At 65.2% G+C, this 57,671-nt stretch carries 33 protein-coding genes and 1 pseudogene (1 of these 34 running past the window's edge); 19 read left to right on the top strand and 15 right to left on the bottom strand.

From position 1 onward, the window contains the following. The 6 genes from GF399_05810 to GF399_05785 all read right to left on the bottom strand — a co-directional run. Nucleotides 1–657 carry the 5' portion of a peptidoglycan bridge formation glycyltransferase FemA/FemB family protein gene (locus tag GF399_05810; protein ID MBD3399831.1) on the bottom strand. Its footprint begins 558 nt before the window's first position, so 657 of the gene's 1,215 nt are visible here — the first part of the coding sequence; its start codon is at nucleotides 655–657; its stop codon lies off the left edge, out of view. A 236-nt stretch (nucleotides 658–893) separates the two neighbouring features. Further along, on the bottom strand, nucleotides 894–2,027 hold the full coding sequence (locus GF399_05805) for a response regulator (GenBank protein ID MBD3399830.1): 1,134 nt from the start codon (nucleotides 2,025–2,027) through the stop codon (nucleotides 894–896). Nucleotides 2,028–2,211: 184 nt separating this feature from the next. Continuing rightward, complete coding sequence (locus tag GF399_05800; protein MBD3399829.1) at nucleotides 2,212–15,999, bottom strand: PAS domain S-box protein; 13,788 nt, start codon at nucleotides 15,997–15,999, stop codon at nucleotides 2,212–2,214. Between the two features lie 153 nt (nucleotides 16,000–16,152). Next, nucleotides 16,153–16,356 (bottom strand): hypothetical protein, encoded by a 204-nt coding sequence (locus GF399_05795; protein MBD3399828.1) that lies wholly within the window; start codon nucleotides 16,354–16,356, stop codon nucleotides 16,153–16,155. Nucleotides 16,357–16,783: 427 nt separating this feature from the next. Beyond that, the gene (locus tag GF399_05790; protein ID MBD3399827.1) at nucleotides 16,784–22,435 is read right to left on the bottom strand and encodes a hypothetical protein; all 5,652 of its coding nucleotides are present in this window, start codon (nucleotides 22,433–22,435) and stop codon (nucleotides 16,784–16,786) included. A 364-nt stretch (nucleotides 22,436–22,799) separates the two neighbouring features. Then, complete coding sequence (locus tag GF399_05785; GenBank protein MBD3399826.1) at nucleotides 22,800–23,729, bottom strand: peptidoglycan DD-metalloendopeptidase family protein; 930 nt, start codon at nucleotides 23,727–23,729, stop codon at nucleotides 22,800–22,802. A 206-nt stretch (nucleotides 23,730–23,935) separates the two neighbouring features. On the opposite strand from GF399_05785, the gene clpP reads away from it, so the two are divergent. Next, nucleotides 23,936–24,526: an ATP-dependent Clp endopeptidase proteolytic subunit ClpP gene (gene clpP / locus GF399_05780; GenBank protein MBD3399825.1), complete on the top strand. Its 591-nt coding sequence runs from the start codon at nucleotides 23,936–23,938 to the stop codon at nucleotides 24,524–24,526. A gap of 268 nt (nucleotides 24,527–24,794) precedes the next feature. Here clpP and GF399_05775 read toward each other — a convergent pair whose 3' ends face one another. Then, complete coding sequence (locus GF399_05775; GenBank protein ID MBD3399824.1) at nucleotides 24,795–26,420, bottom strand: hypothetical protein; 1,626 nt, start codon at nucleotides 26,418–26,420, stop codon at nucleotides 24,795–24,797. Between the two features lie 202 nt (nucleotides 26,421–26,622). On the opposite strand from GF399_05775, the gene clpX reads away from it, so the two are divergent. The 4 genes from clpX (at nucleotide 26,623) to GF399_05755 (ending at nucleotide 31,771) form a co-directional block, all read left to right on the top strand. Then, nucleotides 26,623–27,903, top strand: coding sequence for an ATP-dependent Clp protease ATP-binding subunit ClpX (gene clpX, locus GF399_05770; protein MBD3399823.1), 1,281 nt, complete (start codon nucleotides 26,623–26,625; stop codon nucleotides 27,901–27,903). A gap of 512 nt (nucleotides 27,904–28,415) precedes the next feature. After that, nucleotides 28,416–29,135 (top strand): hypothetical protein, encoded by a 720-nt coding sequence (locus tag GF399_05765; GenBank protein MBD3399822.1) that lies wholly within the window; start codon nucleotides 28,416–28,418, stop codon nucleotides 29,133–29,135. Nucleotides 29,136–29,778: 643 nt separating this feature from the next. After that, nucleotides 29,779–30,954: a nitronate monooxygenase gene (locus GF399_05760; protein ID MBD3399821.1), complete on the top strand. Its 1,176-nt coding sequence runs from the start codon at nucleotides 29,779–29,781 to the stop codon at nucleotides 30,952–30,954. A gap of 118 nt (nucleotides 30,955–31,072) precedes the next feature. Then, nucleotides 31,073–31,771: a hypothetical protein gene (locus tag GF399_05755; protein MBD3399820.1), complete on the top strand. Its 699-nt coding sequence runs from the start codon at nucleotides 31,073–31,075 to the stop codon at nucleotides 31,769–31,771. A 797-nt stretch (nucleotides 31,772–32,568) separates the two neighbouring features. Here the strand turns inward: GF399_05755 and GF399_05750 are convergent. The 3 genes from GF399_05750 to GF399_05740 all read right to left on the bottom strand — a co-directional run bounded on the left by GF399_05750 (nucleotide 32,569) and on the right by GF399_05740 (nucleotide 35,913). After that, complete coding sequence (locus GF399_05750; protein ID MBD3399819.1) at nucleotides 32,569–33,135, bottom strand: hypothetical protein; 567 nt, start codon at nucleotides 33,133–33,135, stop codon at nucleotides 32,569–32,571. Between the two features lie 341 nt (nucleotides 33,136–33,476). Beyond that, entirely contained in the window at nucleotides 33,477–34,205 is a 729-nt protein-coding gene (locus GF399_05745; protein ID MBD3399818.1) for a hypothetical protein, read from the bottom strand. Beyond that, entirely contained in the window at nucleotides 34,198–35,913 is a 1,716-nt protein-coding gene (locus tag GF399_05740; protein MBD3399817.1) for a hypothetical protein, read from the bottom strand. Before GF399_05740 ends, GF399_05745 begins: the two co-directional genes overlap by 8 nt. A 123-nt stretch (nucleotides 35,914–36,036) precedes the next feature. Here GF399_05740 and GF399_05735 point away from each other — a divergent pair, with 123 nt between their 5' ends. Both GF399_05735 and GF399_05730 read left to right on the top strand, forming a co-directional pair. Next, nucleotides 36,037–36,534 carry a TIGR00725 family protein gene (locus GF399_05735; protein ID MBD3399816.1) on the top strand — a complete coding sequence of 166 codons (498 nt, stop codon included), beginning with the start codon at nucleotides 36,037–36,039 and terminating at the stop codon, nucleotides 36,532–36,534. Next, nucleotides 36,531–36,803, top strand: a complete 273-nt coding sequence (locus tag GF399_05730; protein MBD3399815.1) for an acylphosphatase — start codon at nucleotides 36,531–36,533, stop codon at nucleotides 36,801–36,803. The genes GF399_05735 and GF399_05730 overlap by 4 nt, the downstream gene beginning before the upstream one ends. Before the next feature lie 533 nt (nucleotides 36,804–37,336). Here GF399_05730 and GF399_05725 read toward each other — a convergent pair. Next, on the bottom strand, nucleotides 37,337–37,651 hold the full coding sequence (locus GF399_05725; protein ID MBD3399814.1) for a YtxH domain-containing protein: 315 nt from the start codon (nucleotides 37,649–37,651) through the stop codon (nucleotides 37,337–37,339). A gap of 316 nt (nucleotides 37,652–37,967) precedes the next feature. Here GF399_05725 and selA point away from each other — a divergent pair, with 316 nt between their 5' ends. After that, on the top strand, nucleotides 37,968–39,131 hold the full coding sequence (gene selA, locus GF399_05720; GenBank protein ID MBD3399813.1) for an L-seryl-tRNA(Sec) selenium transferase: 1,164 nt from the start codon (nucleotides 37,968–37,970) through the stop codon (nucleotides 39,129–39,131). 265 nt (nucleotides 39,132–39,396) lie between these two features. On the opposite strand, the gene GF399_05715 is transcribed toward selA, so the two are convergent. Together GF399_05715 and menA are read right to left on the bottom strand one after the other, a co-directional pair. Continuing rightward, nucleotides 39,397–40,434 carry a hypothetical protein gene (locus tag GF399_05715; GenBank protein MBD3399812.1) on the bottom strand — a complete coding sequence of 346 codons (1,038 nt, stop codon included), beginning with the start codon at nucleotides 40,432–40,434 and terminating at the stop codon, nucleotides 39,397–39,399. Nucleotides 40,435–40,603: 169 nt separating this feature from the next. After that, entirely contained in the window at nucleotides 40,604–41,572 is a 969-nt protein-coding gene (gene menA, locus GF399_05710; protein MBD3399811.1) for a 1,4-dihydroxy-2-naphthoate octaprenyltransferase, read from the bottom strand. A 70-nt stretch (nucleotides 41,573–41,642) separates the two neighbouring features. Here menA and GF399_05705 point away from each other — a divergent pair, with 70 nt between their 5' ends. Next, a complete protein-coding gene (locus GF399_05705; protein MBD3399810.1) occupies nucleotides 41,643–42,617 on the top strand; it encodes a hypothetical protein in 975 nt (324 codons plus the stop codon). Next, a complete protein-coding gene (locus GF399_05700) occupies nucleotides 42,614–43,534 on the top strand; it encodes a hypothetical protein (GenBank protein MBD3399809.1) in 921 nt (306 codons plus the stop codon). The genes GF399_05705 and GF399_05700 overlap by 4 nt, the downstream gene beginning before the upstream one ends. A 117-nt stretch (nucleotides 43,535–43,651) precedes the next feature. Here the strand turns inward: GF399_05700 and GF399_05695 are convergent, their stop codons facing one another. Then, entirely contained in the window at nucleotides 43,652–44,239 is a 588-nt protein-coding gene (locus GF399_05695) for a hypothetical protein (protein MBD3399808.1), read from the bottom strand. A gap of 340 nt (nucleotides 44,240–44,579) precedes the next feature. Here GF399_05695 and GF399_05690 point away from each other — a divergent pair, with 340 nt between their 5' ends. The 8 genes from GF399_05690 to GF399_05655 all read left to right on the top strand — a co-directional run bounded on the left by GF399_05690 (nucleotide 44,580) and on the right by GF399_05655 (nucleotide 55,185). Further along, the gene (locus GF399_05690) at nucleotides 44,580–45,620 is read left to right on the top strand and encodes a sulfatase-like hydrolase/transferase (protein MBD3399807.1); all 1,041 of its coding nucleotides are present in this window, start codon (nucleotides 44,580–44,582) and stop codon (nucleotides 45,618–45,620) included. A gap of 3 nt (nucleotides 45,621–45,623) precedes the next feature. Beyond that, nucleotides 45,624–46,406: a sulfatase-like hydrolase/transferase gene (locus GF399_05685; protein MBD3399806.1), complete on the top strand. Its 783-nt coding sequence runs from the start codon at nucleotides 45,624–45,626 to the stop codon at nucleotides 46,404–46,406. Between the two features lie 347 nt (nucleotides 46,407–46,753). Further along, entirely contained in the window at nucleotides 46,754–47,029 is a 276-nt protein-coding gene (locus tag GF399_05680; GenBank protein ID MBD3399805.1) for a hypothetical protein, read from the top strand. 351 nt (nucleotides 47,030–47,380) lie between these two features. Next, the gene (locus tag GF399_05675) at nucleotides 47,381–48,637 is read left to right on the top strand and encodes an NTP transferase domain-containing protein (GenBank protein ID MBD3399804.1); all 1,257 of its coding nucleotides are present in this window, start codon (nucleotides 47,381–47,383) and stop codon (nucleotides 48,635–48,637) included. 242 nt (nucleotides 48,638–48,879) lie between these two features. Continuing rightward, the gene (locus GF399_05670) at nucleotides 48,880–51,651 is read left to right on the top strand and encodes a hypothetical protein (protein MBD3399803.1); all 2,772 of its coding nucleotides are present in this window, start codon (nucleotides 48,880–48,882) and stop codon (nucleotides 51,649–51,651) included. After that, complete coding sequence (locus GF399_05665; GenBank protein ID MBD3399802.1) at nucleotides 51,608–52,339, top strand: hypothetical protein; 732 nt, start codon at nucleotides 51,608–51,610, stop codon at nucleotides 52,337–52,339. The genes GF399_05670 and GF399_05665 overlap by 44 nt, the downstream gene beginning before the upstream one ends. Nucleotides 52,340–52,807: 468 nt before the next feature. Next, a complete protein-coding gene (locus GF399_05660; protein MBD3399801.1) occupies nucleotides 52,808–53,467 on the top strand; it encodes a lactate utilization protein in 660 nt (219 codons plus the stop codon). A 152-nt stretch (nucleotides 53,468–53,619) separates the two neighbouring features. Then, nucleotides 53,620–55,185, top strand: a complete 1,566-nt coding sequence (locus GF399_05655; GenBank protein ID MBD3399800.1) for a T9SS type A sorting domain-containing protein — start codon at nucleotides 53,620–53,622, stop codon at nucleotides 55,183–55,185. Nucleotides 55,186–55,287: 102 nt separating this feature from the next. Here the strand turns inward: GF399_05655 and GF399_05650 are convergent, their stop codons facing one another. Continuing rightward, nucleotides 55,288–56,328, bottom strand: a complete 1,041-nt coding sequence (locus tag GF399_05650) for a peptidoglycan DD-metalloendopeptidase family protein (GenBank protein MBD3399799.1) — start codon at nucleotides 56,326–56,328, stop codon at nucleotides 55,288–55,290. Nucleotides 56,329–57,482: 1,154 nt separating this feature from the next. On the opposite strand from GF399_05650, the pseudogene GF399_05645 reads away from it, so the two are divergent. Next, nucleotides 57,483–57,602 (top strand): annotated as a pseudogene (locus GF399_05645) (IS1595 family transposase). Nucleotides 57,603–57,671 lie beyond the last annotated feature (69 nt).

Here is a 57,671-nt window from a genome sequence, read left to right as displayed (position 1 = left end):
CAGCCCGACGTTGTAACGCGTACGGCGCTCCATTCCCGCCCGCAGCTCCTCAACAGCGGGTCGCAGATCCAGCAAAAAGGTTCCTCGGGGCTGGATGCTCTGCCGCGCCGGGCGGAAAGCGGAACCCTCGACCAGGACCCTGATCGCCGGCGCCCCGGGCGCCAGGCGGGGTTCCAGGGTCAGTACGGCGGCCCGCCGGGCCGACGGCGTCGCCAGCAGGGCCCGGACCCAGGCCTGCAGACCCGCGGCGTCGTCGGGCTCGAGCAGGGGACCGTAGGGGCAGTACAGCCAGTCCCCGCCGAGGGGCACGATCCGGCGGATCAACACCTGGCCCAGCACCGGCGGACCGGCCTCCCTTTCCAGGGCCAGACGCAGGGAACGATAACCGTAGGCTTCCTTCAACCGCGCCCAAGCCGACAATTGACAAGGCGCCGCGGCGGGCTGGGCCGTCACCAGGGCGTCCCAGACGGCGGGATCGTCGATCAGGCGCTGCTGCTTCGGGGTCAAGTTGCGATCACTCCGGGTGGTAAGATAGGGCGATAGCGGGGTCAAAAACGTCGGCAGCGGCGCAAAGGCGCAAGACCCTTGAAAGCCCCGCCGGGGCCTGTGCCTTTCGCTGAGACCCCACCCGCCCCGGAACCGGCACGGTTTTTGCATCTCGGCGCCCGTTGGTGCGACGACAACGGTCCGCCTCCGCAAAAACCGTGCCGGTTCCGGGGCGGAGACGAGCCTGGTCGTCGGGCCGGGCTTTCAAGGGTCTTGCGCCGTCGTTCAGCGGTGCCGGTCTTTGTCGTGGGCTGCCCATTATTACGTGCGGCCCCGTCGCTAAAAGCGAGCCCGCGTTCGAGGCTCGTTTTCACGCGAGATTGTAACACGTCGACGCCCGGGTTGGTTTAACCGCCGCCGCCGCCGTTACCGTCGGTGTTTTCTTCGGGGGGGTGGAGGGGTAGACGGACGGTGAAGGTCGAGCCCTCCCCCGGGGTGCTCTCGATCTCGATCAAGCCCTGGTGGAGGTCGACGATGCTCTTGGTGATGAACAGGCCCAGGCCGGTGCCCTCGGTCTTCTTGTCGATGCGCGAGTATTTCTGGAAGATGTCTTCTTGTTGCTCGGGAGGGATGCCCGTGCCGGTGTCGGTGACGGCGAACCAGACCCAGTCGTCGTCGGCGCCCGATGCAATCGAGATACTGCCGCCCATCGGAGTGAACTTGACGGCGTTGGACAGTAGGTTGTTGATCACCCGTTCGATTTGCAGGGCGTCGCACTTGACCGGGGGGATATCGGCGTCGAGGCGCAGGGTGAAGTGGATCTTCTTGATCTCCAGTTGGGCCTGGACGTTGTCGGAGAGGTGCTCGAGCAGGCTGTTGAGCTGGATGGGCTGGCGTTCGAGCTTGAGCCCCTCGGCGGAGATCTTGTTGACGACGAGGAAATCGTTGATCAGGTCGAGCAAGCGCTCGGCGTTGGTGTTGATGCCTTCGAGGGGTGGCAGGATCTCGCCGGCGAGTTTGCCGTAGGCGCCGGAGAGCAATAACGAGCAGTAGCCGATGATCGAGGTCAGCGGGTTTTTCAGGTCGTGGGTGATCATCGAGATGAACTCGTCGTTGAGGCGTTGGATGCGCAGCTTGTCGAGGGCCTTCTCGACGGTCAGCTTGAAGATATCGAAGTCGAAGGGCTTAGTCAGGTAGTCGTAGGCACCGCCGCGCAGAGCCTCGATCGACGAACGCATCGACGAGTAGCCGGTAATGACGATCACCAGGGTCTGGGGCAGGTTGTTGCGGACGTAGGCCAGCACCTCGAAGCCGTCGACCTTGGGCATCATCAGGTCGACGATGCAGAGGCTGAAGCGCTCGCTCTTGAGTTTCTCGATACCCTCGGAGCCGTCGGCGGCGGTGACGACGCGGTAGCCTTCCTTCTCGAGGAGGATGCGAATCGATTCGCACATCCGCCGCTCATCGTCGATGACGAGGATGCGCTCGATCTGCGGGCCGACACGGCGTCGGCGTTCGGTGCTGCTGGTGGTAGAGGACATCGGAGTGTGTTTGGGGTGTAGCCGTTCGCGACGTTGCGAGGGTGGCGGGTCGACCGGCGCCGGTATCGTTTGGGGGACAAGGGAGGCGACTCGCCGGCGACGACGGCGACCAGCGGGTTAATCATACAATAATTGGGGTGCAAACTTCTATTATCCGACCGTTTTGTTTTCCTGCGCCTGCGGTTCAGGCTTCCCGGCTGGGCAGATGGATGGTGAAGGTCGAGCCCTGTCCCGGTCGGCTGTCGACCTCGATCTCGCCGTCGAAGGATTTGATCAGGCCGTAGCTGATCGAGAGGCCCAGGCCGGTGCCCTTCTGGCCCTTGGTGGTGAAGAAGGGATCGAAGATGTTGGGCAGGTCGCCCTTGGCGATCCCGTGGCCGGTGTCGCTGACGGTGATGATTACGTGGCCCTCCCGGAAGGCTGTGCCCAGGCCCAGCACGCCGCCGTCGGGCATGGCGTCCTGGGCGTTGGTGACCAGATTGAGCATGATCTGACGGAACTGGTCCGGGGCCACGATGACGGGCGGCAGGGTCTCGGCGAGATTCTTCTCGACGCTGATGTCGTTCTTCTCGAGCTGGATACCTACCAGCAGCAACAGGTCCTCGATGATGCGGTTGATATCGGTGGCCACCACGGTGGTGCTTTCGGGGCGGTAGAAGTTGAGCAGGCCCTGGATGATCCGCACGATGCGCTGGACCTCCTCCTCGATGATCCCCAGTAGGCGGTACTTCTCCGAGCCGCTTTCCAGGTCCAGCTTGGCGATCTGCAGGTAGTTCTTGATCACCCCGAGGGGGTTGTTGACCTCGTGGGCGATGCTGGCGGCCAGCTTGCCGATGGCGGCCAGCTTCTCCGACTGCAGCAGGGCCTTGCGCAGGTCTTCTATCTCCTGCAGGTTGCGGGCGATGCCGACGGAGCCGGTGAAATCACCGTTCTCGTCGTGCAGGGGCGAGACGGACAGCTCGACGGGCAGGGGGCTGCCGTCCTGGCAGCGGATATCGACCTGGAACACCGCCGTACCGCCGCCGTCAGTCATGCGCTTGTGGATTTCCCCGAGCAGCTTGAGGTCCTTCTGATAGTAGAACAGCGAGATGTGTTCGCCGAGGACCTCGTCTTCGTCGTAGCCGGTCAGCGAGGCGGCGGTGCGGTTGAGGATCTCCAGGTTGCCAGCGGCGTCGCAGACGGTGATCAGCTCGCCCGAGGAGTCCAGCACGTCGCGCAGGTAGCGGCGGGCGATGCTGAGCTGCTCGGTCTTGGCCGCCACCTCGCGCTCGAGGTCGGCCTGATAGTTGGCCCGGGCCTCCTCGGCACGCTTGCGCTCGGTGATATCGGTGATCAGGGCGATCATGTAGCGCACCGAGCCTTCGCGGGAGATGAAGTCCACGGTGAACTCGACGGGCAGCAAGCCGCCGTCCTTGCGACGCATGACCAGCTCCGTCGGCTTGCCGCTGAACAGGGAGAACTGGTTGCGGTAGGATTGGGTATCGAGTTTGCCGGACAGCAGTCCCTCGACCCCGCTTTCGCTTTCATCGTAGGCGAAGATCAACAGGTCGTAGAAGCGGCTGCCGATGAGTTCGTCCTCGTCATAGCCCAACATGCCGCACAGGGCCGGGTTGGCCATCGTCAGATCGCCGCCGCGGTCGGTCAGGCAGATGCCGATGGGCGAGCGGTTCCAGATGGAGCGGTAGCGCTCCTCGCTTTCGGCCAGGGCCTGCTGGGCCCGCCGCCGCTCGGTGATGTCGATCAGGTTGCCCAGGATGGCGGTTTTGCCCTCGAGGGTGATCGGCCGGGCGTGGATCTCGACGTTGCGGATCTCGCCGTCCTTACGGACCAGGCGGGTGATGAACTCGGGGGAGAGTCCGGCGTCGGTGCCCCGGCTGCGCCGGCGTTCCAGCAGTTTCCCGCGATCGGCTTCCGGGGCCAGCTCGACGGGATCCATCCGCAGCAGCTCTGCGGCCGGGTAACCCGAGATAACCTCCATTTGATGGTTGACGAAGATGAACTCATCGCCGCTGAGGATGTAGACCCCGATCATGGCCTCTTCGGTGAAGGCCCGGTACTTCTCCTCACTCTCCCGCAGGGCCTCCAGGGCCTGCTTGCGCCGGGTGACGTCGATGGCGGTGCCGATGAACCAGCGGACCTCGCCGCCGGCCTCGGGCAGGGGGATCAGCCGGATGTCGAAGGCCCGCCGGTTTTCGCCGGCGCCGACATCGAGTTCGTAGGAGTGGACGGCTCCGTCGGCGATATGCTCGAAGCGCCGACGCATGGCGGCGACCTGCTCCGGGGCGGCGATATCGACGATCCGCTCGCCGTTGTAGAAATCCGGCGTTCGGCCCTCGACGGCGGCGAAGGGGCGGTTGACCTGCTCGTAGTACAGGTAGCCCTCGTCATCGAGGCGCATGCTCCAGAGCATGATGTCCATGTTGTCGAAGATGGCCTGGACCTCGCGGCGGTGACGATCACGCTCGGCCTCGGCGCGACGTTGTTCGGTGATGTCGAGCTGCCGACCCCAGAGCCGGACCAGGCGTTCGTCGACGATCTCGCCGAACATGCTGGCGATGAACCAGCGCTGCTCGCCCGCGGGGGTTAGCTCGCCGAAAACGCTGTTGTCCAGGCGGCAGTCGTTGTCCAGGAAGCGCTGCAGGTGTTCGAGGAGGGTTTCGCGCCGGGGGAAGACCTCACTCATCCGCCGGCCCAGCAGCTCCTCGCGCCGGGTAAGGTACATCTCCGCCAGGGCGTCGTTGCACTCCACGCAGATCCCGGAAAACAGCAGCTCGAGATTGGCTTCACGCAGGGCGGGGTCGCTGAGCCGCTCCAGGGACAGGGGCTCGAGTTCAAAGCACCAGACCCCCTCGGAGATGTGCTCGACGTAGTAGCGGGAGCGGCGCTCGGTCTCGGCCTGGCTGCGCTCCAGCCCGATCGAGTACAGGGCGAAGGCCAGGTCGTTGGCCAGCTCGACGATCAGCTCCCGTTCCTCGCGCTCCGGGACGTTGCCTTCGATGCCGCCCAGGGACAGATAGCCGAAAACGCGGTCGCCGTATTCGAGACGCGCGGCCAGATAACTCACTTTTCCGTTGTCGAACAGGGGGCAGTCGTCGCAGTTTCCGGCGAGGACGTTGTCTTCGGCTTCGGCGATCCGCCGCAGGCACAAGGGCAGATCGGCCGTCGTTTCATAGCCCGACTCCTCAAGGGACTTGTCGAAGGAACTGCGGTAGGCCATGGTGGTGACGTCGCCGTCGTCGTCGAGCAGTACGATCCAGGCCTGGTCGTAGTGACTTTGGGTCAGTTGCTCGCAGGCGCCGTCGATCAGCTCGGCGGGGTTCTTCTCGACGGTGATCAACTGGCTGATGTTGCGCAGGGCCCGCAGGGTGGAGTTGAGTTGGCGGATGCTCTCCCGGGCTTCGAGCCGTTCGGTGATGTCGCGCACCAGCACCAGCACGGCGCGCTGGCCCAGATAGGTCATCACCCCGGCGTTGAGCTCCAGGGGGATACGTTTGCCGTCCCTGGTCAGGCCCTGGATCTCGTAGATATGGGGCACGTCGCTTTCGCCGTTCAGGCGCCGCCGGTAGTTGTCCATCACCTTGTCGATGTCCGCCGGATCGATATATTCACTGACGGGGGTGTCGACCAGCTCGTCGATGGAGAAACCGGAAAGCTCGGCCATCGCCGTATTGGCCAGCTTGATCAGGCCGTCCTGGACGATGATCACGCCGTCGGTGGCCTGCTCGACCAGGGTGCGGTGTTTCTCCTCGCTTTCGGCCAGGGCGTGGAGGTTGCGCGTGCGCAGAATGGCGACGGCGGCCATGCGGGCGAAGATGCGCAGCTTCCCCAGGTCGGCCTCGTTGTAGACCCGCTCGACCTGGCCGATGGAGAGGACACCGAGCAGGCGGTCGCCGTCGGTGATCGGTTCGGCGATGATCGACTGCAGGTGATCGGTCGAGTCGTCGGTGCCCTCGATGTAGACGACCTTGCGCTCGAGGTCGTTGTAGTTGTCGTAGGCACCCCGGCGCTCGACGGCCACCCTGCCCACCAGGCCCTCGCCGGGCTTGAGCCGGAAGGAATAGATCGTGTCCGGATCGGTGTCGGTGTTGGTGTAGAGCGGTCGCAGGACCTGCTCGTCCTCGTCGAAGGTGTAGACGATGCAGAAGTTGGAATCGAGCATCTGGGTCGCCTGGTCGCCGATCACGGCGACGACCTCGTCCAGGTCGTCGTTGTCGGCCAGGACGAGGGTCGTCTCGTAGAGCCGGCGGTAGGTCTCCTCGCCCTCGGCCAGGGCCCGGATGTACTGGTTACGCTTGACGGCGATGGCGGCCAACCGGGCGAAAACGCGCAGCTGGGTCAGGTCGTCGTCATCGTAGCGACGGTCGTAGGTCCCCAGGGTGACGGCGCCCAGCAGATTCTCGCCGTCCATGATCGGTTCGGCGATGGTCGACTGGCGCTCGTCGTCCTCGGCCGGTGTGCCCGGAACGTGCCTGTCCTTGCGCTCCGGCTCGTCATAGTTGACGTAGGCTCCCTCCCGATCCCGGGCCACCCGACCGGTCAGGCCCTCACCCAGGGCCATGACGGCCGCCTTGAGCTCCTCGACGGCTGCGGGGGCGTCGACGCTGAGCGGCACCAGCCGCTCGTCGTCGGCTTCGTAGAGGAAGACGATGCAGAAGTGGGATTCCAGGGTCAGCTTGGCCTGGTGGGCGATAGCTTCGGCGGCCGTCGCCAGCTCGTCGGTGTCGGCCAGGGTCAGGGTGGTGTCGTAGAGTCGGCGGTAGGTCTGTTCGCTCTGGGCCAGGGCGTTGAGGTAGCGGGCGCGCTTGACGGCGATTTCGGCCTGGCGGGAGAAAATGCCCAGGCGGTTGAGGTCCTCGTCGGTGAAACGCCGCCGGGGGGCGATCAGGGTCATCACCCCGAGCAACTCATCGCTGTCGGAGATGGGCACGGCGATCAGGGAGTTGGTTTTACTCTGATTGGTCGTGCCCGGGATGGTGGCCACGGGGCGCTGGTCTTCGTCGTAGTTGGAGTAGGCGCCGCGGCGGCTCTGGGCCACGCGACCGGTCAACCCCATCCCCAGGGGCGCCTCGAAGCTCATCACCTCGTCGGGTTCCTCGGGTTCGTTGGTATAGATCGGGACCAGCTTCTCCCGCTCCTCGTCGTAGCGGTAGAAGATGCAGACGGCGGCGTCGATCAGTTCGGCGGCGTGCTCGGCGATGACCCGGATCGAGACCTCGAGTTCGTCGGTGTCGGCCAAAGCCAGGGTGGTGTCGTAGAGCCGACGGTAGGTCTGTTCGCTCTCGCGCAGCGCGGCGACGTTCTCGGCCCGGCGCAGGGCCAGGGAGACCAGGTGGACGAAGATGCGGATTATCTCCTGGTCGCGATCATCGAAGGCGGCGTAGAGCTTGGAAAGGGTCAGTACACCGCTGACCTCGTCGCCGTCGAGGATCGGCTCGCAGAGCAGGGATTCGTACTGATCGAGTTCGCTTTCCGTTCCCGGTAGCTGGGCGATGACCGAGCGGTCCTCGTCGCCGGCGTTGACGTAACGGCCCACGCCGGTGCGGGCCACGGTGCCGGTCAGCCCCCGGCCCAGCTCGACCTGGTAGGCCATCACCTGATCGTAGGTCTCGGCGGAGGTGGTCTTGAGCGGCTGGAGGACGCCGCGCCGGGGCAGCAGGCGGTAGATGGTGCAGTAACGCGCCTTGAGCAGCTTGCCGGCCTGGTTGACCAGCACCTCTAGAACCTCGTCGAGATCGGTCTTGTCGGTGACGGCCAGGGTGGTCTGATAGAGGCTGCGGTAGACCTCCTCGGACTCGGCCAGGCGCTCGAGGTAGCGGGCGCGCTTGACGGCGATCTCGGCCTGACGGGCGAAGACGGTCAGGCGCTGCAAATCCTCGTCGTCGAAGCGGCTGCGGCCGCTGCCCAGGGTCAGCACCCCGCTGACCCGCTCGCCGTCGAAGACCGGCACGCTGATCAGGGATTCGGTGACGTCGACCGCCGGATCGGTGCCCGGCAGATGGACGGCGTGCTCGAGCTCGGGATCGCCGGCGTTGATGAAGCGCCCCCGACCGCTCTGGGCCACCAGGCCGGTGAGCCCGGTTCCCAGGGGCAGTTCGAAGCTCTCCATCTCGGCGGCGAAGGCGGCGTTGTTGGTGTAGATCGGCCGCAGGACGCCGTGGTCGTGGTCGAGGAGAAAGAAATGGCTTTCCTCGGCGCCCAGCAGGTTGGTGGCGTGCTCGGCGATGACGGCGATGGTCTTGCTGAGTTCGCGTTCGTCGGCCAGGGCCAGGGTGGTGTCGTAGAGGCTGCGGTAGGTCCGCTCGCTTTCCGCCAGAGCCGCCTCGGCCTCACGGGTTTCGCTGATATCGCGGATGACGCCGTTGTAGCTGCGGATCTCGCCGTTCTCGTCGAGTTCGTAGTCGCCGCGCTCGTTGACCCAGATCGTCCGGCCGTCCTTGTGCAGGATACGGTAGTCCATGCTGAAGCGGTGTTCGCGGCGACGCTGGGCGCTCTGCTCGTCGAGCTTGCGGTAGACCATCTCGATGTCGTCGGGATGAATGATCCGGCGCCAGATGTCGTGGGCCCCCTCGATGAACTCCTCGGCGCTGTAGCCGGTCAGGCGCTCACAGGAGGGGCTGATGAAGTCGTAGGCCTGGCGGCGGATGTCGAAGCGGTAGATGGTGTCGGTGACGGCGCCGGCGAAGCGGCGGAAGCGTTCCTCGCTATCCGCCAGCTCGAGCTCGGTGCGCTTGCGCTCGGTGATGTCGGAGAGGATGCCGCTGGCGGCCACTGGGTGGCCGTCGTCGTCCCACTCGTAGCGGATCGAATGCCGGGCCCAGAAAAGCTCACCGTTACGGCGCTGCAGCCGGCTCTCGAAGACCAGGGGACGCTCGGTCGGACCGGTGGCGAGGAAGCCCCGCAGGCGCTCGAGGAAGGCGTCCTTCTCCTCCGCGGGCAGGACCTCGGTGAAGGCGAAGCCGCTACGGTGCATCACCTCGTCGACTCCATAGCCCAAGACCTGCTCCACCGCCGGGGAGACGAATTCGAAGCGGTTCTGCTCGAGATTGATGCGGTAGAGGACGTCGGCCACATTGTCGGCGTACTGGCTCAGCGCTTCGCGACTCTCGGCCAGGGCCCGCTCGGACAGCGTGCGCTGCAGCGCTACCGAGGCCTGGTTGAGGAAGGTCTCCACCACCTCGCCCTTGGTCATCCGGGCGCCGTTGAGGAGGATGATATCGACCATGCCGTAGAGGACGCCCTCGCGCACCAGGCCCATCGAGGCGATCACCTCGACGCCCAGCTCCCCAGCCAGGCCCTCGACCAGCTCGTCGGGCACCCCCCACTGCTTCAGCACGTTGTCGTCGAAGGGGTAGATCTCCAGCTCGCCGTGCAGGCTCTTGACGTCGCCCTCACCGGGCAGCTCGTAGGTCAGCTCGGGATTATTGCACAGGCTGGTCACCAGCGGCGGGGCTTCAGCGGCCGAGCATTCAATCGAGCGCACCTTCATCCGCTCGGTCCGGGCGTCGTATTGCGATACGGTGACCAGGGCGTTGTCGAGCATTCCGCAGAGTCGTCGGGCCAGGTAGGCGAAGATGTCGGTGCCCGGATCCATCCGGACGAAGTCCAGCGCCGTTTCCGTCAACAGGGACAGGTGGGTGATGTATTCGCGTTCTTTCTCCTCGGCCAACTTGCGTTCGGTGATGTCCTCGGTCAGGATCACCACCCGGTTGACGACGCCGTCGGCGTCGGTCAGGGCGTAGAAGTGCTGGGAGACCCATAACGCTCCGCCGGGCCGGGGCTCGAGTACCGCCAGTTCCGGGATGTGCAGGTAGCCGCCCTCGCTGTAGATGCTGCGGACCTTGTCGCGCCAGTCGCCCAGGTAATGGTCACGCTCGTCGAAGCTCAACTCACCGCGCGTCGCGGAGCGATCCCGGGCCAGTTCGTCCTCGGGTACGGCCCAGATGCGGCGCCAGGCCTCGTTGGCCAGGATCAGGCGGCCCTCGGTGGTGCGCACGCTGACCCCCAGGGGCAGGTGCTCGACGACGGCGCGGTTGAAGCGCTCGGATTCCTGCAACGCCTCCTCGGCCCGCTTCTGCTCGGTGATCTCGACCATCATCACCAGCACCGCCGGAGCCCCCTGATAGGAGATCGAGGTGGAGTACTGGTCGATCCAGCCGATCCTGCCGTCCTTGGCCACGCCGCGGTAGGAGTAATGAGGGATGATCCCCGTGGTTTCGCCGCGCTGCTTTTTCGTGCTCTGCTCGATGACGAAGCCCCGATCCTCGGGATGGATCAGGCGGGCGAACTCGCCGGGATCCCAGGCCAGCAGCTCCTCCGGGGTATAGCCGGTCAGGTCGGTCATCGCCCGGTTGGCGTACCTGATCACCCCTTCCTGGAGGATCAGGATACCCATCAGCGAGTTCTCGCTGATCAGGCGGAACTTGTCCTCGCTCTCCCGCAGGGCGCGCTCGGCCAGCTTGCGCTCGGTGATGTCCGAGGTGACCACGTAGCGGTTTCGAACGCCGTCCGGGGTAATACTGTGGGAGTAGCGGTTGTGGATGCAGCGGCGCTCGCCGTCGGGGCGTTCGATCCAGAACTCCAGCGAGCGGAGGGGCTCACCGCTCTCCAGGGTTCGGCGGCGCAGGCGCTCGAGGCGTTCGACCTCGTCGGGGGCGGCGATGTCGATCCCGGTCAGCCCGGCCTCGATCTCGGCGCGCTCGCGCTGGAGGATCTCGCACAACCGCTCGTTGACATAGACGACGCGGCCGTCCTCGATGATCGCCAGGCCGTCGGAGATGTTGTCGGCCATCCGCCGGAAGCGCTCCTCGCTCTCCCGCAGGGCCTGCTCGGCCTGGAGTTCGTCGACGGCGTTGGCGATCTGGTGGGCGATCAGCTGCAGCAGCTCCCGGTCGTCGTCGTTGTAGGCCGCGTCGTCGTCGTAACTCTGAACGGCCACCACGCCGAAGACCTCGTCGCCGCGCTTGAGCGGCGCGCCCAGCCAGACGCGGGGTCGTTTGAGGTCGCCACGTGGTTCGATCTCCCCGGTTTCAGCGAGTTCATCGAAGCCTGCAGAATCAACGAGCACCGCCTCGGCCCGGCGGACGACGTAATGACAGAGGGTTTTTTCGGCCGGGTACTCCTTGAGGATCTCGTCGACGTCGGCGAAGTAGGGGAAGCGCAGGGTGTTGCTGGACTCGTCGAAGAGGGCGATGAAGAAGTTGGTGGTTTCCAGGACCCGGGCCAGGTTGCGATGGATTATCGGGTAGAGGTCGTCGAGGCGCTCGCAGGTGTTGATCGAATTGGCGATGGCGAACAGGACGTCCTGAACGGTCTCGGCGCGCTTGACGTCGGAGATGTCCTGGAAGTTCTCAATGATGTAGGTCCGACCGTCGAGCTCGATACGATTGGCGTTTTTCAGGATCGGGTTCAGCCGCCCGTCGCGGCACTTGATGGTGGTATCCATCCCGCGGAAGCCGTCTTGGCCCTCGGCCCAGATGGGGCACTCACCGGAATCGGAGCCCTTGGGACAGATGATGTCGCACGGTTCGCCGACCAGCTCTGCGCGGTCGTAGCCGGTGATCTGACAGGTGTGCTCGTTGATGTCGCGGATGACGTATTCCTCATCGATGATCAGCACTCCGCCGGCCATGTTCTCGTAGAGGGTGCGGAAGCGGTTCTCCGAATCGCGCAGCGCCCGTTCGGTCCGCAGCTTGTCGACGGCGTTGGCGATCTGGCTGGAGACCGTCTCCAGCAGCTCGCGGTCATGCTCGTCGTAGGTTCGCGGATCGTCGTAATTCTGGACGGCCACCACACCGAAGACCTCATCGCCGCGCTTGAGCGGCGCTCCGAGCCAGACCCGGGGGCTGGCCATCCGGCCCCGGGGGGCGATCTCGCCCCGTTCGATCAGCTCGTCGAAGACTTCGTCGTCGGCCAGCAGGGTCTCGCCGCTGCGGATGACGTAGTGGCTGACCGTCTGCTCGGCCGGGAACTCCGTCAGACTCTCTTTCCTGCTGTCGACGTAGTAGGGGAAGACGAGAAGGTTGGGCTCACGGTCGTAGAGGGTGATGAAGAAGTTGGTGGTGTCGATGATCCGCGACAGGTTGCGGTGGATGAGGGGGTAGAGCTCGTCGGTGCTTTCGCAGGTGTTGATGGCGTTGGCGATGTTGAACAGAACCTCGCGGACGGTTTCGGCGCGCTTGACCGCCGAGATGTCGGTCAGGATGCCGTCGTGATAGACGACCTCACCGGCGGCGTCGCGCACGGCGCGGACGTCGATCGAGACCCAGAAGGTTTGGCCGTCGGCCCGGTGCAGGCGGGCCTGGAAGCCGTTGACCACGCCGTCGCGGCGCATGGCCTCCATCAGCTCCGTGCGGCGTTCCTCGTCCACGTACAGCTCGACGGCCCGCCGCTGGAAGAGCTCCTCCCGATCGGTGAAACCGAAGAGCTTGACAAAGGCGTCGTTGACCTCGATGAACTCCCCGGCCGGGGTGACCCGGTAGACGCCCAGGGGCAGGTTCTCCTGCAGGCTGCGGTAGCGCTCCTCGGCGGCCTCCTTCTCCTCCACCAGGGCCCGCAGGCGGGCGTTGGCCCGCTCGAGTTCCAGCTCGGCGCTGCGACGCTCGGTGATGTCCCGGGCGATCAGCAGGATGCCCCACGGCTCACCCTCGCGCTCGATCATCGAGGAGTTGATCTCCATCAGCAGGCGGCGGTCGTCCCTGGCCACAACCTCGCGTTCATAGGAGAAAACGCCCTGCTCACCGGCCCGGCGCCGTCGGCGTCGCTCGTCGATAGCCGTGTCGCCGCTGTTGGCGAGATAATCGTCGATGGGGCTTCCGATCAGTTCCGCGGCTGTGTAGCCCAATTTGTCCACACCGGCGGGATTGGTATAGATGATCCGACCCTGGATGTCGTGGATGATGATGACGTCGTCGGCGGTTTCGGCCAGCAGGCGGTACTGCTCCTCGCTATCGGCCAGGGCCTGCTCGGTACGCCGCCGTTCGGTCAGATCTTCGACGGTGCCTTCGTAGTAACGCACCGTGCCGTCGGGGGAGCGCACGGCCCGGGCGCTCTCCCGGACGTAGAGCGTCCGGCCGTCGCGTTTGGTCCAGGTGTACTCCCGGCCGACGATCTCGCCGCGCTCCTCGAGCTCCCGCTTGAAGTCCGCCCGGGAGAGCTGGGGCTGGTAGCCGTTGGTCTCCAGGTTGTGGTCCAGCAGCTCCTCGAGGGTCGTGAAGCCCATCATCTCGACCATGGCCTGGTTGGCCAGCAGGATGCGGCCGTCCGGGGTTGTGCGGTAGACGCCGAGATGGACGTTGGAGAAGACGCTGCGGAAGCGCTCCTCGGATGCGCGTAGCTCTTCGTTGAGGCGGTGCTGTTCCAGGGCGCGGCCGATCTGGTCGGCGGCCACCTTGGCCAGATTGTAGTCGTCCCGACCGAAGGTCTCCCGCGACAAGACCGTCAATGAGCCGACGATCCGGCCGCTGGAGTCGATGAAGGGAATGCCCAGCAGCCCGGCGGCGCCCATCCGTTTGGCCGCCCGCCCGGCCAGCCGGCGCAGGGGGCTCTTCTCCTCGACCATCGCCCGCAGCATCTCGACCAGGGTCGTTTTCTCGACCTCCTCGTCCGGGGTGAAATCCAGGCCGCAGACCGTCGGGCGACCGCTGGTCATCGTCCGGCTGATGACCGAATCCTGATCCAGGGGAATCTCCCAGCCGTCCAGCGGCCGACCGACGAGATCGTTGAGGAAATTGAGCAGCTTGTCGTCGGTGCGGTACTCGGCCATTACCAGCTTACCCCGCTCCGCGTCGAGCAGGTTCAGGCTGACGAAAACCGGAAAGGACTCGGCCAGCAGATCGGCGGCCCGGGAGAGGATCTCCTCCCGACCCGCGGTTTCGAAGAAGACCCCGGACAGATCCGCCAGGGTCTCACTGTGCTTGACCCGGCTCTGGAGTTCCTCCTCGTAGTTGACCGTTTCGGTGACGTCGGAGCAGTTACCCAGGAACGCCTGGCGGCCGCGGTAGGTGATCGGCCGCGTCGAGACGCGCAGCACCGCCGTCCTACCGTCCCTGCGCCGGATGCGCATGGTGTAGCGACTGGGCACTTCCCGACCTTCGAGGCGTTCAGCCATCCGATCCATCAGCGGGCGATGATCGTCGGGATGGGTCAGCTCGCCGGTGTCCAGGGCCAGCAGTTCGTCTTTGGAGTAACCGGTGATCCGGCTCATCTCGTCGTTGACGAACATGAAACGTCCCGGATCGTCGGGTTCGGCGGGGGGGTGGAAGATGTAGACGCCGACAAGGGCTTCCTCGACCAGGGCCCGATAGCTCTGCTCGGTCTCCACCTGGCTGGTGATGTCGGTCATTACGCCGTTGACGATCGCCAGACCCTCATCGTCCCACTCGTAGCGGATGCTGTCGCGGACCCAGATGATCCGGCCGTCGGAGCGGATCATCCGCGCCGTGATCTCCAGGGTCTCGTCCCGGGGACCATTGCCGATGAAGGTCCGGACCTCGTCCTCGACGCGCTCACGATCGTCGGGATGCAACACCTTGAGGGTGAAGTTCTTGAAGTCGTTCCAGACCTCCCCGTAGGGATAGCCGAGCATCCGCTCCACCGAGGACGCCAAAAACTCGAAACGCTTGGCGCGCAGATCCGCCCGGTAGAGCACGTCGGGGACTTTCTCGACAAAGGACTGCAGCCGGCGGCGGCTCTCGTCGCGCTCCAGTTCTGCCCGCCTGCGCTTACCGACGTCCTGGTGGATGCCGGCGGCGCGTAACGGCTGCCCGGCGACGTCGCGCTCGCGCACCTTGCCCCGGCTGAGGATCCAACTCCAGCCGCCGTCCGCGGACCGCATCCGGTACTCGCACTCGTAGGCCTCGCTCTCGCCGTCGAGGTGGCGCTGAAGCTCGCTTTCCACCCGTTCCAGGTCCTCGGGATGGACCAGTTCCCGCCAACCCTCGTAGCTGGCTTCGACCTCGTCCAGGCTGTAGCCCAGCATTGAAGCCCAACGCTCATTGAGGTGCAAGGTGCCGGCGGCGATATCCCAGTCCCAGTAGCCCAGCTCGGCGCCCTCGACGACCTCCCGCAGGCGCTCCTCGCTGCGACGCAGACGCTCTTCGGCCCGCCGATAATCCGTCAGATCGCGCAGGATCACCAGGTAGCCCGCGGGACGCTCCGCGGTTCCCAGCACAGAGGCCCGCACCCCCACGATGATCGTTTCACCGTCGGGGCGGCGCAACTCGTATTCCGCCCCACGGGTGCGGCCCAACGCGCGCAGTTTCTCGGCATTGTCCGCGGCCTTGTCGGCCTCGCGACCGCCCAGCAGAGCCAAGCCGTCGGTCCCCAACAGCTTCGCCCTGTTCCCCCGTCCCAGAATCTCCAGGGCCCGGTCGTTGACGGCCCCAACCATCAACTCCTCGTCGACGATGACCACGCCGTCAGGCACTAGGTCCAGCAGGGTCTCGTAGCGGTGCTCGGTCTGCTCCAGAGCCCGCTCCATCAGCTTCACCCGGCTGACGTCCTCGATCAGCCCGAGGACGGCCTCTACCCTGTCATCGGCATTCAGAATCGGCGTGAGCTGGACCCGGGCCTCCAGCTCGCGGCCCCAGTGGGAGCGGTACGAAAGCTCCTGGACCAGGGTTTCACCGCCGTCGGCGGCGCTCTTGAACAGCCCGGAGAAACCGGACTCGACCAGGGGTTGGAACTCCAGCAGATTGATGGCCAGGGTCAGTTCGGTCGAGGGCGAGCCGAGGAGCTCAACCAGCTTCTCGTTGACCAGCTTAAGATTGCCCCCGGTATCGGCCAGCAGCACCCCGACGGGGGCGTGCTCGACCAGCAGCCGGTAGAGATCGACACCGCTCTTCTCGGCGGCGTCGACGACCTCCCCCCGCCCGCGAAGCTCGGCCACCGTCTCGCTGGTCAACTCGGCCAGGCGGCGGCGGAGCTCCTTGAGCTCCTCGATGAGCTGGGCTTTGGTTTTTCGCTCGTCCTTCATCACGGGAAAGAGGCTGGAGGGTGGGAAGGGCGGATGGAAAGTACCGCCATTGTCACTATGACAATAGTTGTTTATTTCATTCTATCACCGCCGGCCCGCTGCGGCAACCGTAAACAATAAACGACGGGTCTCCGCCGGGGACCCGTCTCAAAGTCAACCCGCCGCCCGGCTGTCCAACCGACGACCGTTTGGGGTCAGATCGTCGGGCACGACTTCGCCCCGGAAGTAGGCGAGCCAACGGCGGCAGCGACGCCAGTCGCCGCGACAGTAGAGCAGGATGAAGAGTTCGGCGGCCTCCTTGGATTGCAGCTTGCGGATCAGTGGGCAGTGCTCGAGCAGTCGACACACAGGTCGCATGGCACCTCCCGGATGGATACTCGATGATGCCGGATGTCGCCGGGCCGGAAAGGCCATTGTCTGTATACGCAGCCGGTGCCCGGACGTTCCAATCAAGCTGACCCAGCGTCACAAACACCGGCTTGGCGAACGCTCATGGAGCGCCGGACAACCGTTGAAAAACAGCCCCAGACGATCCGCGGCGTTGCGAGAACCACGATGCCGGAACTGGCACGGTTTTTGCATCTCGGCGACCGTTGCGGACGACGATAACGGTTCGCCTCCGCAAAAACCGTGCCAGTTCCGGCACTTTGCCGTTCCCGACGCAGTGGGGAGTAGCCGGCGGGCTGTTTTTCAACGGTTGTCCGGCGGCGGTTGGTCGGGAGGTGCGGGACGTAAAAAAGCGGGGCCCCCGGCGGGGGCCCCGTTGGGTGGTTTGGCGGAGTTGCTACTCGGCGTTGACGGTTACCACGACCTCGGCGGCGTTGGCGCGGATGTCGACGGCGTACATGCCGTAGAGTTGTGTGGGCAGGACGTGGTAGACGCCGGGGCGCTCGGCGCGCACCCGGTAGCGGATTTCGTGCTCGCCGACGGTCAGGGTTTGGTAGAAGAAGGCGGTCAGCTTTTCCTTGATCTCTCGGTAGGTTCCGGAGCGCCAGTCCCAGCCGGAGCGGTCCTTGGGCAGGAACTCGCAGCCGGCGATGCGCGGGTCCTCGACGGCGACGTAGTCGAAGTCGTTGGGGCTTTCGACGGTCAGGACGACCTCGACGTAATCGCCGACGGTGATGGTGTTGTCGACTTCGGCCAGCGGCGTCAGGGTCTCGTCGTCTTGACCGACGAGGTACAGTTGACGCTCGACGCGCACGGTGTCCCAATGGGCGGGGATCAGCTCTTCCTTGGAGTAGTACTCGAGGCTGGCGGTGAAGTAGAGGCGGCCGGGGCCGTCCTCCTTGCGGAAGACCATCGGCAGCTCGCCGGGCTGGACCTCCTCGCCGAAGCGTTCGTAGACGGTGCCCTCGCCCCAGACGTCTTCGGGTTCGAAGGTGGTGGAGGCCAGTACCTCGTCGCCCAGCTCGACGACGGCGGTGTAATCGGCTTCGAGCTCACCGGTTTCCTCGAGGTAATCCATCAGGGTCCAGACGCACAGCGAGGTGTCGATGGTGGACTTCCAGCGGTTGGCCCGTCGGTTGACCAGCAGCCAGTGGGCGGCCTTCTCCATCAGCTCGTGCTCGGGGTCGATGGCCAGGAGGGCCTTCAGCGACAGGGCGGTGGTCTCGACGCGGTCCTGCCACCAGTACCAGCCCCACTCCCAATCGCCCCAGTAGGCGTCCTCGTCGGTGATCTCGGCGTAGCCCTCCATGTTCTCGATCACCTGCCGGGCCTCGTTGCCCTCGCCGTTTTCGTGGAGGAACAGGGCCAGTAGGGCGCGGGAGTAGCTGCCGAGCTGTTCGCGGGTGTCGTAGGTCAGACGCCAGATCTTGCTCGGTACGTCGTGGTCCCAGAGGGCCAGGGCGTACATGGAGTAGAGGGCCAGGGTTTCGTCGGGTTCGAGGGCTTCGAGGCGGCGCTCCAGGTAGTCGAGGCCGTTCTCGGCCATCGCCAGGCGTTTGCGTTCCAGCTCGTTGTCGATCCAGTCCAGCTCGCCGACCTCGTGGAGGGCCACCAGGACGTAGCTGGTGATGTGCTCGGAGGAGTAGCCTCCGGCCCACCAGGGCCAGCCGCCGTCGGCGTTCTGTGTGCCGTAGAGCCGGGTGACGCCCTCGGTGATCGAGTCCTCGGCCGAGCCCACGGCGAGGTGTTCGGGCACATCGAGTTCGTTCATGGCCCGGGCGAAGACGGCGGCGGGCCAGAAACGCGAAGCGGTTTGCTCGACGCAGTTGTAGGGGTACTCCTGCAGGAAGTAGAGGGATTCCTTCAGCCCGGCGGCCAGGCTGGGATGCAGCCAGACGCGCAGGTGGGTCTGGTCGGGGTCGATCTGCTCGGGCATGCGGAAGGTGAAGCGGTAGGGGTCGTCCTCGGTGCGGCCGGACTCGAAGAGGTAGATCGGCGCGCCGTGGTCGATGACCTCGAAGCGCCGGGCCTGGGCGTCGGAGCCGCGGTCGGTCTGGGCCAGACCGGTCAGGCTGACCAGGCCGGCCTCCTCGACGGCCAGGCGGAAGTCCAGCACGGCCTCGCCGCCGGCCTCGGGGGCGATGTCGCGCAGCTCGTCGAGCAGCTTGACATCGTTTTGCTCGGCCACCATCCCGGCCTTGCCCGCGGCGGTCCGGGCGGCGTTGTTGCGCACCGAGAGGGTCAGGGTGCACTCGTCGCCGGCGGTCAGGTAGCGGGGATAACCCAGTCGGGTGATCACGGGCAGGGTGGTGCGGAAGTCGGTCTCGGCCTGGCCGACGCGGTCGTCCTCGTAGGCCCAGGCGACTACGCGCCAGCCGGTGAGGTCGTCGGGGAGCTGGAAGGAGACCTCGGCGCGGCCCCGGGCGTCGGTGCGGACCTGGGTCTGCCAGTGGGCGGTATCGCGGAAGTCCTCGCGGACCAGCTCGCCCATGGTTTCGAGGAGCTCGGAGGCCGACTGGTTGTAGCGGGCGCTCTGTTCGGATTCATCGGCGCCGCCCATACCGCCGGCGCCGGTGCCGGCGGCCATAGCGTCTACTTCACCGGCCATGCCGCCGTCCATCATCATCGGGCTCTCGGCCATCGCCTTTTCTTCGGGGGCGTAGGCCGAAGGGGCGGGGATGTCTTCCGCGGTGGTGACGAGGCCCAGGTTGGCCAGCAGCCAGCCATGGGGCAGCTCGCCGGCGGGGTGGGCCCAGTGGTCGATGAAGTCGGAGTAGATGTAGCTGTCGGCGGAGCTGTAGACCGAGAGGCTGCCGTAGTTGAAGTCGCGGAAGAAATGGCTGCGGATATCGAGGTGGGGCTGGGCGCCCAGGACGAACAGCGACTTGTCGAAGGCCGTCAGGGTCAGGCGGCTCTGGACGGGATTACCCTGCCAGTCGGTCACCCGGACCTCGAGGCTCGCCGTCTCGCCGGGACCGTACTGTTCCTGGCCCGGCAGGACCTCGACGTTGAGAATCTTCTCCTCGGGGACCACCCGGGTGGTGATGTAGGTGTTGAAGGTTTTACGCTCGTAGAAGGTCAGCAGGCGGATGCTGGTGGTGGGGGCGTGGTGGCCGGTCAGCTCGATCGGCTGGGTGGTCTGACCCTCGCGGATGTCGACGGGGTAATGCTCGCGCATCAGTCCGCCGGATTCGACGACCAGCATGCCCTCGACGGGCTCCTTGTTCCAGTCGATGGTCACCGTGGCCGTGTCGCCGACGACGTAGAACTCCTCGTCCAGGGACAGGGTCAGCGACGGCGGGACCTCTTCGGGCTCGACGGGCTCCGCGGTCAGGTAGAGGTAGTGGTAGTACTCGCGCTCACCGCTCCAGGGATCGGTGAAGCCCAGGGCCAGCAGGTAGCTGCCGGGATCGAGGATGTCGGTGTCGATCTCCAGCTCGAGCACGCCGTCGTCGTTGGTCACCCCGGTGAAGGTCAGCCAGGGCTCGTCCTCCAGGCCGGTATAGTACCAGGAGTAATCCGTGGGCATCTCGTAGAGGTTGACGGTCACCTCGCGCTCGGCGGCGGGCTCGTCGAAGAGATCGATCAGGGTAAAATCGCCCAGCCAGTCGTCGCCCTTGGCCACGGTACCGTTCTCGAAACTGACCGCGGGCTGGTAGAGGTGCCGGGCGGCCTGGGTCGAAGCGGAGCCGTCGACGGCGCGGCCCGTACTGTCGGCCACGGTCAGGTCGAGGTTGAAGTCGTAGTAGTAGGTGTACCAGCCCGACTCGAGATAGCCGGCGTTGGGGTCGCCCTCCGGCGGTATCAGCACCACCGGGAAGTCGGCCCGACCCTCGTCGTCGAGGACAACGCTGCCGGTGTAGACCGTCTCTGGCTCGTAATACCACCAGTAGTAGTAATAGTCGTCATAGGTCTCGGCCTCGAACCACGGCGGCAGGGTCTTGTCATCCTCGGTGGGGAACTCGGGCATCCAGTAGCGCGGGGTGCGGCTGACGGTGTAACGCACCTCGCCGTCGGCCAGGGGCTCCCCGGAGAGGAAGCTGGCGCTGACCGCGGCCCGGGCCTCGCCGCCCAAACGCAGGGGACCGCGCTCCAGGCTGACGCTGACGTCGAACTCCGGCTTCTTGTACTCCTCGAGGCGCAGGTCCTGGTAGACAATGGAGTGGGTGTAATCGTCGGCGTCGGTCCAGTAGGCGTTGAGGTTGATGTAGCCGAGCTGGACGTCCTCGGGGATGTCGAAGGAGGCGCCGCAGCGGCCGCGACGGTCGGTCACCAGCTCGCCCTCGTAGATCAGATCGCCGGCGTAGGCCTCGACGGTCAGCTCCAGGTCGGTGACGGGCTCGTAGCCGTAGATACGGCCCGAGGGGGTGACCTCCTCGCGGACATGGATCTCGAAGTAAACGGTGTCGCCGGGCTTGTAGAGCGTCCGGTCGGTCAGGGCGCAGCCGACGGGGTCGAACTCCGGCAGGGCGTAGAAGTCGTAGGAATCGACCAGGGCGTAATGGCCCTGGGTCTCGACGACGGCGACGGGGGATTCGATCTCCTCGTTGGGCGTCGCGAACTGGACCCAGCCGTCGCGGTCCGTTTCATCGGAACGCCACAACTCGTGGTAGTAGCGGGAGTCGTAGTAGGACTCCCAGACGTTGAGGTTGGCCCCGGGGGCGTATTCACCGTCCTCCAACCAGGCACTCCAGACGTAACCCCCGCCGTAACCGTTGGCCAGGAAAGCGCCCAGATCGCTGACGGTGAAGCTGGTCGCGCTGGAGAGCTCGCCGTCGACCAGGGCAGTCAGCAGGTACAGGCCCGGTCCCGGGTTGTCGGTATTGTAGATGTCGTAGTGGGGGTGGTAATCGTTGATCCCCGGCAACTCGAGGGTCTCGCTGAAGACCAGCTCCAGGCCGTCGAGCTCGGGAACGTCGCGCTCATAGGGCTTCTCCTGCTCGACCTCGGGGAAGGTGCCGTCGTAGAGACCGATCAACTGCTCCTCGGTCAGGCGGTAAAGGCGCAGCTCGGCGGACTCTGCCAGCCGGCTGGTGTAGGAGAAACTCAGCTTCTCCCCCGTGGGCAACTGCTCGGCGACCCGAGGCAGATCGAGGTTGGGCGTGGTCAGACGGCGGGCGTTATTGGACGCCTCGCCGGACTTGTCCCAGTCGTCCTCGTAGCGCTCGGCGGCCTCACGGTACAGCTCCAGGGCGCCGGACGGGGAATCGAGGAACACCTCGGTGTACTCGGCGCGATCGATGAAAATCCGGTGGGCCGTCCGGCACTCCGGCCAGTTTTCGAGGATTACCCCCCAGTACTCCAGCGCGTCCTCGAGATACTCCAGGTTGGTCTCGTAGCGCTCGGCCATCAGGGAGCGCCACTGCTGCAGCGTCGGCGCCTCCTCCGGGTAGGGCTCGACGAACACGCGGCCCAGCCTGCGCTGGCCCATGGCGTAGTAGGCCTCCTGGGCGATCTCCGGTGAGGGCTCCAGCTCCACGGACCGTTCGTAATTCTCCCACCACCAGGCGTCGGCGTCGAAATCCTCGTCGACTCCGCCGTCCTCGTTGTAGACGGCCTGGTTGCCCAAGCGCATGTAGAGCCGGGCCAGCTGATCGACGCACTCCGCGTCGTAAGGCTCGTCGAGGTCGTCCTTGACGTCCTCCATGGTCTCGGCGGCCTCGAACAGCAACTGCTGCTGCATGGTGTAGGTCTGCGGATAGGTCAGCTCGGGGTGGCTCCACCAGAACATGTTGTCGGAGACCTGAAGCTTGGCCAATGCGCCCCAGTAGGTGTCGCCGTAGTACTTGGCCAGCCTGAGATAATAGCCGCTGACCGCCTCGTACTCGGAGAGGTACTCCGCCGAGCGCGCCGCCTTGTACATCGCCTGGGGAACGTAGCGGCTGCCCGAGTAGCGGGAAATCAGCTCCTCGTAATTCTCCAGGGCCAGATGATAGCTCTTGTTGTTGTAGTACTCCTCGGCGTCCTCGAAGAGCTCCTCGGCATCGGCCAGGGCTCCGCCGGCCGTGAGCAACAGCAACACCAGGGCCAGACGCGACCATTTCGACATCGTCGACCTCCAGAGAGTCGGTTAGTTTCGCAAAGATTCAATGGTAGTATAGCACGTCGGCAACCCCGATAGCTAACAGGACTTGCGAAGCATCGGCGACTACCGCCGCCGGCGACCTTTAAAGCAGCGTAGCCCGAGGCGCAGGACCGCCCCGATGCTAAACCGCCGGAACCGGCACGGTTTTTGCGGAGGCGGACCGTTAACATTCGTTCCAACGGTCGCCGAGATGCAAAAACCGTGCCGGTTCCGGCGGTTTAGCGTGTCGCAGCGCGCTAGTCGTGCGATGGAAAAAGGTCGCCGCCGCCGGGGCGGATAAAAAAAGAACAGGCTCAACCGGGGCCTGTCTTAATACGGGCGAGTGCGCTCAGTCGAACTCGTAATCGGGGTAGATATAGGCCAGCGGATTGGTGACGCTGCCCTCGACCAGAACTTCGTAATGCAGGTGGGGACCGGTGGACATCCCCGTCGAACCGATCTCGGCGATGATCTGTCCCCGCTCGACCTCCTGACCCTCGACGACGTGAAGGGTCGAGCAGTGGCCGTAGCGGGTCTGGTAGCCGTAGCCGTGATCGACGAAGCAGGTTTTGCCGTAGCCGCCGCGAACCCCGGCGAAGCTGATCACGCCGTCGGCGGGAGCGAAGATCGGTGTGCCCCAGGCCGCCTGGATATCGATGCCCCGGTGGAAATGGATCCGACCGGTGATCGGGTGGATACGGTTGCCGATGTAGCTGATGATGTGGCCGACGACGGGCTTGATCGTCGGCGTATGATTGCGGATGTCGGCCTCGCGGCGTGAGCGCTCGATGGTTTCGTTGACCAGGGTGGTTTCCATCCGGACCGCTCCGCTCAGTCGCAGGGTGCGCTCGAAGTAGCGTTGCGAAAGGTGATCGAGATCGGAGCTGGTGATTTGCGGAAAGCCCTCCAAGAGATGACCCAGCTCGACACCGCCGATGCCCCCCTCGCGTTCGGCGGCCGGGACCGGCCCCAGGGTGTGCAGTAAACGGGCTATATCGGTGACTTCGCGTTGTTGGTCAAGTCGGGAACTCAACTCGGCCACGCGATCGTGGGAGTTGGTGAGCTGTTCCTGTTGACGCTCGTCGGTCAAGCCGAGGGAGTACAACTCCAGATTCTTGCGGACGTTGTCGGAGTAGAGCAGGACCAGGACGGACGAGCCGACGAGGAACAGACCCAGGATGATGAAGAAATTGCGCACCCCGCGACGGGAGTAGTCGCGGCGGTAGGTGCCCAGGATGTTGTCCCGGTTGATGATGACGGTGAAGCGATCGCTGCGCATCGTTCTGGTTGCCTGCCGATCAACCGCGTCTGTCGGGAGAGGACTAGTTAACCCGTTGACCAGGGTTGATTTTATTCGCTCAAGCCCGTCTCGTCAAGAGGTGGGACGAGTGTTGGGACAAATACGACCGCTCTGCTATAATTGCCCGCGGAGATTACCCGACCATTTGTGTGAGCCGCGTGCTCCAACCCAACAAAAGGAAATCCATGAGCCTCGTTCCCATCGTCATCGAGCAGTCCGGTCGCACCGAGCGGGCCTACGACATCTACTCCCGCCTGCTCAAGGAGCGCATCATCTTTATCGGCACCCCGATCGACGACAGCATCGCCAACCTGGTCATCGCCCAGCTCCTTTTCCTGGAGCAGGAGGACTCCAGTCGGGACATCGCCCTGTACATCAATTCGCCGGGCGGCTACGTCTCCGCCGGTCTGGCCATTTACGATACCATGCAGTTCGTCCGCCCCGACATCTCGACCTACTGCATCGGCCAGGCGGCCAGCATGGCCGCGGTCCTTTCCGCCGGCGGCACCGAGGGAAAACGCTTCGCCCTGCCCAACAGTATCCTGATGATCCACCAGCCCCTGGGTGGCTACTCGGGCCAGGCCACCGACATCGAGATCCACGCCCAGGAGATCCTGCGACTCAAGCAGCGAATGGCCGAGATCCTGGCCCATCACACCGGTCAAGACATCGAGACGATCAAAAAGGACACCGAACGCGACAATTTCATCCCCGCCCAGGAAGCCCTCGAGTACGGCCTCGTCGACAAGATCCTCGAAAAGCGTGAACTGGGCTAACCAAACAGTTAAGATACCCCGCGGACCCGTCCCACCGGGTCCGCTTTGCACACCGCAGCCGACCTTTGAAAAGCAGACTCCCAGGACCTTCACCGCTGCTTGACACTTCAGCCCCGGAACTGGCACGGTTTTTGCATCTCGCCGACCGTTAGGGTGATGATAACGGTCCGCTTCCGCAAAAACCGTGCCAGTTCCGGGGCGGGGTTTTGTTTGACGGATTGCGCCGCCGCGGGCTGCTTTTCAAAGGTCGGTTGCGGTCCCGTTGGGGTCAGCGTTTGATCACGGCCAAGCGTCCTTCGGCGAGAGCGTAGGTGGGCACACCGGGGTACACCAGTGTCAGGGTATCGACCTCGCCGGACAGCTCGGGCTTGAGGGGAACGGGTTCGCGGCGGGCGTCGTTTGGTGGTGGAGCCAGCCAACCGTGGCTGAGGTTCAGGGTGATCGTGCGGCCGTCGACGTCCACGCCGGCCCCTTCGCCGGCGGGATCAGCGCCCCGCCAGCGGGAGGCGTCGGCGTAGCCGATACCCGGAGCCAGGTGCATTAGCTGATCGGCCATGGCGTAGGTCACACCGGGCGGGTTGAGGCGGGTCAGACAGCTGTCGTCGCGATAGAAGGAGGGTGGGTTGAGGAAGACGTAGCCCCTGGCGGCGGTGATATCGGGCAGCTCAGCCTCCAGGGCTGCAACCAGGCGGTCGTTAGTCGCCGAGGTCCGCGACCAGAGCAGGGCGTCGGTCACTCCGGCGATGCAGAACCATCCCAGGACGATGACGGCCAGGATCGTTGCCGGAGCGCGTCTTTTGCGGGCCAGCCGGACGAACAGCCAGGCGGCGGGGATGATGAAAGCAGGTAAGAACACCAGGGAATCCAGCATGCTTGGGCGACCGTAGAGAGGCACCAGCAGGGGCAAGCTGCACAGCGGGACGAAGACGGTTGGGTGAACGAACAACCGGCGCAACAACGGGCGGCCTTTGTCCGTTGTTTCCTTCATGTTCCGCACCAGGGCGATGACGAGCCAGAGGGCGAAGGGCAGTCCGCAGACGGCCAGTTCGAGTGTTCGGGAGCCGTCCTCGAGGAGGTGGTCGAAGGCCGGGGGCCACAGAGCGTTGACGGCGAAGGCTCCCAGAGAGCGCAGGCCTTCGCCGCCCTGCTCACCGATCAGCGCCAGGCCGCCCAGGGCGGCCGAGCGCAGCAGCAGGGCCGCGGCGAGGACGCCGACGAAGGGCAGCAGGCGCAGTGCCGCGTACTTGAGGGCGTCGTCGAAGACCTCGTCGTTTTTGAGCCGCTCGCGCAGGGCGATGAGGAAGATCACCCCGGGCAGGGGCAGGGCGATCTCTTTGGTCAGCATCGCCGCCAGGGCCGCCGCCAGAGACAGACCCCACAGCCAACGGCGCCGCCGGGATTCCCCGGACCGCAACGCAGCGGTGAAGGCGCCCACCGCCCCCAGCATCAGCACCACCGCCAACAGCGTAACCTGGTTGATCGGGCGCAGGATCATGTAACCGACCAGGGGATGGAGGGCGAAGAGGACCCCGGCGACCAGGCCGTGGCTCTTCTCCCCGGTCAATCCCGTGGTCAGGCGGGCCGCCAACAGAGCCCCCAGACAAACCAGCAGAGCGCTTATCAGACGAAAACCGAAGGGTGATAGGCCCCACCGACTCTCCAGGCCGTACAGCAACTCGAACAGGGCGCGGTAATAGGTCGGATGGCCCGAGTAGGCGGAGGTAAAACCGCCGAAGACCGAGCGTCCCTCGACGAAGTCCAGCCGGTGGCTGGCGGAATCGGTGCGCAGCGAACTCTGGTAGGCCGGCAGGGGCAGGAAGAGGGCGGCGATCAGGGCGACGGCCAGGACCGTCAGCAGGTAGCGCCGCTTCAACAATTCCTTGAAATCAGCCATCGCTCGGCTCCTTCGGTTCCTTCGGTTCCTTCGGTTCCTCGGGGCTCGGTGTAGTATAATCGATTGATAACGCAATCATAATCGAGTCCGTCCGGCTTATCAACCGCCTTGCCTCGACGGGGCCGGCTGTGTTATACACGGTCCGTTCTGGAGTAAAGACGAGGAGTCGGAAAGGCGACCTTAACGGCGCGAAAGGCTACCAGTGACCGACAAAACGGACAAACAAGAGCTCAAGTGCAACTTCTGCGGCCGGCCCCAGAGCCGGGTCAAGCGGCTGATCATCGGCAACTCGGCCAACATCTGCGACGAGTGCATCCGGCTTTCGGCCCGCTACTTGCAGAGCGAAAAACCGACCGTGGAGGAGGAGCTGGGGGAAGTTCCCACCCCGCGCGAGATCCGCCGGAAACTCGACGATTACGTCGTCGGTCACGATCGGGCCAAGAAGATCCTCGCCGTGGCGGTCTACAACCACTACCGGCGCATCGAGCACAATCTGCTGCGACCCGCTCGACGTGACTTCAGCCCCGGCGCCGTGCAGGAAGACGACGACGGGGTCGAGCTGGAAAAGGCCAACATCCTCCTCGTCGGCCCGACGGGCACCGGCAAGACCCTGCTGGCCCGGACCCTGGCCCGCAGCCTCAATGTACCCTTCGCCATCGCCGACGCCACCACACTGACCGAGGCCGGCTACGTCGGCGAGGACGTCGAGAACATCATCCTCAAGCTGGTCCAGGCCGCCGATTACAACATCGAACGCGCCCAGCACGGCATCGTCTACATCGATGAGATCGACAAGATCGGGCGCAAGACCGACTCGCCCTCGATCACCCGCGACGTCTCCGGCGAAGGCGTCCAGCAGGCCCTGCTGAAGATCATCGAGGGCACGGTGGCCGCCGTCCCGCCCCAGGGCGGGCGCAAGCACCCGGAACAAAAATACATCTACATCGACACCACCAACATCCTGTTCATCTGCGGCGGGATGTTCCATGACCTCGACCAGATCATCGCCCGGCGGGTGGGCCGCAACATCATCGGCTTCTCCGACGAGCCGCATACCGACAAGGAGCGTGAGCTGCGCGAGGCCCGGCTGGAGCCCGAAGACCTGATCAAGTACGGCCTGATCCCCGAGCTGGTCGGCCGCCTGCCGGTGACCGCCCGGCTGCGGGAGCTCGACGAGGATCAACTGGCCACCATCCTGACCAAGCCGCGCAACGCCCTGGTGCGCCAGTACCAGCGCCAGTTCGAGCTCGAGGGTGTCGAGCTCGAGGTCACCCGGGGCGCCCTGCGCGAGATCGCCGGCGAGGCGATGCGGCGCAAGGTCGGCGCCCGGGGACTGCGCGCCATTCTCGAGGAGCTGATGCTCGAAGCCTTCTATAACCTGCCCGTGCCGGTCAAGAAGGTCAAACTCACCGCCCGCGTGGTCCGCGAACGCCTGGACCCCGTCGCCGAGGCCCTCAAGGAGCGCGACCGTAAGGTCGGTTAACCGCCGACCAGTACTCTGCGAGTAGAAAACCGCCGGTCGCGCCGGCGGTTTTTTCCGGCAAATTTGCCCATCGCCAGCTTCTGTCAGTCCGGAGTAGTATTCTAATCCAACATCATGACACGTCTTTCCTGTCCTTCGAAGCCGCCCTGAGCGGCCCACCATCGCTCCTCGATCCAACGGCCCAACTCCGGACAACTGCTCTGCGGCTTCGCTCAACGACCGACCGTGTTGCCGAGGACCTTTGAAAAACAAACGCGCAAGAGCCTTGCGGTACGGCTGTCCCGCTGCGCCGGAACTGGCACGGTTTTTGCATCTCGGTGACCGTTACGGACGACGATAACGGTCCGCCTCCGCAAAAACCGTGCCAGTTCCGGCGCGGGCCGTCCGGCGATTGGCGGCCGTTGGGGTTTGCTGTTTTTCAAAGGTCCCGGCGGCAGAGGCATCTCGCCGGTTCCAATCGTTTTCGCAACGCTTTGGGCTCCGGAACGAGCCATTCAAGGCAAGGAAGCCTCATGTGCATTTCGACGCAACGCTACGGCGCCGCGGTTGTCTTTCTAGTCCTGTCGCTTGTCATGTCGGTAGACGCCGGCAGGTCGGAGATACCCTTTCCCGACGCGGAGGTGGTGACGGTCTGCGAGGTCATTGACGGTGACACCTTCAGCATCTATTTACCCGACTGGTTGGAGGGGGTCGACGCCGGCGAATACGGCCCAGACGAGCCGTATCGGCACACGGTCCGCCTGATCGGCATCAACACCCCGGAGCGCTACCGCCCGGGGTATGCGGAGGCCGGGGCGGCCCTGGAGGAGCTGTTGCCGCCGGGGACACAGGTCTGGTTGTCGGCGGACCTCGACGAGCGCGACGGTTCCAGCACCTGGCGCTGGTTGGCCTACGTCGAGACCCTGAGCTGCGAAGATGTGGGGGCGGAGCTGCTCGAAGGTGGCTGGGCGGTGGCCTGGCGCTACCTGCCCAACTGCGAGCGGGCCGAGGAGTACCGCCGGTTGATGGCCGAAGCCTTTGCGGCCGGCCGGGGGGTCTTCGATCCGGCGCTGGACCCGCCCGCCGTTTACTTAGCCTCGGACGAGCAGGACAGCTACCACCGGGTGGGCTACGGCCACGCGCCGCGAATCGGCGCCGAGAACCTGGTGGCCGTTTTCGAGGCCCAGATGCTGGTCACAGCGGGTAAGCTGCCCTGCGACTACTGTATCCCCGATGACAAAGTCTGGGATTGATACGGGACGCTGGAAACCGTGTTCGTGGTATCGGAAAGACCACTCGCGCCGGCGTGTGGTCTTTTTCCGCTTTTTCTTCCGTTTGGCGCCTCGGGAACACCCCGGTGGATCGACATGGACCTTGATAGGATACTGCCAGGCTGCCAAGGGGATGGCGCTTGCTTGGTCGAAACGGTGGGCCTTCTCCTCGATGAAGCGCCCGAGGCTGTGGATAAACCACCGGTGTGGGCCGGCAACCATCGATCAATGCGCGGCCGTCATTGGGATGACGAATTATCAATGCCTACCGGCCGTGGTGACTCCAGGCTGACAGGGCTTGTGGCGACCGGGATACCGCTGCAGCAGGAAAACCAGCAAGAGTATAGACGGTTGTGCAACACTCTTGTCTGTTTCAGGAAGCCCTGCGGATTGTCAGGGGGGGGGTGTGCAGACAGGCTTGGCCCGGATGGCGGAGAAATTTCGTAAATAATTGAAAAATGGGGATTTTTTTTGCCCGCAATAACGTATAATGTAGTAGAGAAAGGAAGCGGAAAAAAGGAGGCTCGTCAAGTTGGGTGTCCCGCAGGTTGGTTGACGGGAATAAATCCATACTACATTTATGTTTTGCCCGAACAAACCCCGCCTTCCGCCCCAAGGACCGTTAATGCTACGATTACCCCATCTGCCCAAGCTGACCATTGGAGACATGGACGTCCCCCTGCCCATCATCCAGGGTGGGATGGGGGTCGGGGTGTCCTTATCCTCCCTCGCCTCGGCCGTGGCCGACGAGGGTGGAGTCGGCGTCATTTCGGCGGCCATACTCAAGGGCGCCGATCTCGACGGTGAACCCCGCGACAGCTTGGTCTCCCGCCTCGAGTTTCTGCGTCGCGAAATCGCCCGGAGCCGCCGCCAGACTAAAGGCGCCATCGGGGTCAACATCCTGGTGGCCCTGACCGATTACGATGACTACTTCCAGCTTTCCGTCGAGCGGGGCGTCGAGTGCATCTTCCTGGGTGCCGGGCTGCCGCTGAAGCTACCGCCGATCGTCGCCGACGCCGGCGCGGCGAAGCTACACACCAAACTGATCCCCATCGTTTCTTCGGGCCGGGCGGTCGAGCTGATCCTGCGGAGCTGGGAGAAGCGCTACGGCCGCTCCCCCGACGCCTTTGTCGTCGAGGGCCCCCTGGCCGGCGGTCACCTGGGCTTCAGCCGAAAACAGCTCAAAGACCCGGCCTTCGCCCTCGAACACCTCGTCGGCGACGTGCTGGAGGTAGTCGCCCAACACAGCGAACGCCTCGGTCGATCAATCCCGGTGATCGCCGCCGGCGGCGTTTACACCGGCGGCGACGTCGAACATTTTCTCGAGCTGGGTGCCGCCGGGGTCCAGATGGCCACCCGCTTCGTGACCACCCACGAGTGCGATGCCGCCGCGGAATTCAAGCAGGCCTACCTGAACGCCAAACAGGAAGACATCGTCATCATCGACAGCCCCCTGGGGCTGCCGGGCCGGGCGGTCAACAACGACTTCCTGCGGGCCGCCGAGCGTGGCGAAAAGGAGCCGCGCAACTGCTCCTGGAAGTGCATGAAGACCTGCGACCAGCGTCAGGCGCACTACTGTATCGCCGGGGCTCTCGAGCAGGCCCGGCGCGGCAATCTGCAGCACGGTTTCACCTTCGCCGGGGCCAATGCCTATTTGGCCGATGAGATAATCTCCGTCAAAGAGCTATTCGGTTCTCTGCTTTTCGAGTACCAGGTGGCGGTCTTCCGGCGCCGCTTCGCCGAAGCTATTGCAGGTTTGCGCAGGCGCCTGCCCGTCTTCAGACCCCAGAGCGGTTCCTAGTGTCCCTCCTCCCTCTGGCGATTTGATGTTCCCGAACCGGCGTTGGATGAGATATCCGACGCCGGTTGGCGGTTGATGATCCGCATTGTCCGAACCCGTTGGAGGTTTGGAGGTTCTGATGAAACTGCTGTTAATCAACGGCTCGCCCTACGGCGCCGAGGGTAACACGGCCAGGCTGACGGGCGAGCTGTTACGGCCCTGGCGGGAGGCGGGCGGCGAGGTCGTCGAACGCTATCCGGCCCAACTGGAGATCAACCCCTGCAAGGGCACGGCCCACTGCCTGGCCGGCGAGCCCTGTCCCTTCGACGACGACGTCTCCCGGCTGCACGAGGAGCTGCGCGACGCCGATGCCCTGGTGCTGGCCGGACCGGTTTACGTCTTCGGTGTGACCGCCCAGCTCAAGGCCTTCCTGGATCGTTCGATGTCGCTGCTGCACCGTCCCGAGCTGACCGGCCGCCACGCCGTCGCCGTGGCCACCAGCGCCGGGATGGGCGAGCAGGAGGTGGCGCGCTACCTGGGCACCTGCTGCGAAATGATGGGCTACGACCTCGTCGGCGAGCTGGCCGGGGTCTACATGGTCTACAGCCGGCCCAACGACGGCGCGGCCCTCTACGCCCGGGCCGCCCGCCTGGGCAGGGAGCTCGTCGACGCCGTGCGCGAGGACCGTCGCTACCCCAAGCTGGGTCTCCACGCCGCCCGGCACCGCTTCCTGCGCGATTTGATCACACGCAACCGCAAGCTGTTCAAGGGCGACTACGTCTACTGGAAACAGCGGGACTGGCTTGACACGCGCTGGCCGCCCAAGGGCCATTACTAGGACCGCCGATTTCGGCTGCCTCGCCGTAGGGGCGACTGAGTTCAGTCGCCCCTTTTCCATGGTAGGGCGGAGTAGGGCCCCCGCCCTACGGGATGCGGCGGCGGCCGGGTTGACAAGGTCATCGCCGACAAAGCGCCGGCCGCCCGGCTGATGCTGGTCGGGGAATGCGAGAGGGGGACCTGCAGGCCCCCTTGCCCTTTGCGGTCCAATCTTCAACCGAGCCTTGCGAACCGAGCCTTGCGAACCGAGCCTTGCAAGCCGTTTGTCGTCCCCGTAGCTTCCGTGCGTACCCACTAAACAGTTTACCGCTGGTCGGTGAGTGGGTACTGTACCGCCGTTGGAGAGCAGTCACTGGCTGTCGTATTGTAATGGTAGTCCTTACCCTCCTGTTTTCCGGCTGTGGGAGCGGTTTTGCTTATGGCGGACGCTGAGGCGAGCGTGTGAGAGCGCTGCCTCTGTGTTTCGTTGCCGCCGTCAGCCGAGTCTCAGGCAATTCAGGCCGGGTTCAGCTTCTGTCTCATCGGATCGAGCTTGATCCACGAGCTTGTTTCATCCTGGGATGTGTTTGACCTGGGAGATCGGTTAAGGCCCGCCGGACAGAGCCGAGGGCCGTCCCCTGTAGAGAGGCTGTAACCACACCGGTAAAGTGCTGAACCCCCGTCCGAGGCAATCGCAGGGCCTATCGCCGTAGTCGCAGGAAGGGTCCGGCTGGTGGAAGACAGAGTTAGCGCCACTTCTCGCCGCCGATAAAAACGGGGTCCCTCTCGGGACCCCGTGTACAATCGAAGATGTCGGATCTAGAAGAAGAACTTGACGGTGCTCTTGTAGAACAGCCCGGCGGCGTTGGCGGCGCCGTTGTAGTCATCTTCGCCGCCGTCGTCGGAGGAGAGGGAGATCGGGGCGTTGACTTCGAAGCCCAGGGCGATCATGTCGGTGAGGAAGTAATCGACACCGGCGGACCAGTTCAGACCCAGGGTGCTCATGTCAACGGCATCGACACCTTCGATACCCATATCCAGACTCGACATCATGTAGAAGAAGCCCACGCCGGTGTAGCCGACGAAGGGGCCGTCACCGACGACGCCCAGGATATCCAGGCCGAAGTCCATGATGGACTCGGTGGCGTCACCCAGGTCGTCGGCCTCGGGCTGCAGGGCCAGATGATAGTCGAAGTAGCCCTGGAAGGCGATGCCGGGCAGGGTGTACTGCAGGTTGATGCCGGCCGCCCAGGCGTTACCGGGGCAGAGCATCGAGACGCCGTTACCGAAACCGACGCCAGCGGAGAACTTGCCCTCGGCCATGTTCTTGGCCATGGCCGGCGCCAACAGAGCGAGCACCAGGGTGATCAGCAAAAGTTTCTTCATGACAGCTCCTTGGTTGTAGGGTGGTATAGACTGCCAGTTGGCTCGTCCGTCAGCCGTCCTCCATCCCCTATGAACAGGAGGCGGCCTGAAACGATACGAACGATGAACGGATTGTATCACGACCGGGAACCTATTTCAACAAGATGTTTTCCACGGTCGAACCCCCCCCCTAAACATCTACCAGCCGCGATGCTACAAGCCGCGATGCTACCTTTCCAGGCGATGCCGGGGTTGCTGCCTTGTATAATGAACCTGTCCAGGTATTGGTATTGTTAGAGGGCAAGCAATGGTCGGACAGGGGGTTGCTTCGGGGTCGAAGCCAAAACCGAGTTGACCCCGGCCTAGGAGCCGTCGCGACGACTCTGGGCGGCCAGCAGGACCGTTCCGGCGAGGGTTTCGCCCAGGGCCAGCAGGGCCCCGCCCCAACCGCCGAGGAGCACCGTGGTGGCCAGCACGACGGCGGCGGTGCCGCCGCCGATGTACAAGCGCAGGCGGTTGAGCGCCTCGGAGCGTGAAGCGGGCGGGTTCTCGGTGTAGATGCTGTCGACCAGGGCCAGCGCCGCCGAGCGGCGGTGATCCACCTGGTAGCGCAAGCGGTCGGCCGGCAGGTGGACGAGGGCTTCAGCGCGGTAACTCTCCCGGGACAGGCCGCGCTGCACCAATCGGGCGGCGGCGCGCCGGAGGCCCACGGTCGGGGCGACGAGGAGCCGCTCTTCCCCGGGATCCCTGAAGGGCTCGAGCTTGCCCGTCGGCGGCCGGTAGCGGCGGATGAAACGGCTGACGAGATCGTCGAAGGCCGGCTCCCAGACTGCCTCGCCGCCGGGACGGCCGAAGAGGTAGCAGGGCAGGTAGAGCGCCTCGGCGGCTTCGAGACGACAGCTCAGCCCCAGCTCGCCCAGGTGCTCCGACAGACGCTGGGCCGGATCCAGCGGCGACAAGCGTGAAATCAGGTGGGGCAGGACCGCTGTTCCGCGCACGAAGCAGACCGAGCCGCACTCGGCACAGACGACGCCGGAGCCGGAAGCCCCCAGAGGGGAGTTGCAGTTGTAGCAGCGGGCGGCTCTAGTCATCTTTCCAGTCGCGGTCGTAGTAACGTCGGCGGGCCCGGTGGGCCGTAGGGTCGTCGCGGCGCTCCAGCACCCAGAGGGCGTCCTCCCGGGCCGTCGGATTCTCCGAGAGTCGAAGTACGTTGAGGCAGGCGTCGGCGATGTCGCCCGTCGGCGTCTCCTCGAGCTCGCGCAGGATGCGCCGGGCCGTATAACCGGTGCCGCTCATCAGCGAACGTCCGCCCAGACAGGCGGCGAAGATGTCGATCGAGTCCCGGGGCTCGATATCTTCAAGGTAATCGAGGGCCCGGCTGGTGAAGGCGTTCTCGCCCAGTAAGGCTGTACTGCGCAGCAGCTCCAGGGCCTCGGCGTCGCCGCCGTAGGCCAGGGCCGCCGCCGCCGCCATGCCGATCTCCCAGTGCACATTCTCGTCGGTAAAGATCGAGCGCAGCGTCTGCGCCGCGGCGGGCTCTCCGCGCAGGGCCCAACAGGCTTCGATGAGCTGATAATCGAGCCGGTTCGTGCTGCGCGACGGGTCGCCGGCGAGCTCCAGCAGGGTTTCCAGGCCGTCCGGTCTCCCGTGGAGAGCCCGCGTAGCGGTTTCAAAACCCCCGGCGGCGGCCCGGATAAGTACCTCGTCGAAGGCGCCGCCCTCCACGTGGGTCAGCGGCTCGAGCTGCCATTCCGCCAGCCGCTCCGGCTCGTCCAGGGGCAGCTCGAGGCGCAGCAGCTCGACGGCGCGCTCCGGCGGCAGCAGGCCCACCAGCTCCAGGGCGATTCGATAATGCCGAGCCCCGTCGTCCAGCAGCGGCAGCAGCAGGTCTTCCTCCAGGGGGACTTCCTGGCGCGCGAGAACCCGCAGGGCATATTCGACGGCCCGGGGATCGTCGGTCGCGGCGATCAGGTTCCGGCTCAGCCGGGCCGCCGCCGCTTCGTCGACGGCGGCGACTTTGCTCAACAGTCCGGCACCCGCGGCGGGATCGGCGAGCAGGGCCTCCAGCAGCGCCTCCTCCCAGCCGGCGGGACGGTGCAGTTCCAGGATGTCCAGCAGCTCGATCAGCTCTTCACCCTCGGCCTCGCGCAGGGTCCGGCGGAACAGCTCGGCGTGGGCCGGATCGCCGCAGCGCAGGGCGGACAGCAGGTACCGGCGACGCGCCGAAGTCGACCTGGCGTCCTCGCAGAGCTCCAGCAGCTCCGCGGCGCGGCGGCCGAGACTCCCCAGGGCTCCAGCGGCGGCCAGACGCACCCGCTCGGACGGATCATCCAGGGCGGCGGCCAGGGCCTCCGCGGCTGGACCGCAGCGCAGACGCCCCAGCAGGCCGGCCGCCAGGGCGCGCTCGCGCTCGTCACCCTCCGCCAGGACCTCCTTCAGCAGGGCGTGGGCCGTCGGATCGTCGGCCCGATAGGCCAGGTCGACCAAACGGTTGATTCCCAGTTCGTCCAGCTCCCGCCAACCCTCGACGACGGCGGGCAGGGCGGCGGCGCAGCCCAACCCGTAGACGGCGTCGCGCAGCTCGTTGATCGAGTCATCGGCGACCAGATAACGCCGGGCCAGGGGACCGGCCGCCCGGGGATCGCCCAGGGCGTTCAACTCCTCGATCAACGGACCCAGCTCCGCCGGCCCCTCGGCCGCAGCCAGCCGTTCGAGCAAATCCGCCAGATCATCGGCGGCGCCGCCGCCGATGAGGGCGGTGACGAACACCAGGACGAGAAAGGTGATTCGTTGCAGCATACTCAATTCAGTGACGGTGACGTAATGATTATAGCACGGACCGCATTGACCCCGCTCGGGGTTGGGTTTTAGAATACCAACCGAGTGAGCGTCGCGGAGACGATCGTGGAGCGTGCCCTGCAGATCAGCGTCATCGGTGGTTCGAGCTGCGACGCCGCTACGGCGGACATCGCCGAAGAGGTCGGCCGTCGTCTGGCCGCCGCCGGCGCGGTCCTCGTCTGCGGCGGCTACGGCGGGGTGATGGCCGCCGCCTGCCGCGGCGCCCGCGCCGTCGGCGGTACGACCATCGGCATCCTGCGCGGCTACGACCACGACGAGGGCAACGCCGAGCTGACCCTCGCCCTGCCCACAGGGATGCGCCTGGCGCGCAACATCCTCGTCGTCGCCGCCGGTGAAGCCGTCATCGCCATCGACGGCTCCTACGGCACCCTCTCCGAGATCGCCCTGGCTCTCAACATCGACCGCCCCGTGGTCAGCCTGGGCAGTTGGAACCCGGAGGCTGGGGCGCGCCGCGGCGGTCGGGGCTCCTACCGCGGCACGCTAGAAATCGCCGAATCCCCCGACGCCGCCGTCGAGCGGGCCCTCGCCCTGGCCCGGGAACGCCGGGAGGAGAAAGCATGAGCGCCCTGACCGCCCGCATCCACGGCCGCGTCCAGGGCGTCGGCTTCCGCTACTTCGTCCTGCGCCACGCCCGGAGCCTCGGCCTGACCGGCACCGTGGCCAACCTGCCCGACGGCAGTGTCCGCGTCGTCGTCGAGGGCGGCCGCGATGAACTCCAACAACTACTACGCCTGCTCAAGCGTGGCCCGGCGACCGCTGCCGTCGACAAGGTCGACGTCCAGTGGACCCCGCCGACCAAGCGCTACCGCGATTTCACCGTCGACTACTGATTCTCACGACTCGGTGTACCCCAGTCGTGTAGAGCGCGGGCGCCGGCGCGAGTTCTTGCCCGGGTTCGGCCCGCAGCGGCGGGTCGAACCCGGAATGCAAGAACCGTGACGGCGACCGGAGTAGGGGCGGCTGCTCAAACCGGTTAGCCCGGGGTGACGAAACGGTACTCACTTGGCTTAAAGAGGCGGCAGGCAGCTCGGCTGATTGGTCGGGTAACGCAATTGTTGGGGAGCTGAACGCCTTACCTCGCGAGCTTCCTCAGGTAGCGGGAAGCCCTCGCTGCTTTCTCGAAAAGGCGTAAACGAGAAGGGGCCCGAATCCAGGCCCTTCTGCGTGAACGTGGGTGATAACTGAGCCCAGGGAAAAGACTGATCCGGCGATAAACTGATCCGGCGATAAAAAAGAGAAGTGGCCCGAATCCAGGCCCCTTCTACGCGTACATGGGTGATTGCTGCGCCCCGGGATAAAACCGACGTGCGCCGTAAAAAGAAGGGGCCTGAATCCAGGCCCCTTCAGGATTGGTGAAGATTGGTTACTGAGCGGACTCTTCGGTCTGCTCAGCCTCACCTTCGGCCTCTTCAGCGGCGGCCTCGGTTTCAGCGGCGGCCTCATCAGCGGCTTCCTCGGCTTCGGAGACGGCTTCCTCAGCGGCTTCAGCAGCGTCGGCGGCCATTTCCTCGGCTTCGGCGGCGGCTTCTTCGGCGGCGGCTTCCATCTCCTCGCCCATTTCCTCGAGCGCGGCAGCGGCCTCCTCAGCGGCCTCTTCCTCTTCGCTCTCGCAGGCGGTGAAGCTCAGCGCGACCAGCGCGAAAATGCCGATCAAGGTGAGAGTGAGTAGTTTCTTCATCGTACACCCCCTATGCGAGGTGACCGTAGTCACCCCAGTTCATCGTTGGTGTGGTTACAGTCCGGTGAAGGATTTCCACCGGAGTACGGTTGCAACGGAAGGTGTAGGTTAGCAGAAACTTGGGCTCCTTGTCAAGGGGGGCGTAGCCCGAAACGGGTATGTCGCGGGCTTACAGCGGGTTGCGGATATGCCGGTCTGGGTGAAGAACCCGCTGTGAAAGCTGTTCCGGATTGGTTTTCCAGCGGTTTTTGCCTGAGCCTTGGCCCCAGGGTACCGTTGAGGGTACAATGAATTGTACCCTCAACGGGAATGAGGTCTGATCGTGAACGAGGTCGCTCCGGTATTGAACTGCACCGGCGTGGTGCTGCACACCGGCCTGGGACGGGCGCCGCTGCATCCCGAGGTCGCAGCAGCCATGCGGGCCGCGGCGGGCGCGGCCACGGTGGAGATCGAGCCCGACAGCGGTCGGCGCGGTCAACGTCAGGACGTCGTCGGTCGGCGGCTGGAGAGACTGCTCGGTCAACCCGGCTGCGCCTTCAACAACAACGCAGCGGCGACGCTGATCTGTCTGGCGGCCTGCTGCGCACCGAAGAACGCCGTCGTCGGCGTCTCGCGCCTGGTGGCCATCGGCGGCTCCTTCGAGATGCCGGCGGTGATGGCCCGCTCGGGCTGCGGTCTGGTCGAAGTGGGCAGCGTCAATCGAACCACCGTCGAGGACTACGTCCGGGCCGTCGACACGAGCACGGGGGCGATCTTCGCCGCCCATCGCTCTAACTTCCGCCTCGAGGGTAACTATCGCGAGCCGAATCTGGCCGAGCTGGCCGCTGTGGCCCACGAGCACAGACTGCCGCTGATCTACGATCAGGGCTCCGGCCTGCTGGAGTCGACGCCCTGGTCGGGGACGGCCTCGACGGTCCGCGGGGCCCTGGCCGACGGCGCGGACCTGGTCTGTTTCTCCGGCGACAAGCTCTTCGGTGGTCCCCAGGCCGGGCTGATCGTCGGACGACGGGAGCTCGTCGAGCGCTGCATCCACCATCCCCTGGCCCGGGCGGCCCGCCTCGACAAGACCATGCTGGCCGGTCTGGCGGCGCTGCTCGAGCTCTACCTCGCCGGACGGCAAGACGAGCTGCCCACCCTGCGCCTGCTCGGCACCCCGGCGGAGGAGCTGCACCGGCGGGCCGAACTGCTGAGCCGTAAGCTGCGGGAAAGCTCTTTGCCCGGCGTTACCATCGAGGTGACGAACACCGTCGGCCGGGCCGGTTCCGGCGCCCTGCCCCTGGTCGATTTTCCCGGTGCCGGATTACTGATCGAGCAGGCCCAACCGAACGCCCGAGAGCTGGCGCGACGCTGCCGCCGGGCCGGCGTCTACGGCAGGGTGGTCGACGACCGACTGCTGCTGGACCTGCGTTCACTTCCGCCGGAGAACGACGAAACGCTGTGCCAAATCGCCCGAGGGATCATGACCGGCGGCGACCTCTGAAAAACAGCCCCGAAAAATCACCACACAGCCGAAACGGGAAAGCGTCGGAACTGGCACGGTTTTTGCGGAGGCGAACCGTTATCGTCGCTCGTAACGGTCGTCGAGATGCAAAAACCGTGCCAGTTCCGACGCGCTGTGGTGCCGTGGTTCAGTGGCTTTCGCGCCGGCTGTTTTTCAGAGGTCGCCGCCTCAGGCGGCCGCGAAAGTCGAAATCGGGAGGATCGACGGATCCTCCCGATAATAATATCGTTTTGGTTCGTGGTGTTCAGCACCGGCGCTCGAGGACGTCGTTGGCGGTACGGCGCAGCACCTCGGCAACCCGCTGGTTGGGATAGTCGGCGACGGCGTCCCGAGCCTGCTCGACGAAGTCGGCGGCCCGCCGCTGTGCGTAAGTCAGGGAGCCGGCCCGGTGCAGCAAGGCCATGGTCTCGGCGCGGGCGTCGTCGTCGTCGCGGTCCAGCAGGACGCTCAAACGCTCGTGATGTGTGGGATCGTGGAGGGCGTGGATCAGCGGCAGGGTCAAGCGGCCCAGCTCCCAGTCGTTGCCGACCTCCTTACCTGTGCGGCGGCTGGCGCCGGTGTAGTCCAGCAGGTCGTCGGTGATCTGGAAGGCCAGGCCCAGGGCGTAACCGTAGCGGCTCAACGGTTCGACCAGCTCCGGCTCTTCGGCCAGCAGGGCGCCGGTCTCACCGCAGGCGGCGATGAAATCGGCGGTCTTGCGGCCGATGATCTGTAGGTACTGGTCCTCGTCTGGCGGCTTCCACCCGGCGTCGCCGCTGCGGGCCAGGCGGTTCTGCAGGATCTCGCCCCGGCAGAGGACGTCGACGGTGCGCGCCAAGCGCCGCACGATATTCAGCCGCGGCACCAGGCGCAACAGGTCCCAGAGGGCGTGAGAATAGAGATGGTCGCCGGCCAGGACGGCCACGGGCTCGCCGACGACGGTATGCAGGGTGGCCGTGCCGCGCCGCAGGGCCGAGCGGTCGATGACGTCGTCGTGGATCAGTGTGGCCAGGTGGAGGAGTTCTACGACGGCGCCCAGTTCGACGGCCTGCTCGCCGGCCGGTGCGTCTCCCCGCCCCCGGGCCGCCAGCAGGGCCGTGGCGGCCCGCAGGCGCTTGCCTCCGGCCTCGATCAGGCTGCGCACCGTGCGCCGGATGCCCAGGCTCTCAGCGCCGGGGATCGCCGCCAGGCCGTCGAGCAGCTCGGTCTCCTCCGCCCAGCCCTCGGTGACGATCTCGCCCATCCGTTCGACGACCCGGGTCAGATCCACGGCCAGGTAGCTGTTGAGGGCTTCGAAGACCATCGTTCAACCGTTTCGAGTGTGCTGGGGCTGATGGTGTTAAGGGTCGGTACGGGTTATTATAGCACTTCTCACAGGGGGCTTCCCCCGAAGCCGGTTAGGAGCCCGTTGAGAAACCTACCTCGGGCGAGCCGTCGTAGCGTCCGCGGCGGTTATTCAACGGGTTCACCCGTCAGCTCAGCCCCGCGAGCAGGTAACCGGCGGCCAGGGCCAGGTTACCGAAGAGCTGGAGCTGGACGGTCTTGCCCTCGGCGGGAATGAGTTCCAGGGGTTCGTCGTAGCGTCGCCAGGCGATGCGCAGGGCGCCGACGGCCAGCGGCAGGGTGGTCCAGACGAGGAGTGTCCACCAGGGTGCCCGGTCGAGGAGGGTAAGCATCAGCGAGGCCAGGTACACGCCGGTCAGCAGGGCGGCGAAGATCCAGCGCGAGCGTCGCCGTCCCAGTCTGACGACGAGGGTGCGCTTGCCGACGGCGGCGTCGGCCTGGTAGTCGGGGAACTGGTTGATCCAGATGACGGCCAGGATCAGCAGGCTGGGGGTGATCCCGGCGTAGAGGGCGGCGGGGTGGTAGGCGCCGGTCTGGACGTAGAAGCCGCCCACGACGGGCAGCAGGCCGAAATCGAGGGCGATGACGGCTTCGCCGAGGCCGCGATACCCCAAGCGCAGTGGTGGAGCGGTGTAGGCGGCGCCGGTCAGGACGCCGAACAGGCCGAGCCAGAGGATCAGGTTTCCCGGCGTCAGCAGCCAGATGACGAGGCCCAGACCGGTAGCGGCCAGGAAGCTGACCAGGGAGATCAGACCAACGGTCCGGCGACTGACCCGGCCGTCCTGGATGACCCGGGAGCCACCGTTGAAGGGCGTGTGGTAGGGGTTGACGTCGTCGTTGCCCGTGGCGGCGTCGAAGTAGTCGTTGGCGGTGTTGGCGCCGGCGTGAACGAAGAGCATCGCCGCCAGGGAGAGCACCAGCATCAGCGGGTCCAGGCGTCCGGTATGGGCGAAGCCGGCCAGGTTGCCCACCAGGACCGTCGACAGCGTGGCGGTGAAGAAGGGCGCCCGCAGGGTTTCGCTGAGCAGTTTGCAGTTCACCATTGGCTCCGGGAGGCGGGCTTTTGGCTTAGACCGCCCGGTGGGCGGCGCCCGCATCCTAGCACCCGCGGGCTTTCAAGTCAACGCGCCCTTTACTCGCACCCCGCCGGGGCTCTATAATCGTCCCATGCCTGATACATCCCCGTCCGAGATCGAGGCCCTGTTGCGAGCCGTGCGCGGGCGATCCCTGCTGGTCGTCGGCGACCTCTGCCTGGATGAGTACCGCTACGGCGCTGTCACGGCCATCGCCAAGGAAGCACCGGTGGCCTGCCTCGACGAGGCCGAGCGGCTGATCGCTCCGGGCCAGGCCGCCAACGTGGCCGCCAACGCCGCCGTCCTGGGCGGCGAGGTTCGTGTCGTCGCCGTTTTGGGAGCGGACGGGGAGGGGCGTCGGCTCAACGCGCTGCTCGGTGAGCTGGGCGTCGACACCGGCGGGGTGCTCGAACTCGCCGAACGGCCGACGACGGCCAAACTGAAGCTGGTGGCCACGGCCCCCGACGAGCAGCACGTCTTCCACAGTTATCGTGAGCGGCGCGGGCCCCTCGCCGACGACGTCATCGAGCGGCTGCGCGGGCTGATCGTCGAGGCGGGCGCCGACTGCGCCGCCGTGGTGGTCTCCGATTACGGCAACGGCGTCGTCGACGACCGGTTGCTCGAGACCGTCCGCTCAATCAACAAACCCTGGCTGGCCGACACCCGGGATGATCTGGGACGCTTCGCCGGGGCGGCCTGCCTGAAGCCCAACCGGCGCGAGGTGGAGCTGTGGTGGCGGTGCGGTTCCGGGGGGACGGCCTCCCTGGCCGACAAGGCCGCGGGCTGCCGCCGGGAGTTGGGTCTGGATTGGCTCTGCGTCACCCGGGGCCGGTTGGGGATGGACTTATACCATGCCGACGGCCGCCTGCGCCGCGAGGCCCTCTGTGCGCCGCGGCGGGTGGTGGATGCCACCGGCGCCGGTGATACGGTCAGCGCCGCCCTGGGGCTGGCCCTGGCCGCCGGGCTGAACCCGACGGGCGCCGTCGAGCTGGCCTCCCGCGCCGCCGCCGACGTCGTCGCCCGGCCGGGCACCAGTCTGCCGCGGCTGGAGAAGGGCGGTCCGGAGTGAGCCGGCGCGTCCTCGTCCTCGATTACGGCTCCAACTCCCTGCGTTGGCTGCTGGCCGACGTCCTGCCCGGCGGACCCCTGGCCCCCCTGGCGATCGGGGGCCGGACCACCCGGCTGGGTGGGAGCCGTGACGGTGCTATCGACGACGAGGCGCTGCAAGCGGCGTTGGCGGCCACGGCGCGGGCCCTCGACTGGGGCGAACGGCACGGCGCCGAGGTGATCAAAGCCTGCGCCACTCACTTCGCCCGCCGCCTCGGGGGTGTCGGGAAGCTGGTCGAGGCGTTGAAACAGCGCCACGGCCTGCGCCTGCACATCCTCAGCGGATCCGAGGAGGCCTTCCTCACCCGGGTGGGCGTCGAGGAGGGGCTGCGCAACCTGAAGCTCGACGGCCGGGAGTACTGCTGTTTCGACGTCGGCGGCGGCTCGACGGAGCTGTCCTGGTGGAGCGACGGCGGGCTGCGCAACCGCTCCCTGGCCCTGGGGGCCGTCGGCTTGACCGACGAGTTCCTGGCCGCTGACCCACCGACCTTCGAGGAGCTGACCGCTCTGCGCAACCGCCTGCGCGGCCTGTTGGGCGCCGTCGAGCTTCCCGGCGCTCTCGCCGCCGCGGCCGCCGGCGGCACCGTAACCACTCTGGCGGCCCTCGAACTGGGTTTGGACGATTACCGGCCCCTGCTGGTTCAGGGTGCGCGCCTCGAACGTACCGACCTCGAACGGCGCCTCGACGAGCTGGCCGGACAGACGCTGGCCGAGCGCCGCCGGATGCTGGCCCTGGAGCCCCGCCGCGCCGAGATCATCGTCGCCGGCACCGCCGTCGTCCTCGAGGTCCTGGAGCGGCTGAACTGCGACTCCCTGCTGGTCAGCGACTACGACCTCAAGCACGGCGCGGCGTTGACCGAGCTGGAAGAGCTGGGGTGATGGCGATGGCAAGCGGCTAGCTCTGTCTTCGTGATGGCACACTGCTGGAGAACAGGTCGGGTCACTTGACCCGACCTGTTAACTCAACGACCATCTGCGGGTCCTGGTTTCGGGGAGTTACTGCTGCTTGCGCTTCAAATTGTCGGGGTCGACGAGTGTCGTTATGCGAACAGGTCCAACTCCTGGGGCATAGACGACTTCCTCATTATAACCATTGGCAACAACAAAGCAGCCTTCGATCTCATCACCCCTGTATGTCCAAGTGTAGTTATCATCAAGAAGCTCGTAATCGCCCCAGAAATCACCAAACTCAGCGGACATATCCAGGATCAGTTCACGTTGATCCCTATCAATCTCATATACGTATGGACCTTCTTTCTCCAGCTTGGTGATGCTTTCTGATCCGTGACTCCAGGTGCGCCTGATGTAATACACCCCTTCCTTCTCGTTGTACACTTCATCGGTGAAGGAGTGACTCTCGGAACCGAAAGAGATGTGATAATAGGGCCATTCGTTTCCAACTTCCAGGGTGTAGAAATCAGGTCCGTCGTAGTCGGGAACGGCCTTCTCCTCAGTCCCCGCGATCTCTTCGGTATTGTCTTCCGGGTTCTCGGCAGATGCAGCGGCTTCTTCGGCGGTGCCGTCACCGCAACCGACAAGGGTCGGCACGATCAAGACAATCATAACTAGCAGCAACTTCTTCATCTCATCCATAGCGTTTCTGGGTTGTGAGCCTCTGGCTGTCTTTTCGACAAAAGTGGTTCGAGATGAACTGTCGCTAACTCTAATCAGTGCCGCCTGACAAGTCGGGTCCGATACAACGAACCGAATAGACCTGTCGTGGAGTATCCTCCCACCGGGGGCTGTCAGGCCCCCGGATTGTTGTGATAATCGCAAGCGCTCCAAGCGCCGAGTTACGCACGAGGTAATCCAGCGGGAGGAGTCGCGGTGCAGCGAACCATGGCCGTCATCCTCGCCGGGGGCCGGGGCAACCGCCTCGGCGGCTGAACCCCGAACGACCAGTTCCCACCGTTTCCCGTCCTTTATGAACGAGACCAATGGGCACCCCCGGACCGGCTTCATCAAGGAGTGCCGACGCCTGATCACCGCGGCGCTGCCCGCCGCCTACGCCTACCTGCTGCTGTTCAGCGGCGGCTACCTGCTGCTCCACGGTGAGCCGCCCTCGTGGTTCTACGCCGGGGTCGGCTTCCACGAGCTGCTGCGCTGGCTCTCCGGCGCCCTGGTCCTCTTTCCCCTCACGGCCCTGCTGGTCTGCCTGCCCCTCGTCGTCCTCTACATCGGCCTGACCCGGCTGCTCAGGTTGGACGAGGAGCGCCGGCTGCGCTGGGGCGTCGTGCCCGTGGCCGCCGCCGCGACGGCCCTGCTGGGACTGCGGGCCGATTTGAATATCTTCCACTCCCTGACCGCCGCCCTATCCTATCTGGCGACCCTGGGGCTGGGCGCCCTGCTGGTCTGGGGCTGGTTCAAACGTCGGGAGCTGGTCCTCGAACTGGCTCGCATCTGCGGTTGGGTCCCGGCCGGCGGCGCGGCGCTCTGGCTGGCGCTGATCTTCCTCCTACCCGTCGAGCCGCCCTCCCTCTCCGTCAACCCCGAACCCGCCGCCCCGGTCAACGTCGTCATCGTCCTCTCCGACGCCCACCGCGCCGACGTCAACGCCCTTTACGGCGGACCCGTCCCCACGCCCAACCTCGAACGCCTGGCCCGCCGCGGCATGACCTACGACAACTGCTACTCGCCCAGCAACTGGACCGTTCCGGCGGTGACGGCGCTGTTCTCCGGGCTGGAGCCCGCAGTCAACGGCATGGACTCCAGCGCCGGGCTGCGCGGGGGCGTGCCCTATCTGCCGGTGATCCTGCGGGACCACGGCTGGCGCACCCGGGCGGCGATCGCCAACAACATCTTCACCAACAACAGCGGCCTCAAGTCCGGCTTCGACTACTACGCCCTGCGCTGCGAGCTGGTCTTCGGCGGCGGCTTCCTCGAGTACCGCTGGGGACCGCTGTACCTCGACTGGTCCTTCGAGCTGGCCCTGCGACTCAACAAGATCTTCTACGATCACACCTGACGGCTGGTCCCCGAGCTGGGCCTCGAGCTGGTAGAGAACCTCAACCCCAGCGGCGGCGACCTGGTCTACATCCACCTCTTCGACGTCGACGACCCCTACGTCCCGCCGGAGGAGTACCGCCCGCAAAACGACTACGAGGGCCGTTTCGAGCGCGACAGCTTCGCCTTCACCGCTGCTGAGATTGTCGCTGGAAACATCACCCCGGCTGAAACCGCCCAGCTCCAACGCCTCTACGAGGGCGAAGCCCGCGTCGTCGACGATTACCTGGGGCGGATCCTCGACATCTTCGAGGCCCGCAACCTGTGGGACAACACCGCCCTCGTCTTCAACGGCGACCACGGCGAGGAGTTCGCCGAGCACGGCGATTACCTCCACGGCGGCCTCAACCTCCACCCCGAGCTGACCCACGTGCCCCTGGTCGTCTACTGGCCCGAACGCCTCGAGGGCGGCCGCCGCGTCGCGGCACCCGTCTCCCTCTGCGACCTCCACCCCACCGTTCTGGAGGCCCTCGGCCTGGACTATGATCCGGACCTACTCAACGGCGTCTCCCTCCTCGACGACCCCGACCCCGACCGTGCCGTGACGCCCAGCGCTGCAACAACCTGTCCGGCTTCGCCGCCCACTCCGACTGGATCTTCCGTCGGATCGAGTCCGGCGCCAACGCCGGGCTGTTCCTCGATCGCGACGCCGGAACGCCGCCCGAGCTGTATCTCGACTATTACGCCCGGCCCGACGACGTCGCCGCCGAGCATCCCGCCCCGGCCGCGGGGCTGGCCGAACAGATAGACGAACACCGCGACGCTCTCCCGCCCCTGGCCGAGCACTACGGTACCAATGTGGCCTGGGGCTACTACGATGAAGCCCAGCTCGAGCAGCTCCGCGCCGTGGGCTATATGCAGTGAGCGGCCTATGAGCAACCAGCTGGGGCCATTGGGCCAAATCCACCCCACCGACAACCACCAACCCGGCCGTCACCAACCCCGACACACCGAGCACCGCCGAGACAGCGGTTCCCCCGCGCGCACCATAACCTACGGCTGTCCCCGCCTTAACGGATAAATACCGTATTGTATGAGTAGAATATCCTTATTTCGTGATATAATGAATTCGACCATTATCAGGAGCCTTGTACTATGACCAGGGAAAACTGCTGGCAATACATGGACTGCGGCCGACAACCCGGTGGAGTCAGGGAAAGCGAGTACGGCGTCTGCCCCGTGTTCACCAACCAGAAATTCGACGGTTACAACCACGGTCAGCACGCCGGGCGCTACTGCTGGATGGTCGAGGGAACCCTCTGCCAGGATCGCATCCAGGGTAACTGGGCGCAGAAAATGCGCCACTGCCTGACGAAATGCGAGTTCTTCAAACACGTCCAGCAACAAGAAGGCGCGGCGCTCAAATACTGACCGACGGCCCGGGCGAGACCTTTGAAAACAACTCGAGCACCAACCGTGACCAGCGGCCGCACCCCCGCCGGAACCGGCACGGTTTTTGCGGAGGCCGAGCGTTATCATCGTTCGTAACGGTCGCCGAGATGCAAAAACCGTGCCGGTTCCGGCGGCGAGAGCCTTCGAACCGTCGAGGCGGTCGATGGGTTGTTTTCAAAGGTCTCGCCCGGGCCGTTACTCATCAAGCGCAAGGCACTAGAGGAAACCGGGGGCTGTCAGGCTCCCGGTTTGTTGTTATAATCGAAAGCGGTCCAAGCGCCTAGTTACGCACAAGGCAATCCAGCGGGAGGAGTCGCAGTGCAGAGAACCATGGCCGTCATCCTGGCCGGGGGCCGGGGCAACCGCCTCGGCATACTGACCGCCAAGCGGGCCAAGCCCGCCGTACCCTTCGGCGGCAAGTACCGGATCATCGACTTCACCCTCTCCAATTGCGTCAACTCCCTGGTCTACAACGTCTGCGTACTGACCCAGTACCGGCCGCACTCGCTGATGCACCACCTGGGCCGGGGGGCGCCCTGGGACCTCAACCGCTTCGAGGGCGGGTTGACCCTGCTGCATCCCCACCCGGGGGGCCAGGTCGACGGCTGGTACCGGGGCACGGCCGACGCCGTCTTCCAAAACCTGCCCTGGCTGCGCGACCAGAAACCGGAACGGGCGCTGATCCTTTCCGGCGATCACATCTACAAGATGAACTACGCTCGGATGATCGCCGAGCACAAGGAGTCCGGCGCCCGGGTCACCGTGGCGGCGATGGAGGTCCCCTGGGAGGACGCTCCGCGCTTCGGCGTCATCGAGGCCGACGAGGACGGCACCATCACCCGCTTCCTGGAGAAGGTGCCCGATCCGCCCAGCAACCTGGCCAACATGGGCATCTACATCTTCGACCTCGAGCTGCTCGATGAGCTGCTGGTCGAGGACGCCGTGCTCGAGGACTCGGCCCACGATTTCGGTAAGAACATTCTGCCCACCTGCGTCGAACGACGCCTCGGCATCCGCGTCCACCGCTTCCAGGAGAGCTACTGGCGCGATGTGGGCACCATCCAGAGCTACTGGCAGGCCAATATGGACCTGCTCAGCCCGTTACCCGAGTTCGATCTCTACGACACCGACCACCGGGTCCACACCCGTTCGGCCGAGGCCCCGGCGGTGCGCCTTGGTCGAGGGGCCAAGGTCTCGGAGAGCCTGCTCTCCAACGGCTCCAGCGTCAACGGCGTGGTCCAGCGCAGCGTCATCTCGCCCCACGTCGAGATCCACTCCGGCGCCGTGGTGCGCGACTCGATCATTTTCTCGGACACGGTGATCGAGGAAGGCGCCGTCGTCGACCACGCCATCATCGACAAGAATGTCGTCGTCGGCGTCGAGACCCTGCTGGGCACCGGGGAAAACAAGTCCCCCAACACCGAAGAACCGCAGAAGTACGACAGCGGCTTGACCGTCGTCGGACGCAACGCCCGCATCCCGCGCCAGACCTCCATCGGCCGCAACGTCGTCATCCACCCCGACGTCACCGACCCCCGAGCCTTCCACGACCGCCAGGTGGAAAGCGGCTCGACCATCCACGGCTGAGGCGCTCCGCGGCGAGACCTTTTGTCGAGCCGCTGAACCGCCCCTTCCCACGAGCCGGAACCGGCACGGTTTTTGCGGAGGCGGAGCGTTGCCGCCGCTCCAACGGTCGCCGAGATGCAAAAACCGTGCCGGTTCCGGCGGCGCAACCCCTGCAGTTGACGCCGCTCCTTTTGGACCCGTCGACAAAAGGTCTCGCCGCGTGAAAAGACTCCATGAGTGATCAGCCGACTAAAGCATCCCTGTTGAAACGTGTCGCCGGTCGGCTGGGGCGTTTCTTCGCCGCCCAGTGGTCTAAAGAGCGCACCGGCCTGCGCGTGGACTGGGCCTTCCTGGCGCTGACGGGCTTCGTCGGCCTGCTGCTGTTCATCATCCCCACCCCGGCCTACGACCCCTTCGAGGTCGCCGTCCCCGCCGACGGCACCCCGGTGCGCACGGCCCTGCCCCTGGAGGAGGGCCGGCTGTACAAGGTCACGGTCAGCGGGACCTACCGCTACCGCTATGGCTCCCTGGCCGACGCCCAGTTCCGCTCGGCGGGTGAGGACGACTTCGGCGAACTGCGGCCCTCCTTGCTGCTCAACGGTTCCCTGGTCCAGGCGCGCCAGCGCGATCTGGAACGCCACCGCTACACCTTCTACATCGCCGGCGAGGGTGAGCCCCTCGAGGCGGCGATCTACGACACCTGGGAGCGCGGTTTCGGCGAGGACAGCATTCCCTACTGGGACAACGACGGCCGGTTGGTGCTCAACGTTCGCGAGGCCGACTTCCGTTGTTATCCCAAGCCCTCGCGGCGCACCGCGGCCCCGGGCTACCTGCTGCATTACGATTTGGATCCGGTTCCGGCGGCCGCGGACGCCGTGACGCTGCGCATCTGGCGTTTGCCCGTCGGTGAGGAGGAGGAGCCCGAGCTGGTCTTCCTCGCCGACACCACGGAGCCGGTCGGCGACTACGGTGATCGGCGACGGCTGAGCCGGAACGCCGTCAACGACTTCCGTTGGAACGGCCTGGGCAACCTGGGCGCCTACCGCGACCGCCCGGTGCCCTTCGGCTCCTACGCCGTCGAGGTGCGGGTCCAGAGCGAGGGCCGCAGCTACAGCACCCTGGACCGGGAGGGCGATTACCCGCGGTTGGCCGTGCTGCCCGGTGCGGCGGAGGCCAACGGCCCCTTCGCCCTGCGCCATCCCGTCGACGCCGAGGGTCGGCCGCACTACGGTTACAAACCGCCCCGGGCGCTGACGCCGGTGCTGGGGCCGGCGGAGCTCGAGGTACGGCGGTCCGACTTCCCCTGCCTGGCCCAGCGTCCCGGGCTGACCGACGCCCCGGAATACCACAGCGACGTCCTGGCCCATCTCAAACGCCGGCTCAATCTGGCGCTGACCACGGCGGCGGAGCTCGAGGGGACCGTCTTCGAGCCCTGCCGGGACACCGACGGCCAGTTCGACGACGAGCTGGTGCGCTTGCTGGGCGCCTTCCATGAGCGCTTTCCCCACCCGACGCCGACGGCGGAGGAGTTCCTGCGCAGGCACGGCAACCTGGGCGGGATGCTGGGCGAGGGTCCGCCGCCGCCGGAGCTGCTGGCCCGGGTCGTCGGACCGGAGACCTTCCAGGCCCTCGCCGAGCTGCGCTTCAGCCTGCCCGGTCTGCCCGGGGAGTGGGTCCTGGACGATTTCGACAACCTGCCCTGTTACGACGCCGAGCATCCGCAGCGCAGCCTCTATCATCGCTTCGCCGAGCTGGCGGCGCGCTACAACGCCGCCCGGCCCGACGGCGCCGACCATCCCGGCTTCCTCGACGAAGCCCAGCGCGAGCTGCTACTCAACCCCCATACGCGCTACGACATCGCCGACGGGGCCTTCCGCGCTTTCTGCCAGGCGGTCAGCTACCAGGAGTGCGGCCTGATGCACGTGCTGGGCTCGGGGCGCAGCTACAGGGCGGCCTACGGCCACGGCTCGGCCACGGGCTACATGCAGCTCACCGGCGATCCCGTCCGCCACGGGGGTTATCAACTGGAGTACGAGCGCGACGGCGAGACCCAACGCGTCGGCTTCCCCTCCCTCCCGCTGGAGACGCGCTACGACCTGCGCTACATCAACGAACTCAACCTTCAGGTCGGCATCCAGTATCTCAAGCTGGTGCTGGTCTCCCAGAGCCGCTGGGACTTCGAGCCGCGTTTCCAGGCGGCCTATCGCCCCGGCGGCGCCTTGGACTTCACCACGCGCTGGGGCACCCTGCTGCGGCTCAAGCTGGCCGGGGCGATGTATAACGCCGGACCCTACGGGATCAAGGTTCTGCTACGCGATATCTACTCGACGATCCCGCCGCCCCCGGACGGCGTCGGTGAGGCCGCCTGGTACCGGGAGCAAATCGCCGCCCTGCCCGAGCGTGAGCCCGTTGCCGAACCCGAGGGTGGCTGGCCGCTGCTGGAAACGCCGGAGGACTTCCCCTTCGCCGCGCCGCCGGCCTACAAGATGGACTACCCGGGCCTGTCCGGGGTGGATTATTTCTTCGGCCCTTGCGGCGGCGACATCGAACCCTTCCTGGCCCGCCTGGCCCTCGACCTGCGCCGTTTCCTGGCCGGGGAGTACACCTTCCCCTGCCAGAGCTACCCCGGCGGTGAGGCCCGGCTGTACGAGATCTTCGAGATGCTGGGGCCCTTCTGGATCAGCCGCGGCGCCGGCGGCGACTGGGCCCGGGCGGCGCTGATGAAGCTCGAGCGCGAGGTCATCGGCTACACCATCGGCATGGGTCGCAACGTCGGCCTGTTCTGGAACCGCGGTGAAGAGATCTTCCGCGAGCGCAACTTCGGCCTGCTGGCTTCCACCGGCAAGACGCGGGTCGAGCTGACCGGCGGCGACGAAGCGCCGAGTCACGACGAAGAAGCCCCGCCGGCCGACGAGTCACCGGTTCCCGCGGGAGCCGGCGTTCCCGAGGCCTTCACTCTGCCGGAGGAGTTGCGGGTCGAGGCTCCGGGCGATGAACCGACGGGAGGTGATGACGATGAACCAGCGGGCGATTGAGCTGACGGCGGTTGCTTTGCTGGCGGCGCTGCTGTTTGGTGGTTGCGGCGGCTTCGAGCCCCCGGAGTGGCACGCCGGCGAATGGGCCGTCTACCGCCTGCCGGCCCAGCGGGCCGGCCTGCGCCTGGAGCTGCTGCCCGCCCTCGAAGCCTACCTGGTGCTCCAACTGACCTACGACGGCGGCACCAGTTTAACCATCATCCAGCTCGAGCTGGAGCGCAACGATCTGGAGCTCTTCGCCGAGGATTTCTACGCCCTGATCGACGATCCCGAGGCCCGGGAACTGGGCCGGGCTACCCTCGTCGAGCTGGCCGAGCTGGTCTTCACCGCCGCCGACCGGGCGGTGATCTTCGAGGAACCGGGGCCGGTGCGTGAACTGACCGGGGCCGAGCTATGGGATGAACTGGCGGGGCGCATCCCCACGGCGGCGGCGGTCAACGACCGTTACACCGTGGTCGATTTCCTCTGGAAACCCGACTCCCGGCGGACGCCGTGCCTGCTGATCTCGATGGCGGGCGGGGTGCTGATGCTCTCCGAGGAGGTGCCGATCAGCGGGCTGGTCCATCTGCACCTCGGCGGACCGACGGAACCGCTCTGGCTGGAGTTGAAGGACTACGACTACACCGGCGCCGTCGACACCCTGCGCGATCGACCCCGAGCCCTGCGGGCGCCCGAGGTGTCCGAGTAACCCAACGGTCCACGAGAGACCACGAGCAATCGATTTCCGCAGTGGTGAACTCCCGCGGTTATTCCGGTATTGGAGCCGAGGTCACCACGGAGCCGGTCCCGAAGCCAAACCGCAGTAGCTCGCCTGCTGTAACACTTTTGCCCCCGCTTCGCGAGCACTATCACGTGTCACCCCTCGTTCGCTCTCGAGACCGCTTTTGGCAATCCACGCGGCAGGTCGTTGAGAGCGTCTTCCGCGCCGGACCGGCGCAGGCATCGGCGCAACCGAGCTGCTGCCGGCTCTTGATCACAGCCCCTATCCGTGGCGCCGCAACGAGCCTACCCGGTGCTTGTGTTACTCTCCCGGCCCTGAGCACCGGCTTCGCAACACCACCAAGCCGCGACCGACCGCCGTCAGTTAAATCGGCGATTCCCAAGCACCGTTTACGCCCCGGCTCTTTCTGAGGTCTTTCACCTGTGGAGGTACCCCATGCCCAATGCCGGCGACGAAAAGACGCGCCGCTCCCTGGAACGCTACCACCGGCTGAACGCCGAGGCCGTCACGGCCCAGCTCGAGGCTCTCGGCTATCGGGCCGTTTTCGTCGAGGACCGCGAAGCCGCCCTGCGGGAGCTGCTGGAGCGCGTTCCCGCGGAAGCCGTCGTCGGCGCCGGTGGCTCGCTGACCCTGGCTCAGCTCGGCGCCCTGGAGGCCCTGCGCGAGCGCGGCCACGAGATCCTCTACGCCCCGGTCGACGCCCCCCGGGAGGAGAAGCTGCGCATCCGGCGCCGGAGCCTGTCGGCCGACGTCTTCCTCTCCGGTGTCAACGCCCTGAGCGCCGACGGCGAGATCGTCAACCTCGACGGGCTGGGTAACCGCGTCGCCGGCCTGAGCTTCGGCCCCGAGCGCGTGATCCTTGTCTGCGGGATCAACAAGCTCTGCCCGGACCTGGAGTCCGCCGTGGTCCGGGTGCGCGAGAAGGCGGCCCCGGCCAACGCCATGCGCCTGGAAAAGAACACCCCCTGCGCCGCCACGGGCTACTGCCACGACTGCGATCACGCGGAGCGCATCTGCAATCGGCTGCTGATCCATCTGCGCGCCGGGCACCAGCAGACCCACCTGATCCTGGTCGACGAAAACCTGGGATTGTAGGCCACCCGGATGCAGCCAACCCCGCTCCGGTTAAACAAAGCAAAAGCCGCCCACCCGGGCGGCTTTAATCGCTAACAATCCTTGACAGCTACTCCGGAAAGTAACATATTAAACAGGTAACCATTAACTGCATTCAGTTGGGAGAGGTCCAAATGAAAAGATTAACGATCGCCCTCGTCATCGGCCTGCTTTGTTGCAGCGGCGGCGTTCAGGCCGAGTGGCCGAAAATGTTTATCAGTTCCGCTTATAACCTGTGTTATGTCAGCCCGCCACATCTCGGTGGCGATGGGGTATGGCGAGTGGTAACCGATGATTATAATGGCTTTAACTACGTGTTGCACGAGAAGGAAGGAACCGGATGGGTTAGTGTGGGTTCAAGTTGGGATTGGGACTGGTACGATCATTGTGGTGATCGTCCCTATTATCCAGTATATGATAGCTACGGGAACTATAATGTTGTCTTTATCCAGGACGGTGAAGTATTTGTCGGTAATCCATCCTGGCCCGATGGTTATAGTCTGGGGGAAATGGATTGGTATCGATATAACTTTGGAACTTTCTGCCCCCTGCAGGGCTCCTATGGTCGTTTCGCCATTCTCGACAACTCCAAGCTGTACACCGGTTGGATATATGAGTCTTACTATGATGGTGTCTGGTTGAACTTGCTCACTGATTCATGCTCGACCTATTTCAACTACCAATACCACGAACCCACCAATACGGAGCATTTATTCATCAAACGCGATGGTAGGTTTGCCCATTTCTACGGCGAGTATCTCATACCTGACTGGTATGAGTTTGAGATAGATGAATATACCATCGCAGGAAGCTATTGCTTCGGGTATTTGGGTCCCGACGGTACGGTCTACATTACCTACCTTCAGGGAGATGAACTCCACCTGATTACCGACGACGGCGCTGATAAGGTCGATGAAGTGATCGTCATCAACGACGACGATGGCTTCCAATCACCCGTAAGGCTCTACGCCGACGAGGATGGCCCTGTCGTATTGGCCGATATGTGGTGTTACTGGCCCAATCCCGGCGGGGATTATTGGTATGGTGAAAAGTATACTGATAGTGAAATCGATTTATTCCCGAAATACCTCTTCCGTGATCTAGACCAGATCTGCATCGTTTCCGCGGAGGGGAATTATAACGTCTGCTTCTACCGCGACTGGCAAATCGGTATTAGCGATACAGACCTCGAAGCGAGAGTGGAGGACGACGGTGTGCTGGTCAGTTGGACGACCGAGGACGATCCCGGCGGCACTCGTTGGACGCTGGAGCGAGACGGTTCCGAGGTGGTGAACCTCAGCGGCCGGACGAGTTACAGGTACCTGGACCGCGACCTGGAACCCGGCGTCCACCGTTACACCCTGGTTGCGACCACGGCGGACGGTGAGACCTTCCGGGTCGGCCCCGTAGAGATCGTCTACGATGAAGAATCTCTACCCCGGGTCGTCCTGCACCCACCCTATCCCTGTCCGGCGTCGAACTGGACTGCGTTTGAGCTCGAGCTGCCCGCGGACTGCGCGGCCGCGCGGCTGGAAATCTACGATCTGGCGGGCAGGCTTGTGGAAACCCTGAATCCCGAACCTACCTCCGGACGCCAGCTCCTGGCTCTGGACTGCACCTCCTACGCCCCCGGTGTCTACAGCGCCATCCTGCGGGCCGACGGAGAAACGGCGAGCCGTCGGGTGCTGATAAACCACTAGACAGAACCAAACTGAGAATGAAAACCGAGGACGGGCGGGCCGTCCTCGGTTTATCGATACCTATAAACTGTTCGTTACCATACCGGCGTTACTGAATCAGCGTTACTGAACCAGGTAGTTGACCGGATCGAGGGCGATGCCGTTGAGGCGGACCTCGTAATGCAGGTGGGGGCCGGTGGTGGCGCCGGTCACGCCGACGGCGCCGACGACCTGGCCGGCGTTGATCCGCTGGCCGATCTCGACGCCGACGCTGGCCATGTGCGCGTAGCGGGTCTGGTAGCCGTTGCCGTGGTCGATCCAGACGGTCAGGCCGTAGGCTCCGCGGTAGGAGGCCTCGATGACGACGCCGGAGGCCGGGGTACGCACCGGGGTGCCGATGGGGGCGGCGATGTCCAGGCCCTTGTGGGGTCCGTGCCAGCGCGGCTCGCCGAAGTAGCTGGTGATGACCCCCTGGACGGGGACGCCGTAGGGCACGTCGGGGCTGATCGTCGAGATGCGGCTTTCCAGGTCCCGGACCAGGCTGTACATATCCTGGCTCAGTTCGGCCATCTCGGAGAGCAACAGGGCTTCGTTGGCGGCGTACTCGTTGGCCGAGTGGCTGGTGTAGCCGAAGGAGGTGATCACCTCGGCCTCTTCGCTCTCCTCGTCCTCGACGCTGCTCGCTTCCTCCGCCGGCGGTCCGTCGACGCCGGAGGGTCCGCCGCGGCCGAGCAGCTCATCGGCGTCCTGTTCCTCGAGCTTGAAGCCGGCCATGATCCGCAGGTTCTTATAGAAGGTCTGGAGCTGGGCCAATTGGGCGCGGACGTTCATCATCGAGCGCTCGTAGGCCAGCCGATCGCGCTCGGCGGCGATGCGCAGGGAGTTGAGCTCGGAGTTGGAGACCAGGGCCGAGCCCTTGTACTCGCTGTTCTTGCGCGCCAGGAACTCGCTGCGCTCCTCGAGGGGGGCCAGCTCATCGCGGACCTCCTCGTAGCGGGTAGCGTAGTAGAGCGCGGTGGCGCCGAGTCCGATGACGATGGCGGCCAGCAGGACGATACCCACGACAACGGCCCAGCGGGGGATGCTGTAGGGTTTGGCGCGGCCGCCTCCGTGGGGCACGATCATCAAGGAGTAGTTCGTGGAGCGGTTTCTGTTTGCGGGCAACTTCGCCCTCCTTCGAGAGTGTCACGGCCGTTCCGGACGGTTCCGCGGATGCATCGTCGACGAGATCGACAAGCCGCCTTGAGGGCTTCGAGGCGGTTGCATCGGGCGGTTTGCGGTCGCTCCGGAGGACCGGTTTCTCGTTGACAAACTGCTCGGTGTCCGGCTGTGGCGCCGAAGTTCAAGATCTCATAGCCTAAAGGCGATTATTTTGCGGTCAAATAATGTTATGATGTTTAATAATGCAAATATAGCAGTCGATCTTTCCAACGGGCGCAAGCTAGCATAAATTTTCTGCTGTGGCAAGTTGACCAATTCGATCAAACTCGAGCCCGTTGGTATGGTGAAGATCAACAACAGCTTGATAAACGCAAGCTTATCAACGGTGTTGCCCCCATTTGCCGGGTCATGACGACCTGCGCAGTTAGATTACGGGGCTCCCGTGACATGACGGACCAATTATCAATAACTCATTCATGCAAGGGTGGTTAGAGGTCATGGAGTTATGGGTTGATGGTGTGGTAGAGTTTAAAAAACTGGGATCACGTAACGGCCATGGACCTGTCAATACCTATAACGTATTCATAAAAAGGCAGTTGGAAGAGAGCGAGTCGGGTACATTGACATTCTTTAGCGGGGCTTGAGGGGAGACAGGGTTGCCATACCGACTCCAACGACCCGGGGCTGTTCGCGCCAGCGCCGGCGTCATTATCTCATCGAGGAGCGTCCACTGCTGTTACCGTTCAACATCAACCATCCTGGACCGCTCATCGACACAGAAAAAGCGATCGACGAAAGCGCTGCCGGTGAAGTCCCCCCATCATCCTGATTTGTGATGGGATCATCACAGAAGATGAACATCAGGTATCGCAGTTGGGTACTTTTCTCTGCGTGAACAAGTCTGTCATTCCGCCACCGACGAGGGGGGGCAATGTGGCGGGGAAGAGCAGAACTAGAGACCGGCACGTCAAGTGTCCAAGGTGCAACTAGCGCTATCACTACCGCTGCGGCGACGGGCGTCATAAGTGCAAGCGCTGCGGTAAGTTGTTCAGCCATCGTCCCTCGGGGTGTCGCAACGCGCCGCCGCCGGAGAAACGCAGTGAGATTGCGCAGCGCCGCCGATCGCGTGGCCGAGCTGGAAAAGCTCGAAGGGCACATTCGACAAGCACATAGAAGTCGATGAGTCCTACTTCGGCGGCCATCGTAAAGGAAAGCGAGGCCGGGGCGCCGGCGGCATGATCCCCGTCTTCGGGCTGCTCAAGCGGGGCGGCGAGGTCCGCGTCAGCCTACCGCCCAACTGCAGCGAGAAGCACCTGCTGGGGGCCATTTTGGAGAACGTCGAGCTG

Source organism: Candidatus Coatesbacteria bacterium (assembly GCA_014728225.1).
Lineage (GTDB): Bacteria > RBG-13-66-14 > RBG-13-66-14 > RBG-13-66-14 > RBG-13-66-14 > WJLX01.
The sequence above is the reverse complement of the archived record's forward strand: the minus strand, read 5'-3'. Positions and strand labels throughout refer to the sequence as shown.

Bases quoted from the DNA above. Each gene is read 5' to 3' on its own strand.
- GF399_05755 (MBD3399820.1), top strand. From the start codon at position 31,073: ATGAAACTGCTGTTAATCAACGGCTCGCCCTACGGCGCCGAGGGTAAC.
- GF399_05775 (MBD3399824.1), bottom strand. From the start codon at position 26,420: ATGGCTGATTTCAAGGAATTGTTGAAGCGGCGCTACCTGCTGACGGTC.
- GF399_05725 (MBD3399814.1), bottom strand. From the start codon at position 37,651: ATGAAGAAACTACTCACTCTCACCTTGATCGGCATTTTCGCGCTGGTC.
- menA (MBD3399811.1), bottom strand. From the start codon at position 41,572: ATGCGGGCGCCGCCCACCGGGCGGTCTAAGCCAAAAGCCCGCCTCCCG.
- GF399_05715 (MBD3399812.1), bottom strand. From the start codon at position 40,434: ATGGTCTTCGAAGCCCTCAACAGCTACCTGGCCGTGGATCTGACCCGG.
- GF399_05795 (MBD3399828.1), bottom strand. From the start codon at position 16,356: ATGCGACCTGTGTGTCGACTGCTCGAGCACTGCCCACTGATCCGCAAG.
- GF399_05660 (MBD3399801.1), top strand. From the start codon at position 52,808: ATGCCCAATGCCGGCGACGAAAAGACGCGCCGCTCCCTGGAACGCTAC.
- GF399_05800 (MBD3399829.1), bottom strand. From the start codon at position 15,999: ATGAAGGACGAGCGAAAAACCAAAGCCCAGCTCATCGAGGAGCTCAAG.
- GF399_05750 (MBD3399819.1), bottom strand. From the start codon at position 33,135: ATGAAGAAACTTTTGCTGATCACCCTGGTGCTCGCTCTGTTGGCGCCG.
- GF399_05690 (MBD3399807.1), top strand. From the start codon at position 44,580: ATGAACGAGACCAATGGGCACCCCCGGACCGGCTTCATCAAGGAGTGC.
- GF399_05790 (MBD3399827.1), bottom strand. From the start codon at position 22,435: ATGTCGAAATGGTCGCGTCTGGCCCTGGTGTTGCTGTTGCTCACGGCC.
- GF399_05680 (MBD3399805.1), top strand. From the start codon at position 46,754: ATGACCAGGGAAAACTGCTGGCAATACATGGACTGCGGCCGACAACCC.
- GF399_05740 (MBD3399817.1), bottom strand. From the start codon at position 35,913: ATGCTGCAACGAATCACCTTTCTCGTCCTGGTGTTCGTCACCGCCCTC.
- GF399_05730 (MBD3399815.1), top strand. From the start codon at position 36,531: ATGAGCGCCCTGACCGCCCGCATCCACGGCCGCGTCCAGGGCGTCGGC.
- GF399_05705 (MBD3399810.1), top strand. From the start codon at position 41,643: ATGCCTGATACATCCCCGTCCGAGATCGAGGCCCTGTTGCGAGCCGTG.
- GF399_05665 (MBD3399802.1), top strand. From the start codon at position 51,608: ATGAACCGACGGGAGGTGATGACGATGAACCAGCGGGCGATTGAGCTG.
- GF399_05765 (MBD3399822.1), top strand. From the start codon at position 28,416: ATGTGCATTTCGACGCAACGCTACGGCGCCGCGGTTGTCTTTCTAGTC.
- GF399_05760 (MBD3399821.1), top strand. From the start codon at position 29,779: ATGCTACGATTACCCCATCTGCCCAAGCTGACCATTGGAGACATGGAC.
- GF399_05655 (MBD3399800.1), top strand. From the start codon at position 53,620: ATGAAAAGATTAACGATCGCCCTCGTCATCGGCCTGCTTTGTTGCAGC.
- GF399_05805 (MBD3399830.1), bottom strand. From the start codon at position 2,027: ATGTCCTCTACCACCAGCAGCACCGAACGCCGACGCCGTGTCGGCCCG.
- GF399_05745 (MBD3399818.1), bottom strand. From the start codon at position 34,205: ATGACTAGAGCCGCCCGCTGCTACAACTGCAACTCCCCTCTGGGGGCT.
- GF399_05675 (MBD3399804.1), top strand. From the start codon at position 47,381: ATGGCCGTCATCCTGGCCGGGGGCCGGGGCAACCGCCTCGGCATACTG.
- GF399_05695 (MBD3399808.1), bottom strand. From the start codon at position 44,239: ATGAAGAAGTTGCTGCTAGTTATGATTGTCTTGATCGTGCCGACCCTT.
- GF399_05785 (MBD3399826.1), bottom strand. From the start codon at position 23,729: ATGCGCAGCGATCGCTTCACCGTCATCATCAACCGGGACAACATCCTG.
- clpP (MBD3399825.1), top strand. From the start codon at position 23,936: ATGAGCCTCGTTCCCATCGTCATCGAGCAGTCCGGTCGCACCGAGCGG.